We start from the raw sequence: 57,671 nt of genomic DNA, 5'->3' as shown, positions 1-57,671 counted from the left end.
GATAAAAATTTTAGGCGTGCCTTTCATGTTTAGCTCCATTTATTGCCATCTAGGCAAGAGGCCCGTTGTCTTAAGCAACTGGTCGAATAAAAAGTTACACCATGGCCTTTTACAAGATAATATAGAGAAATTCCTATTTGTTTCTTAATGTTATCTCAAAGATGTGAATAGGTACTTAAAAATACAATCACTGGACGTTATGCTGTTGAAGTGTCGTTTTTGATCATAATTCCTGTTCGTAAGGTTTATAGTATTTTTAGGATACAAGTTTATTGAATAAAGTGATTCAAAAGGAAAACGGGATGAAAAAAACACAACAACAGAAATTTGAAATATTTAAATCTCTTCATGAAAGAGAAGGCACCTTTTTGATCCCGAATGCCTGGAACGCTGGAACAGCAATGATGTTGTCGTCATTGGGATTTGATGCATTGGCTACGACCTCTGCTGGATTGGCTTTTGCCCTTGGGCGTTGTGATGGCGTTGCAGCCTTGACGCAAGGTGAGACCTTGGATAATTGCCGGGAAATTGTGAATGCGACGGATCTGCCGGTTTCTGCTGATCTGGAAGAAGGATTTGGTGCTTCTCCGGATGACTGCGCAGAGACCATTCGCCTTGCAGCGGGTGTTGGGCTTGTTGGTGGATCTATAGAAGATGCCACTGGTAACCCTCTCAACCCGATTTTTGAGTTTGAGCAGTCGGTTGATCGTGTGCGTGCTGCCAGTGAAGCCAGTCGGGATCTTCCGTTCCTTTTGACAGCGAGAGCGGAAAATTATCTGCATGGCAAACCTGATCTCGACGATACCATTCGCCGTCTGAAGGCTTTTGAAGATGCCGGGGCAGACGTACTCTTTGCGCCGGGGTTGCCAGATCTGGATGCGATGAGGGCCGTATGTGAAGCCGTTGGCAAGCCCGTGAATGTTGTTATGGGACGTGGAGGGGCAACCTACACCGTCGATGATCTGCGTGCTGTAGGTGTAAAACGTATATCCGTGGGGGGATCTTTTGCCCGTGCAGCCTTGGGGGCTTTTATGGCCGCAGCCAGAGAAGTGAAAGAGCACGGAACTTTTGATTATGCTTCAGATGCCTTGTCGCACAAAGAAACCAGTGATTTTATGGTACAACCAAAGAAACTCTAATTTGTAGGTGATTTATGGCCCTGTTCTTATGGAACAGAATGGGGTAAGCACTTAATTATTGGATTAAAGAAACCTGTTTAGGCGAGTACTTTCGGTTTTTCAGGCTATGTTAAATTTTAACAACGTTTTTTATTCTCTCTGAAGTGACGCACGAAAAGTCACATGAAAATCCACATTAAAATTTGGGTCAATGACTAAAGAAAACAGATATGAACAATCAGGCCAATAAGGTCGAAAAACCGCTACCAACTAATCCAGATGTGATCATTATGGGTGCTGGGATTGCGGGTGTTTCCGCGGCGCGTAAACTTATGGATAATGGTTTAAATGTTCTTGTTCTGGAGGCACGTAATCGTATTGGCGGTCGGGCTTATACCGAGAGCGAAACCTTTGGCATGCCTTATGATCACGGTTGTACCTGGTTGCATTCAGCTGATGTGAACCCGTTGTCGCCTCTGATAGAACAAACGCCGGGGTTTGATATTTTTGATCATGGCGCACTCGATGAAAAATTTTATTGTACGGGCCGTCTCGCAACGGCTGATGAACAGACGAGGATCGAACAGGCAGAGGACGCGCTGTATGATGATCTCTGGGCATACGACGCGAAGACCAGAGGAGATATCTCCATTTATGACTTGAGGCCGCCGCAAAACCAGTGGGATTGCTTGGCGCATTTGCGTAAGGGAGAGTTTGAAGCAGGTCAAAAAACCAACGATCTATCGGTTGTTGATTATCAAACCCAATATGAAACTGGAACAGAATGGTTGGTGCCTCAAGGTTTGTCTGCGGGGATTTTTGCGGCCTTGGGGAACGTGCCAGTCAGGCTAAACACCCAAGTGAATAAAATCAGGTGGGGGCGCAAAGGTGTTTCTTTGGAAACCAGTCAAGGGGTGGTGGAAACCAAAGCTGTTGTTGTTACTGTACCCACAGAGATTATTGCCGATGAAACCTTGAAATTTGAGCCACAGCTCCCCGCTGAGAAGAGAGAAGCTTTTTCGCAATTACCCATGGGGGTGTTGGACAAAATCACCCTGCAGTTTAAAGAAGAGTTTAATAGCCTCTATTCGGATTTGAATACCATCACAGCTTATGTTCAAGAGGCAGGCAGTAACAGCAGTAATGGTAGTAACCGTGGTTACGGTCAGGGTGGGTGGCAGGACCACTTTATCCGCCCCTTTGGTCAAGCGCTGGATACCATGTTCATTGGTGGACAACTGGCCCGTGATCTTACTGCTGAAAAAGATGCCGATCGTCTTGCGTTTGATATGGCATTGAACTCACTGGCCGGAATTATGGGAAACGATATCAAAAAACTTTTTGTGAAGGGACATTTTACCAAATGGCACGCGGACCCTTGGGCACGAGGTGGGTATGCCTATTCTAATATTGGTCATAATCATAAACGCGAAGTGGCGCGACGGCCTGTTGAGGGGCGTTTGTTCTTTGCCGGGGAAGCTTTACATGGCAAGTGGGCGTCAATGGCTCCCGGGGCATATTTAACCGGGCAACAGGCCGCAGAGGAAGTCCTGAGTGCGCAAGGATTATCCTCTTCTTGAGGCTCAGCGTGTAGGTGAAAGGCGCAACACAGACACAGACATTCGTTACAGTCCAGATTAAAACTTAAAATAATCCAATAAGATATTGAAAGATTTATAAATATGTCCTGGTTCGAGGAAGCTATCCATCCTGAAATTCGCCAGTCTATCCGTATTGATCGGGTTATTTTTGAAGGCCAAACAGACTTTCAGAACGTATCAATCTTTGACAATAATCTACTGGGCCGCGTGTTGGTTCTTGATGATGCGGTGCAAATCACTGAATTTGATGAGCACATCTATAGCGAAAGTATGGTGCATGTTCCCATGGTTTCCCACCCTGCACCCAAGCGCGTTTTGATCATCGGGGCTGGCGACGGTACCGTCCTGCGCGAGGTCCTCAAGCACGAAGCATTAACCCAGGTTACGATGGTTGAAATCGATGGTGCTTTGGTTAAGATATGTCACGAACATTTAAGCGATATCCTGCACGGTGCTTTTGATGATCCGCGCCTTAATCTGATTATTGGTGATGGGGCCAAATATTTACGGGAGAGTGATCAAGAATTTGATGTCATTATTATTGATTCGACTGATCCTGATGATAATTCCACAGCGCTTTTTACCAATGCATTTTATGGATATGCCAAGGCGCGTTTAGCGAAAGGCGGCATTATCGTTGCCCAGGCTGGTTGTCCGGCCTATCAGCCGTCTATACGTACCCACATGAATGAGCGTATGCACGCGCACTTTACCTTTGGTGGCTTCTACCATGCCGCAGTGCCGACTTACATTGGCGGCTTGCATGCCTTCTCTTGGGCGAGTGATGCGCACGATCTCAATGACATTGCCGAAACCAATCTCAAAACCAGTAACAAGAATATGACGCAAAACCTCTCCACACGCTACTATACTGAACGCTCTCACAAGGCCGCGTTCTATATGGAAGCATGTCGTTAGATATAAGGGGCCTGATCCTCGGCCTTTGTTCGCTTTTTTGATCTATTGCTTGGCTAACCAGATTTTAGCTAACTTTTGTGCTTCTTGAAGCTGTTCTTGTGTCATTTCCTTGGCAATGTCATTACGCATTTCTGCGGCCATGAGCTGTAGTTTTTTTGCGTCGTCGATTTTTCGTTCTGAAATGATGTTTAACCATTTATGGGCATTGACCAGATCCTCGGTTATGAGGAAATATATGCGTCCAGCTTGAAGCTGGGCCAACAAATGACCTTGTTCGGCTGCCAATTCATACCACTGTGTTGCAGCCTTTAGATCCTGCTCTGCCCCCAACCCCTTACTATACATTTCCCCCAAAGCATACTGAGCCTCTACTTCTCCTTGCTCAGCAAGGGGTTTGTAAAGGGCATAAGCTGTTTGGTAATTCTGGTGTTTAACGGCCTGTTTCGCATCCTTTAGGTCATCCGAAAATGCGGGGGCCATGAAAGTAAATGTTAACAGTAAGGTCGCGAGAAGTTTATACACTTCAATTCTCCGGATTATGATGATTTTGCTTGGGCATGTTACGCGCGCTGAGTTCGTTAGGCATGCTATATGAAATAAGTTATTTAAGGCTTGGCTTCCTAATCAGATTAGGCGTGGTGTGGGAAATCATGCCTATATCTTAATCAGAGATCAATTATTGATTTTTCTAATGATATTGCGCCTGAACCTTTCTTATTTAAATTCCTATATGAGATCCTTGATATTGATGATCTTATATGATTGTTGATAATTATTTTAAATAAATCTTAGGCTTGACAAAATTATCGTAAAACAATAATTAATATTCAGTAAATGTGAATTATTGTTTAGGATAAATTATAATGTTCAAGTTGTTGTCTCCCTTTCTTGCGCCCTTTTCCCGATTGCTCGCGATTGGGTTTATTTTGTTAAATGGCGCTTTGTGGTTTGGGGTAGAGTATGCTGAATTTCCTGCTCGCGCCTATTCGGGCATGGTCGAAACAGATTTTAATTTGGGGTTAAATAACCGGATATTTGGCGCACTTATATCTTCAGTTCATCTCGGTGTCCTTGCTTACGGACTTTGGGCAGTTGCGAAAATTTTCAGCAGGTTGAATGAAGGGAAATGGTATGTTCCTGAATTTAGCCAATGCCTTCGTCGGTTTGGTCTGTCGCTTGTTGTGTTTACGTTGATGATTCCTGTGGTACAGGCACTTATGAGCTTGGCGTTGACCTATGACAATGAGATTGGAAAACGTATGATTATGTTGGATGTGGATGCCTCTACTGCGCCCATCAGTTTTGTTCTTCTCCTGATCGGGGTTTTACTTTCGCTTATGGCCAGTGTTCTGGTGCGGGCGCGGGAAGTTGCTGAAGAATACGAGAAGATTGTTTGATTATGGAATTTGTAAAAACCGTGAATGATGTAAACCCCGGTAATGGTGACAAAATCATTGAAAAAGAAATAGTTGTAACCTTGGATGTAATGCTGGCGAAGCGTAAAATGCGATCTAATGAATTGGCCAGCCAGGTGGGAATAACAGTCCAGAACGTTTCATTACTTAAATCAGGCAAGGTTAAAGGCATCCGCTTTAGTACCTTGCAGAAAATCTGTGAAGTTCTTGATTGTCAGCCGGGGGATATTCTCAGTTTTGAATAATTTTGTGACGCGTCGGGTCTTGCCATGGTGTTGCTGCAGGGCTGCGTTGCAAAAGTGGGGCTCTTCTCAGTGAAGAGAGGGGTGACTTATGGCTTCGGCTTGATTATAACAACAATAAAATTCAATCCACCCACAGACAAACATATGAATGTTCGAACATGATCAAAATTTTTGGCCATCTGGCTCCTGACACTGACGCGACGTGCTCTGCTCTGATTTGGGCATGGTATCTAAAGGAAATCAAAGGCCAGAATGCCGAGGCCTTCGTTTTGGAAACCCCAAACACCGAAGCACAATTTGTTCTTAAACGTTGGGGTTTTGATATGCCTGCGACGCTTGGTAAATTGGAAGCTGGTGATGATGTTGTTATCGTCGACACCAATAACCCAGACGAACTGCCAAGCAATGTAAATGAAGCCAATATCATAGAGATTATTGATCATCATTTACTGGTTGGCGGGATCAAAACAAAACAGCCAATTAACATTACGATCAAGCCTGTTGCATCAACTGCCACAATCATGATTGATCTTATCAATCATGCGATGAGAAAAGCGCCTGCACCGATCAAGGGATTGATGCTGTCATGTATTCTATCGGATACTTTGGCGTTTAGCAGCCCAACAACAACGAAGACTGACATCAAAAAAGCCAAAGAACTTGCAAGCAGCTTAGGGGTAAATATAAAAAATTACTCCGAAGAAATGTTCGCGGCTAAATCAGATGTATCACATCTCTCTGATGTTGAGCTCCTGCGTCTTGACAGCAAGAAGTACGACGTTGGTGATGTGAAATTCCGGGTATCAGTTCTGGAAACTACGAGCCCAGAGACGATCTTTGCGCGCAAAGAAAGCCTGATTTCTTCGATGAGCACGGTTGCCAGTGAAGACAGCGTTGATCAGGTTCTTCTCTTTGTCGTTAATATTCTTGAAAAAGAAGCAACCTTGTTGATTGCCAATGATGTCGTGAAAGCGGTTGCCGAGAAATCTTTTGGCGTTACGGTTACTGGTGACAGTGTTGTATTGCCGGGTGTGGTTTCGCGTAAAAAACAGATTATACCAAGCTTGGCGGTTTAATCTTTTCCATTCAGTTTCGTTAAGAAGAATAAAAAAAGGGCAGGTATCTAATAAGATATCTGCCCTTTTTGTGTATCAGTCTTTAGTTTTTTATTCGGTGTTAGTATTAGTTTGTTGAACTTTTTCTAGAGCATTTTCAAAGTTTTCACAGCGTCGCTTTGGGGCGCAGAATGGTATTGGATATCAATAATCCTGCTGAGATTGCAAGGGCAACGATGAACATTTGCATAAACTGATCCATACCTTGATCTGTTTGCCCGGAAGCGGCGTCAATAAGTCCCCTAAAGCCGATAGAGCCACTGACCAATACAGTAATCGCGGGGATGAGGACGATTGAAGTTGGCCGCCCGGTCAGCCGAACCCAAGTGTTGGCAAACATGCCTGCTATTACAGCGCCAAAAAGAGTACCAAGGTCCGCCGAAAGTAAAGTACTGCTAATAATAACGCCGCCATAAGAAAGGGCGCAGCTGATAATCACCCAGATAAAATCCCGCAACAAGGTTTGGTAGGCAAAGCAAAGGCCGAGAAATAACAGTGCAATAAATACCCACGTATCAATTTCAGAAGAACCCGTATCAATAACCGTTGTCTCGGTTGTCCAGAGCAGACCAATAGTGGCCATGCCAAGCCAGGCTCCGGTAAATTGTTTGATCAAATAAACCAGCCCGCCCATCAAGCGGGCAGAGCCTGCGACAACATGATTTTCCACGATTTCAATGATCCCGGCGGAAACGGCAAAGCCAGGAATGAGAATGACGATAGCAGAAAGAGTGATCACGCTGTCGTTGACCTCGGGCAGGAACAACTTGATCCCAGCGGCGCAGAACCCTGCAAAATAGGCAGATACAAAGGGCAAAGCATCAGAAAACCGTTCACCTCGTCTATCAGCCAGGACCACGAGAAGATATACCGCCAGGCTGAGTAGACCAGAGAGGCCAATATCCCATAGGTTGCCCTGAATAAGTCCAGAGAAACCGATACCGACTAAGAAAAAACTGAGGGCGTAAGTCAAAACACCCCAGGGGCTGGGCATACGATCGATTTCATCCAGTCGGAGTGTTGCTTGATTGAGCGTAAGGCTGCCTGAAACCACCTTATCCACCAAATCTCCGACATAGGCGAGCTTGGCCATGTTATAGCCGCCAACAGGAACCGGTGCGATATGAGTGCGCTGCCATAATTGGTCGCGCTGTGAAAAGGCAAAGGTTATTTCTGAGGGGGTTGAGCGAAAAACTCCATTGTAGCCCAAGGCATCGGTTACACGATTAAGAAAAGATTCAAGCCGTGCTGCCGATGGACCATAACCATGCACGGCAGTTCCAAGCCTAATAATAAATCGACATGCTTCTTCGTATGTTGGGTCATCGGTTATACGACGTGATTGGGAGCCAAGGCTGGGACTATCCTTGTTACTGGGGCTCTTTCCTGCAGGTTTTTGCCCCTTACGGGATTTAGAGAGCGATTTGGTTCTTTTGGCCATGCCGTCGTGTTTCTGTTGTTTTGTGAGGTTGGGAGTACCGGTTATTTTTTGGGGTAATAGTCACGCAAAATCTTGCGGAGTCAATTTTCAGAACGGATCTGCCAAAGTGATGGTGACCATAGCGAATATCATAGGTTAAGGGAATAACTTATCTGATAAAGGCGAGAGTACGTACTTTTAGATCGCAAATCCAAAGAGCAGCAAGTCTGAATAGTAAAATTCGGTTGTTTCCATAATTATGTAATATTTTACTTGAGCTTGGTTATCCCACTCAAAAGCCGGCCCAGAATATCGGCGCCCGTGATAATTCGTCTGTCTTCGCCCCAGATAAGGACGACATCTCGGTCGACAACATCATCGCCTTTGTAAGTCGCTTGTACCTCGAATTGTTGTAAAATGTGACCAAGTCTTTTTGACGAATCACGTATGACAATTGGGCGATGACAGTGTTGCTCTGGCTGAAAACTATTCTCGTCCAAAAGGGCGCTACGCAGATAAGCATCAGTATCAACCACCATAAACGGTTGATCTTTTTCGTTCGTTAGAACTGCCCATTTTTTACCGGAAGAACGGAGTTGCCCCAAGAAGACACCATTCTTCTCTCCTGCATCAGGGGGAAAGATGACTTCTTGGCCACGGAATGGCATCTGGATGATACTCCGTTGATCAACGGGTTCGCCCTCTTGCGAGGCACTAATATCATCCAGTCGTAAAAAATTAAGCGCTCCAAGACCTTCAATACGACCCAAGTCCGTTTCATCTGCTTCCATGTGCTGGCGGATCATTTCCCTGACCCCTCGTTCACGTAGAAAGTCCACGCCTTCTTTCCCGAGCCATTTGTCTAAAAACATAGCAACGGGTTTTGCCAAAGGATAAAGGAGCAGTTGGTATGCTCTCAACACTGGCGCAAGACGTGCCCCGATAATCAGGGCCTTTCGAGAGAAAAAAGCTTGAGGGAAGATCTCACCAAATAATGTAATTATGATCGTTGAAAAAAGAAAAGCGCCAAAACCGGTCATAACTGAATTCGAAAGCAGAGTCAGTAGGACGTTGATACTGACATTCCCCCACAGGATTGTCGTGAGTAGAAAATTAGAATCAGACCGTAAATCCAAGACCCTTTGTGCTGCGGCATTACCAGTCTCGGCCTCAACTTCCAGGCGAAGCCTGCTCACGCTGAAATAGGCGAGATTGAGGCCTGAGAACATTGCAGACTGACTAAGACAAAATAAAATACCCAGCCATGTAAAGCTCTCAACGACAACAGCGTTCATAAAAACCTCTTCAAAATTGTCTCGATCTCAAAAAAACAAAAAATTATGATATCTGCCACCATTATCACTTTAAAGAGGTTTCAAAAGTGGGCAATCAAAAAGTCTTTTGAAGTGTTATGGATTTATGAGAAATATTTTCGTAATTAATATCTAATTAGTCACAAATTTTATACTTAAAGCATTGTATTTTATATTTATTATTCTTAATTTTTATTTAGCTTGATCTTTTCGTTAACCTTTGGTTAATGTTTGGTCCGTGTGAAAATAAGACCGTTCCTTTGAGCGGCCTGATATCTTTTTTCGCAGAGTACTGAGCTTTATATCAGTGTGTTTGTGGGGTGCTGTTTTTGCCTTATGTGACCTTAGGCAATACAGAATACAGAAAACAGAAGTTTTTGGGGGGAAGTAGTGGTAAAGCGGATTATGACCATGGATGGTCGTGCAACGCGTACTGAGTTTTGGATGATTCACCTATTCTCTTATCTTGTATTGATTGCAGGTATCGCATTCCTGAGCGCTCCACAGATAAAAATACCATTGTACATGATTAATCCAAATCTTGCGCTTGGCCTGTTTGTCGCTTTGTTTTGCATATGTGTTGCGAGCCAAATACTTGTTGGTATTCGCCGTATCCACGATTTGAATATCGGCGGTTGGGCCTATGGCATAACCATGATCCCTTTGGTTGGCTTTGCAATTTATTTCCTATCCGCAGGTTTCTTGAAAAGCCACCCCAAAGACAACCGCTACGGACCAAGCCCTGTAAGGTAATAATCCGGTAAGGTGATAATAAAATCGTTGGTGAAACTGTTTTATTTGATTCTATTCAATTTAGTGTTGAGAACGTCACTGATTAGATAATCAAGCCCGGTTATTTTCAATTAGCTCAATACGATAACCATCGGGATCTTCGATGAAGGCAATGGTTTCACGTTCACCGGTTTCATCCGGCGCGACTTTCATAGGGCCGGGCGCGCGGGTGACCTTGACACCCAGGCTTGTGAGACGTTCGCATGCACCATAAATATCTATAACTTCAAGCGCGACATGCCCGTAACCCGTACCGTGTGAGTACGCTCCTTGATCCCAATTGTATGTGAGTTCCAGCACTGCATTTGAGGTTTCGTCACCATAACCAATAAAAACAAGGGTAAAGCGAGCGTCACTAAAGGTTTCTCGGCGCAGTTCGTGCATCCCAAGCGTATCGCGGTAGAAGGCTATGGAACGGTTAAGGTCAGTGACCCGAACCATGGTGTAGAGAATACGTGATGGCACAACGGCCGGGGCGTCTGTATTTCTCATTATTAATTTTCCTGTACTTGGATATTTGGGTGATGAGATTGGTGGATTTAAGGACGTCCACCAATTCCCAAATATGTCATTAAATTAAACGCTCAAAGGAGGTTTATTTACAAACTTTACCACTGTAGCGGATGAGGCCTTGAAGCTTTGGAAGGTCGACTAATCCGTAACTGCTGAAATTACCTTTGTAATCTTTAAGAGAACCGGATGTGCTGGCCTCTTGTACGTGGTAGGTGATTTCGATCATGTACTGACCTTGCTTACCAACAACATTTGTCAGGATGCCAAGATCTTTGGTGTGCATAAAACCGCCGTCTTCGGTCATGAAGTAGTGTTCCATGTCCATTTCAAGGCCTGTTTCTGTTTCTCGCTGTCCAGTAACTTTACCTGCAGCACTAGAAACGGACCCGGTCAGTGGCGCAATAATGGTGATGGTGCCGTCCTCTTGAGGGACAAAGTTGGGCATACCAACACCACCGATAACTATGCAAGCTTCTTTATTTGTTGTTGCAGCATAGACCGGAGCTGAAACAAGGCCTGTAAATGCCGAGAAAGATGACAGAACTAGTCCAAGAGTCAAAGTTTTGAACATATAAGTATTCCTTAAAGGATGTCAGTTATTACGATGAGGGGAGGATCGATCCCACTGAAGGGGCGACAAAGAACGCATGTTCTTTTTGGTAATTATTTGCCAATGCTCTTTTTGGTAATTATTTGAGAGTGTAGGTAATTACCTTGGCTGGAACTTCTGTAGATGCGTTAATGATGCTAGCACCTGATGCTTTGGCCGGTATGGCGAAAGACTTGCCGGCGATAATGCGTTTGGTTTTGCCGCCCTTGGTAGTGAACTCAATAATACCTTCTGCCACGATCCCCAAAATAAGTTCACCTTCGGTCGGGTTAATAGAGCCAGCTGGCAGTAAGTTGTTTTCAAAAACATCAACCTTGCTCACCACTTTATCTACGATATCGATGGTAGGCAGTGTCCGACGGTCAATTGTTTCTGTCGGTTGATCCAAAAAGACAATAAAAGGTTCTCCTTCTTGTTCCAAATTAAAGTCCAGGAAAACGGCTTCTTCAGTTGCAGATGCATTGTCAAAGCGAACGATCTTAGGGCCTACGGGTTCATAAAATGCATCACCTGCACTTAGGAACTGAGGCTTTCCCCCTTCGATCTGGTAGATAATCTCACCTTTGGCAACATAACCAACGGCTGGAGCAGTGTGGGTATGAAGAGGAGCAGTTTGGCCGGGTTTAAAGTGGAAATCACCGACTTCAACCTGAACAACATGGCGAGGTTCAAACTGAGCGGTTAGTAGTTTAGTCGAACTGGAGGTTTCTCCTGCTTTAGCAAGCTCGATAAAGGCAATGCTTGCTGAAAGTGAGGCTACAAGAACGGTACTTAAGGTAATAGTATGGAAATTATTGAAGATCTTAGCCATGTCAAAATTCCTTTTGTTTAACGAACTCTTGTTCGATGTGTTGAGTAGTTAATGTTTGCAATATATCGATCGTTATATTTTTAAATATAGTTACAGTTATTTCTTAGTCAACACTAAAATATACCAATCGTTATATTTTAGTGTTGGTAATTTTTAAGTCACTAAATATTTTCAATTAAATCAAATGGATAGATTGAATTTATTTGACATATTATAAAGTATGAAATTTGAAATTCATTGATGGATTTGGAAAAATTTTGAAGCAAAATCTTGTTTACATCTTAAAAAATGCCTGACTAAGCTGTCGTAAAACTAACTCAATAAGACTTTCATAGGTACGCTCCAATGTTCTTTAAGTTTGCGACGGTTGTTATTGTCCTTATGGCTCTGCCTTTTCAGACCCTGGCGCAATCATCTGAAAAAAGCAGTCATTATGTACGGTATGAATATTTAGGTGAAACGCACTATGGGGTGTTGTTGGGTGAGGAAGTAAGGCAACTACGTGCGGGTATATTTCCCTTATCTGAAATGACGGATAAAAAACTGGCCCTTGATGATATCAAGCTGCTTCCACCAAGCGATGCTGGGAAAGTCTTTGCGGTGGGGATGAATTTTGCCTCTCATATAGCTTCGGCCTCAAAAGCGCCACCACCGATGTTTTTGAAGCTGCCGAGTTCCCTGACTGGACACGAACAGGTCATCACGGTGCCAAAGGATGCTGGAAATGTACATTTTGAGGGCGAGCTCGTTCTGATGATTGGTAAGCAAGCCAAGAACATTTCAGAGCAAGAGGCTGGGGAGCATATCTTTGGCGTTAGTGCTGGCAATGATCTCACCGAACGTTCTTGGCAGGGCAGTGATCTTCAGTGGATGCGATCCAAGGCCAGTGATGGATTTGGTCCTGTTGGCCCGAGTGTCGTTACGGGACTTGATTGGAACAATTTGCTTTTAACCACGCGTTTGAATGGAGAGATCGTACAACAGGAAAATACCAACCACATGATTCACAAACCGGAAAAAGTAGTGAGTTATTTAAGTCAGTATTTCACGCTTGAGCCCGGTGATATGATTTTTATGGGCACGCCAGGGCGCACATCAGCACTCAACCATGGTGATGAAGTCTCTGTTGAGATTGAAGGCGTAGGGCTTTTAAGGAACCTTATTGAATGGCCTTAAGGCTTTAAGAAAATTATTTTACAATTGTCTCAGTTGGCCCAAATATGCCAGTTGTTTTGCCGTCGATACTTTTGACATTTTTCCGACCCCAGTATTTTTTAACACCTTCGGGGCCCATGTCAGCGTAGTAGGGCAAGAGTTCTTCTTCTGCGCGACTTTTAATAAATTTCATGTTTGGTACTCCGGTGCCGCAAGATGTCTGGATAAGATCAATGGTCATATCAAATATCTGGCGGCTACCAGCGACCTTTGGGAAATCAGCGAGGGATGTTTCCCATTCAAGATCATGGGGATGAATAACTTTGGCTTGCCCATAAACGCGGAGGATCAAGGCTGCGCCTTCAAAGGCACAGAACATTAAGGTCATTCGGTTAACATCGAGCAGATGTGCAGCAGTTTCATTACCGCTCCCACTCACATTTAGCCAAATGATTCGACTTTCATCAATAATGCGCAAGCTATCCAAACCCTTGGGTGAAACGTTTACACATCCGTCTTTGCCCGCAGTCGCAACAAAAAACATTGGCTGACGTTTGATAAATTCGCAATGAGTCTCGCTCAGTTTCGTCAGCTTTGCCATGTTTTTTTATTGTCCTCTATTTTAGTTTATAGTTTACTGTTCATGAGAACATATAGAGAACAATTCTTCAAGTAACTTTCTGTGGTGAATGAATTTGATGTCAATGGGGTCTTAACCTAATACCAGAGTGTACTGGAGCGTTTTTGACTTTTAAAAGCACGAATGGATAAGAAGAAATCAATTCACAAAGTTTAAAGTTTTAGCTGCTAAGCTTCTTTTGCTCGTGGGTTATGGTCGATTTGAGGAACAAGTCTTGAGGTTAAACGATTAATTACACATGACAGAGTTTAAGCAGACGCCATCAAATTTTGAGCCTGATAATGAGGCTGTTCTCATACTTGAGAAAAAAAATATTGGTTTTAGTAGACAGATCAAAGCCGTCTTCAAAAAAAGATACCTGCGGAATATTTTGTTTGTATCCTTTTTTATTGCAATCATTTTTCCTCTTGTCGATCGATATGTCATTTATCCACTTTTTTTTGATTTGATCATCGAAAATACTGAGGAAGAAGCAATTCGGTCAGCGCGCCTATTGGTTTTGGAGCTCGAGGTCGGGCCTGAAAGAGGGGACTCTCATTCGTCCTCAGATCATTTTTTACACGACCCAGAAGACATGATTAAAGCCCTTGGTTTAATGAAATTCAAGGTTTTCGCCCCCACGGGAGAAACGATTATTTCAACTGATGAAGTCGACGTTGGAAAATTGAATAAAAATGATTATTTTTTTGATATTGTTGCCAAGGGACATGTTTTTACCAAGCTCGTGCGTAAGGACACGCTGAGTCTAGAAGGGGAACTTGTTGGTCAGGACGTCGTCGAAACTTATGTCCCTATCGGGGGAGGCGAGGGAGAGCAGGCATTTCAAGGCGCAATTGAAATTTACTACGATGTTACCGAGCGGATGACAAAAGTGGATCATTTGCTGAACATTACTTTTTATATTTTAAGTGCGGTCGCTATAGGGCTTTTATTTCTTGTTCTTTGGACGCTGCGTTCAGCAGTAGTGGTTAGTATCGAAAGGGATATCGCAGATACTGCTTTGGTCGAGGCGAACAGTAATCTTGAAAAAAGAGTTTTAGAACGGACCCTGGAACTAAATCTTGAAAAAGAACGGGTTGAGTTAGCCAGCCGGACGAAGTCTGAATTTCTTGCTAATATGAGCCACGAAATTCGCACACCCCTAAATGCCATTATTGGGTTTTCTGAAGCCTTGCAGCAGGAAATGTTTGGTCCTTTGGGCAGTGATAAAAATGCTGAGTATATTTCTGATATTCGAAGATCTGGTGAATTTCTTTTAGAGCTTATAAATGACATTCTGGATATATCTAGGATTGAAGCGGGAGAAATGGAAGCTGACTTTGAAGAGGTCGATATCAAGGAGGCGACTGAAGCGGTATTATTTTTCGTAAAAGAGCGAGCAAAATCCAATAGGGTAACAATTAATACCGAGTACAGAGTTGAAGACCTTCATGCCTTTGTTGATAAGCGTCAGTTCAAGCAGATAATACTTAATCTTTTAACAAATTCGATAAAATTTTCAAATCCCGGCGGGAGTGTTTCTGTGAGGCTTGGGATGGTATCGGATGGTGGTTTTTCAGTCACAATATCCGACACAGGTATTGGAATTGCTGAAGATTACCAAAGTATGGTGATGGAACCATTTGGACAAGTCGCGGGGAGTATGGTTCGAAAACACGAGGGAACAGGGTTAGGTTTGCCTATTGTAAAAGCTTTAGCTACCAATCACGATGCTGAGTTTTTATTGGAAAGCACCGTTGGTAAGGGCACCACTGTGACAGTTATATTCCCCAAAAAGACCGTGTTGAGATTTTAAGGCAACCTCGTATCAATAATAGGGTTGGTTATTTTGGAATTTTTTTTGAAGGAAGGTGATTTCTTCAATTTTCTCCATCAAGATACTGTAAATATTGTAGTACTTTAAATGGTAATGAGATTTTTTTGTGAAAATTTGCTTACTGTGAAACAAAATCAGTAACACAGTAATTTATGAAGTTGCTCAAAAGCGGTGGCAGTTCTAGACCCTGTTTATGGGCGAGAACGATTTGTGTTGGATCGATATCTTCTTTTATTTCCAACGTAACGACTTGATGGCCGTCATAGGTGTTTGCGTCATTGCGGCGCATGGTCAGGAGAGAAAAACCAAGCCCATGGCCTACTGCACTTCTGACCGATTCAAACGACGTTGAGCGAAAAGCGATATGGGGTGTGATTTGGTAACGAGCAAATATTGAATAAAAATATTCTCGACTGCCGGGCGCATCAAATAACACATAAGGCTCATCGGCCAGATCTTTTAAACTTATGGATGTTTGAGCGCTCTTGCTGTGGTTCTTTGGTACAATTACGTAGGGTTTAGGTTGAGAGAGAAGATTCCAGCTAAGTAAAGAGGGATCTAACCCCAGATCGTACAGAATTGCCAAGTCAATTTTTCCATTCAATAACTCTGTAACCAACTCGTTTTGAAGGCGTTCGTGCACTTCGATATTAATGTTTGGGTAAAGCGTTTGGTAGGTACTGGATAACCTTGCTACATGGAAGGGGGCTATAGATTGAAAACAACCAAGTCTAAGTGTTCCCTTAAGATTAGCAGAAATATCCACGACATTTCTCTCAACTGTTTGGGCTGTGAGGATGAGTTTTCGTGCTTCTTTATAGAAAGCACGCCCTTGAACCGTGAGATCCATGCCACGCGCATGCTGACGATCAAAGAGCTGTAAGCTTGTTATGCTTTCAAGTTTGTCGATGGCTTGGGCGATGGCTGGCTGGGAGATGTTCATAACCCGCGCGGCTTGTGCTATGCCGCCGTTTTCGGCAACCGCAATAAAGTAGCTACATTGTTTTAGTGTAAATTTAACCATATTTTTCTTATCCTTTACTAACATAATACAAGTTTTTCTCAAGGATAGAAGTCTTGTATACTTCTTATCTGGAATTAAATTGGGAGCAACTTTCGATGGCATTGGCTGATATTATAGATTTAGATAGATACCCTTTAACAGATTTAGACTTTCAGGGTCGGTGTCGGCAGACTGTGGATGAAACAGGCGTTCTTGTTCTTGATAACTTTCTGTCCGCGTATGCGGTGGCACTTGTTCAAAAGGAGGGCGAGGATCATAAAGAACAGGCTTATTTTTGCACCCAAGAACACAATGTATATTTGGCGCCGTCTGACCCCCAATATTCAGAGGAACATCCGAGAAACCAAAAGGTGATTTCTTCTAAGGGCTGTATCACTGATGATCTTATCCCTATGAACTCCCCGTTACGGGTTTTATATGATGCAGAGAATTTTCGGTCTTTTTTATGCACTGTTTTAGGCGAAGAAGCGCTTCATAATTATGCGGACCCGCTCTCGTCTATCAATTTGCATTACGCAAAACCCGGACAGGAGCTTGGCTGGCATTTTGATAATTCTTCATTTGCTACAACTCTGATGATACAGGAGCCCGAAGCGGGTGGCGCATTTGAGTATGTCGAAAAATTACGTGACGCAGATCAGAATGAAATGAATTTTGAGGGCGTGGGAAACGTATTAAAAGGAGACGTCCCGGTTAAAAGTCTTTCCATGGGAGCAGGGGCGTTGGTGCTTTTTCGCGGGCGAAACGCGATCCACAGAGTGGCCCCGGTTGAAGGAACCAGAACACGGATGCTTGTCGTATTGGCATACAACTCAAAGCCGGATATCGCGCTTTCAGAATCTGCCCGAATGACCTTTTACGGTCGGCTGGGTTGAGTTCTTGGGCTTGATGATCGCGGGCGCTGAATTTTTGATTGAGGCGGGCTAATAGGAGGCTTGATCAATTACCCGTGTCAGATATATCCCGTAAGGATTTAGTATATTACATACTTAGTATATTACATGGGGGACAAAGCGCGAGCTGTCCTTGGTGATTGGGGAGATGTCTTCTCTGATGCCCATGCCGCAAGGCTGGCTGGCGACAAGCCAGGAACCGATTACAGTGTGATTGCCTTCAAAGACCGGCAGTGCGTGAAGCGCTTGTACAACAAAACCTTCACTGCCATAGGGACCATCGACGCTAACCGGTGCTTGGTCGGGACGAATGATTTCTATGTTGGCACCTTCGCGTGAAAGCAGCGGCTTTTTGACATAGCCGCCTTCCAGATTAGAAATTCGGGGGTCGTTGGCAAAATATGCGGGTAAAAGGTTAGGGTGTCCTTCGAACATTTCCCACAACAAAGGTAATAATCCTTTGTTGGATAAGATGGCTTTCCAAGCAGGTTCAATGAAGGTCACGCCGCTGTTCGGTACCGATTTTCCGAACTCGTCGGACATGATCCATTCCCAAGGGTAAAGCTTGAAAAAAGTGCGGATACCCATGTCATCAAGGTCAGTGAAGTGACCGTTATCGTCGATGCCGATTTCTTCAATGTGAAGATAATTGGTGTCGAGACCTGCTTGAATAGCGCAATCTTGAAGGTAGCGTACTGTACCTTCATCTTCGGGACTGTCTTGACAAGAAGCCAGGTGCAGACGCCCATCTATGTCCAAGTTCTGAAAGGCTTCAACCAGGCGCTCATGCACCGAATTAAACTGATCACAGCCTTTGGGTATGATATCACGCTCCATGGCTTGCTCAAGCCATAGCCATTGAAAAGCCCCGCTTTCATACAAGGAAGTTGGTGTATCCGCGTTGTATTCCAAAAGCTTGGCAGGGCCATTGCCGTTGTAGGAAAAGTCCAAGCGGCCATAGAGGTTCTTTTCTTTGTTCAGCCAGCTTGCGCGGATGTAATCCCAGAAATCTTCAGGGATTGCCAGCTTGGACATAACCTCTTCAGAATGAATGGCGCGTTCGACGACTTCAAAGCAAAGTCCTTCAAGGGCCTCACTAGGGTCTTCAATGTCATTTTCTATCTGCTCAAGACTAAAGCGATAGCAGGCGGTCTCATCCCAATAGGGTTCGCCGTCAATGGTGTGGAAATGAAAGCCGAGTTCTTCGGCCTGAGCTTTCCAGTCATCACGTTCTTCGAGAGAGATCCGTTGCATTGCTATACTCTTGTAAAATCAGACACATGAAAAATTTAAAGCAGAACTTTAGCCGAAAGTTGGCTAGAGTTCTGCTTCTAAAAGACAAAATATTATTAAGATTGGCGGAATGTTTTAACCACCAAAACTACGAGACCTGCTTGTTGTTCGAGGCGCGCTGGCACCAAAACCGCCACGTTTTAGTGTGCTGGTTTTGGTGGTAGGGGCTTTGGCAACGTTTGCTGGAACTTTTGAAACGCCGGTCTTTCCGGCCACTTTTTGATTATCGCCAGTACGAAAGTTCTTGGCATCGTCTGCTGAGCGATAGAGTGGCTGCGTTGCTACTCTTGAGTTGCCACTGAGCATGTTACCCATCATGTAACCCATCATTAAGGGCATAAAGACGGAACCGCCGCTGGAGGTCTGCATGGGTGCAATTTCACATTGCGTAGCCCCAAAATCCACTTCGCAATCTTCGACTGATGTGTATTTCGGGGATGCTCTGATGTGTTCAGCTTCGGCGAGTTTCATATTCTCTTCACAACTGGAACGGTCAAACCCCTCTTGCTGGGAGCATTGATCCGCGTTTTCAAAGATCGCAACATCCTGAGGTTCTTCGCAGGCGGTCAAGGCGAGGGCGCTTGCGCCCATCAGCGCTAGTTTCAGGGTCTTAGATCTTTTCATGGAGAGTCCGTTACTGAAATTATTATTTTGTTTGAAAATTCAAGACTTAATGTAAGTCGCCACGCCAAGGATGCAAGGAAATTGTTGTAAGGATTTTATCTTGTTAAGGGGAAGTTTATCCTCTTGGGATAGTCTCTTGTCTTTTCCACGAGGTATAGAGCGGCAACGTGCTGAATATTAACAAAATAATCTTGAAAGTCTTGATGTGTTTGGGCTGTGGGGCGCTTTTGTTTTTTATTCATACTGCGACCGCTGAGGACGTCGCGCACAATAAAGAGACGACTAAAGAATTGAGGCTTCGGATTGGAGTTATTTTTCCGCCGTATTTTATGGCTAAAAATTTAAATGGAAGAGGACAGCGTGGTGCTGAAATCGATATTATAACGGAAGCTCTGGCCTTTGAAGATTACCGTATTACCATTGTTGATAAAGATCAAAAGGCATTCGGAGATAAGACTGAAATCAACCTTGGCCTAAATGATATCGAAATGAGTATGCCCGTGGGAAATGAATTGGGCGTTTGTTATTCTAAACCCTATATTTATTACCGGAATGCTGCGATGTCTCTGTCATCTCGTCGTTTGATCGTCGATGGTATTGATGATTTAGAAGGACGTCGGGTGACAGGCATACAATCAGCTGTCGACCTCATGGGGGCAAATTTTGCAAATTTATTGTCAGACGTCAGTGGGTTTGGAGAGGTGCGAGGGCATCAAGAACAGAGTGTTCTACTTTTCGATGGGATTTCTGATTTTGTCGTCGGGGAAGTGAATATCTTCAATTGGTTGGTCGACAATAGGTTAATCTTGGAACAACGCCATGAAATGGTATCCATTGCAATACATCCGATATTTAATCCAAGTCCTAAACATTTGGTTTTTCGTGATCCATTGGTGTGTCTCGATTTTAACCATGGGCTCAACCGTCTAAAAGAGAGTGGACGATATCAGGAGATTTTAAGTGCCTATGATTTGGAATAATCTATAAAACTAATCCCGCCAATAAGACTGTCCCAGTCTGGTTAAAGGTAAGCGTCCGGTCTCTTTGATCCTTACAAACTATTTTTTTATTCCAGGTACGTCTTATTATCACGTCACTGACGTGATCTCATTCTTGATCTATTGAGACGACCACACTTTACAGTTAAAGTCATAACCCTTTTTATATGCGTAGCTAATTCGGTTCTGTGCTCTGCAGGTAAATGCACTTAATGTGGTTTTAAAAGCCGGATAAGAGCAACCTGAGCTTTGGATGCTTGCAGTTCGTTTAGCTATTATAAGCCCTGTGGAATTGAAGTATGAATAATAACAAAAAATTTAAAGCATATGCTGTTTTTAAAAATGGAAAACGAGAACAGATTAATGCTGATTCAATCGTAGTCGAGGTTGAAAGTGGAAAATCGCTCGAAATAGACCTATGTTCCCACGATTATGCTCTTGGAGGCTTGTCGATTGTAACGCCGCCATATGATGCGAGAGATAATTTGGAGGAGGACGAATGGCCAATTTTTACAATAAGGCCCGGCGCAAGTAATCAAATAGAACTTTTTCTTAATCGTCCTTCTGAGCTTAAACGTTAATCATTTAAGTGTCGCCGCTTACAGTTAAAGAGTGGCATGTAATTTGCTTGATATATCTGAGTGTTTTCTGTTGATTTCAGATGGATGTAACGATGCAAATTGGTGGAGCTGGCAGCTTTCCCTTGATTGATAGGGGGGGCGAGAGAGGTAAAGAGGCCCATAGGCTAGCAGAACTTGGACCTGTTCAGAAGGTTGAACGGGAAAAATTTGCCCAGTCAGAAGCAAGGTACGCGGAAAATAAAGCTACAACTTTATTTTCGGGTGGGGCGTACAAGGCAGATTTTACCGGCCCAAGTAACGGCATCCCCTCCGAAGGGGCGCAGGCAATGCTTGCCTCCAGCCAGACATCTCAAACATTATTTTTTGCTCAGCAAATCGCTTCTGCCGTTCCTGAAGCAAACCTTGGTGCCAAGACTGAGCCCACAAAAACAAACTCTCATAAAGATGCCGTCGAAGCTTACCGCGATATCGTGGGTAAGACGCCTGGAGAGAGAATGAGAGCGCAAGTTCTGAGGTCATTGGGCTTAACCGAAGAACAGCTTGAGCAGTTGCCTCCTGATGAACGTAAAAAAGTTGAAGAACAGATTTCTCAACTAATTGATGAAAAAGTTAAGAGTTCTGTCGCTGAGGGGATTGCAGAGCAAGAAGCGGGTGGGGATACTGCTTCTAAACAAAAAGATGGCTCAGGATTTGAACAAGCCTTGGTGGCACAAAGATCAAGTGTAAAAGGATATGAGACTCAGATCCAAACTTCTGAGAATAAAGACGAACTTCATAAAAACCTGATGAATAACATGATCTAGCACGCAAGAAGATTGTCATTCAATTGGGTCTGGTAAATGTCATATAGGCGTGCAACCTATATGACATTTTTATTGCTTAAAAGAAAACTCTTCATTGTAAGTGTGTTTTTAGATAAACTAGCAGAGGATGTTGTCTTTCTGATCGCCAAGCTTTCATTTCAGATTCCTCGTCTGAGTGTGTTATGTAATATTTGGGATATTAAACGTGGAACTGTCTTCTGATATAAAAGGTTTAACTCAGCCTGTTGAAGGGATTTTGAATTACTGGAAATCCTTGCCATTTGAACAGGACCTTCCTTTTAAATCCTCCCTGGATCCGTTGGACATTCCTACCAATATTCTGCCTCATATTTTTTTGGTTGAGTTAAATTATAATCCATTTTCCGCCTGTATTCGTTTACAAGGAACTTATTTGAACAGTTCTTTGGGGCAGCACTATACTGGTAAACTAATTGATAAAACCACTTTTGGTGACTATGCGTTAGAAATCTTAGCGCTTTATGAGCAATCCGCTGAACGTCGTACACCTTATATTTCACGTGAAGAAATCTCATCCAGTGATAATACGAGTATGTTTGTTGAGGCGATCCACCTCCCCTTGATCGACGAACAGGGTATGGTGAAATATATACTGGGTGCTGTGTCCAAACTTTCGGGGCTTCCGGACACTGAAAGTGACTTTGTTGCCAGCCATTGGGAAGTTAATCAGGTAGAAAAAATAACTTTGGACTGAGTTTTAAGAAGATTCAAAAATCCCTATCAGAAATTTAATCGGGAGGGGATGTCTTGCGCCCTGAAATAAATCAATCAATTGTTTTTACTTACTGTGATGATCTGGAGATTGCCTCACGGTTTTTTAAGGAAACCATGGAGCTTGAATTTGTCGTCGATCAAGGGGCGTGTCATATCTATCGCTTGACGGAGCTAAGCTATCTTGGGGTTTGTTGTTTGCCTGATCGTCCTAGATCTCAAGTGGGGGTTATGATCACCATCGTTTCAAGTGATGTTGATGGTTGGCATAAATTTTTGACTTCGAAGGGCGTGAAGTACATCAAAGAACCTACGCATTCAGAACAATTTTCAGTTTACAGCTCGCTCTTTGTTTCCCCGCACGGCTATCGTATTGAAATTCAAAACTTTGACGATGCCAATTGGCATCAGAAAACGTTGTGATGAAAATGGTTATAGGGTTAAGCCTTTAGTTTTTGAGCAAGCTCACGTTCGATAGCTTTGGCAGTCGGTGTCATAGCCAGACCTCCTTTGCCGGTGCAACGGAGCTCACAGGGGAGCGCCTGTCCTACTTTGTGCATGGCAATAATGACTTCATCCAGCGGGATAAGATGGTCAAAACCTGCAAGAGCCATGTTTGCTGCAGATAAGGCATTTCCGGCCATCATGACATTTTTACCTAGGCAAGGTGCTTCGACCCGGTTCGCGACAGGATCACATATAAGGCCAAAGGTATTTTGCAACGCCATTGATGCGGCCGATACACACTGTTCAAAGGTGCCATCCATCAAGGTTACCAAACCTGCCGCAGCCATTCCTGAACCAGACCCTGTTTCGGCCTGACAGCCGCCGAGTTCTGCAGAGAAAGTCGCCATACGTGCAATGAAAACACCGATCAGGCCCGCTGATAACATCGCTTTGACCTTTTGATCTTCAGGCATATTTAAGGCGTTAGCGACCCCAAGACAGGTGCCGGGCAGGGTGCCACACGACCCAGCTGTTGGTGCGGCAACAATCACACCCATGGAGCTTTTGACGTCCATGAGAGCGGTTACCGCTAAAATGGCATCGTTATAAAGACCCATATTGAGAAAGTTGTTACCAGACATTTTGTCTTGGAACGCGGGAGCTTGCGCTGGATAGATCCGGTCCATGTACTGGGTGCCTTGAATACCTGCAGCAATGGATTTGTCCAGGATTTGTACGATTTCGCGCATTTTTTCAAAAACGATGTCTTCAGATATATTGCCACGCGCGCTTTCATAACAGAGCGCCAGTTGCCAAAGCGGGAGGTTTTTATCCCGGTTATAAACAATCATTTCTTCACTGATAGTAAAGGGAAGAACCGTATTGGAGGAACTCCCGACCGGGAGAATTGGTGCGAGCGTTTTTATCGCTTTAATGTCGATATTTACGGGTAGCTTATCCCGGCTAATAAAGCGCTGCCCTTTGATCTGTAGGACCTGCCCTTGGATGCCTTTGTGAACGAGAACATTATCCACGCCGTCTGATGCGAGTAAATGCTCTTTAAGGTCAGGAGCATCACTCCAAATCAAAGTCTCGAAATAATCGCCGTACATAGATAGCTTTAAATCATCAATGGCGATGACTTCGATAATGCCGCCGCCGATAGAGATTGCAAGGATACAACAGCTTTCATGATCGTTGGTAAGGGTAAGTTTGTAGGTGTTGGGGTGGACGGCCCCGTAACTGGTAATCGCAATTTTAACATCAATACCGTCTGCTTCGAGATGTTTGGCGGCATCAACCATTCTATCGTCAGTGATATTCCAGCCCATCAAGCCCGTGAACAACCCCATATCAGAGCCTTGGCTATCGTGGGTGGGCTCCAGCGATCCATTGGGATCGTATTCAATGAGGACACGGGTAAGTTCTCCGTCCATATAATCTCGCCCAAGCTTGCCAATGCGATAAGCAGCAGCGACGTGTGAGCTTGAAGCGCCGCGCATTACGGGGCCGATTGCATCGTTTAGAATGCTTGGGAAATAAGTGTTCATGGGACGCGCCTTAGGAAAGACCGAGAGGGATAACAAAAAAGTACTGGGCGAAGATCGAGCAGGAAACTTCGCCCAGTATATACGGGCAACAGCGTAAGGGCCCGAAAGTTATGTCGTTAACTTATAACAAATTAAATCCTAAAGTGCTGGAAGCGCTGGTCGACAGGCGATTGCATCACGAATAATCTTTTCGACTTTTTCACGTTGAATACCAACCAAAGGCATGCGTGGCATACGGCAGCGATCGTTCGATCCAATTTCGATCTGTTCAGCGAGTTTGATATTCTGAACAAGGTAGGTGGATACATCGAGATCGAGAAGGGGACGGAACCAGCGATAAATTTCAAGGGCTTCTTGATTACGGCCAGCCTGCATTAAACGATAAATCGCAACGGTCTCTTTCGGAAAAGCCACAACAAGACCGGCAACCCAACCAACGGCGCCAACACTTAATGCTTCAAAGCCAAGATTATCGACACCAGTGAATATGTCATAACGATCACCGAGCTTGTTGATAATTTCTGTTGTACGACGAATGTCATCAGAACTTTCTTTGATGGCTACAAAACGTTTTTCGTCGGCCAATTCCAGCATGACTTCCGGTGTTACATCAACGCGATAAGCAACCCGGTTGGAATAGATCATGACTGGAAGTTCACTTGCTTCTGCAACCGCACGCAAGGTCGCAACGGTTTCACGATGATCTGTGTGGTAGATTGGACTTGGCACAAGCATGATGCCATCAGCACCAGCTTCCTGAGATGCCTGGGCCATATCACAAGCGTCGCGGGTTGCGGCTTCGTTGATGGTCATAAGGGTCGGCTTGTCACCAGTTGAGGCTTTGGCTGTCTTCAACTGGGCGATCTTTTCTGCTTTTGAAAGCATGGAGCCTTCACCAAGAGATCCACAAACGATCAAACCATCGCAGCCTGCATCCATGAGGTAATCAAAGCAACGTTTCATTTCTACATGATCAAGGTTGTCGTTGGCATCAAATTTGGTTGTGACGGCTGGGATTACGCCTTTCCACATGGTCTTATTCCTGTACTGATTTAAGTTATTAAAAAGAGTGTATCGTTGTTCTCAATTGATTTTTTCGGGGTGGTTTTTCGAGATGTTTCTCCGAGATGTTTCTTCGTGTGTGTTCTATCGAACGTTTGCTAAGAATTTTTGCGTGTGAACTGACTGAGGGGTGGTGAAAATTTGTTCAGGTGGCCCAACTTCTTCCATAACGCCTTGATGGAAGTAGGCAACGCGGTCTGAAACATCACGGGCAAAGCCCATTTCATGCGTAACACAGATCATGGTCATTCCTTCATCTGCGAGCAGACGCATGGTGTCTAGAACTTCGCCGACCAATTCCGGATCGAGGGCCGAAGTTGCTTCATCAAACAACATATATGTCGGCTCCATCGCTAAGGCCCGTGCGATGGCAAGTCGTTGTTGCTGTCCTCCTGATAGGGCAGATGGATAGGCATCAAGTTTATCTCCAAGACCAACGTGTTTGAGTTGCTTTTCGGCAATTGACGTTGCTTGATCCTTGGACATTTTTTTGACAATCTTGGGCGCGAGAGCAACATTTTCCAGAGCGGTCAAATGGGGGAAGGAGTTCCACTGTTGAAACACCATGCCGAGTTTTTGGCGCAACTTGTTAATGTCGGTTTTTTTCGCATGAACGGTCGTGCCATCGACGAGGACTTCACCTTTTTCAATAACTTCCAGGCCATTGATACAGTAAAGTAATGTTGATTTTCCAGAACCGGATGATCCGATGATGCTTAGGACTTCACCTTTACTGACGTTGAGGTCAATACCCTGGAGCACATGTAGGTCACCAAAGTATTTGTGGAGTTGCTTGATCTCAATCATGAGGCCCAACTTTCTTCCAGCTTTTGAGAGTATTTTGAGAGGGGATAGGACAGCGCAAAGTAAAAGGCACCTGCGCAGGCCAAAATGATAAAGGGTTCCTGGGTCCGCGTGATTAATATTTGGGAAGCCCGTAGTAGTTCCATATAACCAAGAACAGAAACGAGGGCACTGTCTTTGATAACACTCAGAGCCACACCCACCCAGGAAGGGAATACAGCCCGTAATCCTATTGGCCAGACCACATAGCGCAGGTCCTGCCAATAGGACATGCCCAAAGATCTCGCGGCGCGGCGCATGGGATCACCAACGGCTTCGATGCCACCGCGCACCACATTGGCGACCAGTGCCGCAGTGTAGATGCTGAGAACAAAAGCCCCAGCGGCAAAGGGACCCATTTTCCATCCGATGATCGGAAAGAAGTTGTAAAACAAGATGAGCTGAATAATCAGAGGGATCGATCGGAAGGCATCTAAAATTGTACCAATGGTGGCCTGGGCAAACCATTTTGATGCCTGAAGTGACCAGCCAAAGAAAATACCGAGCGCGGTACCGATTGAAATTGAAACAAGCGATATACCCAAAGTACGCCCGGCTGCTTCGCCCAAAAACAAAAGATCTGTGGCCTGAAAATCGGTAAAAAAGGAAGCTGAATTACTCATAGATCATATTCCTTTCTTAGTATCTAAAGAGCCGACGGGCGGCGAAATTTGAGGCGAGAAGAATTATTTTGACGATGACGTAGTAAATGATTGCTGTGACGGCGAAATATTCAAAAATGCGATAGGTTTTGGAGGCAAAGAATTGAGTTTCGCCAGAGAGTTCACGAAATCCAACCAGCATGCCAAGAGAACTCATCAAAACAGCCCAAACCATTTGATTAGTCATGGGGTGATAGACGATACGCAATACCTGCGGAATGATAATCCGGATGTAAGTCTGCGTTGCGGTCATACCGAGTGATCGGGCTGCGCGAATTTGTGTATCAGGTACCGCAAGGAAGCCGCCCCTGAAGTTTTCTGCGAGATAACCTGCGTTGTTAAAAGTTAGCCCTGCCAGAACGATTAGGTAGGGCGAGAGATGAAGGCCAAACGCGCCGAGACCGAAACCAAAGAAAAATAACTGAAACAGGGCAGGGGTATTTCTGGCAACCTCAACCCAGGTTGTCGCGACTTGCCTAAAAGGAGATGGTCCGTTCATGCGCAATAAGGCAAGGCCTAAACCAAGAACAATACCAAGTATCATTGATATCACGGCAACTTCAAGTGTCAGTAATCCTGCTTCAAGAAGTTCGGGTATTTTCCGAAAAACCGGTCGCCAGTGAAAATTATAATCCACGCGTTAACACTCCGATTATTCCCCTCAAAGTCAAACTGTGCTTTGAGGGGAGTAAGGGTCTTTCTCTCAGGCCTGAGAGGCCTAAGTCGAGAACGTTATTTTGAATAAATACTTTTCGTAGAGTACACTCTTAATAAAGTACGCCGGGAATACGAAGCTCTGGTGCTTCACCACCAACATAATTGTCCCAAAGTTCCTGGTAACGACCAGAGCGAACCTGATGAGTGACAAATAAGTTCAGGTAGTTGAGCCAGGTAGTGTCTTTACGTGGACCAACAACGGATGTGTAATCCGTGGTCCATGGCATACGGGGGCCTGCAACGATGGTATCATATTTTTCTACGATCGGTTTAACGGCAGTATTTGTTGTGATTCCAACGTCAGCTTTTCCCTGAGCAACCGCTAAGAAAACTTCGTTTTCGCTTTGATATCCTTGATAAAGATCTTCAGTGCCCCATTCCTTGGCAATTTTAAGGAATTCTTGCTCAGGAACAGTTCCCACAGCAGCGGCGACACGTTTGCCCTTCATGTCTTCGAAAGACTTGATTCCTGTATCTTTACCAATCACTGCTTGGGCATAATAAATTGCGTAAGGGATAGAGAACCCAACAGTTTTTGCCCGGGCGAGGGAGTCAGATGTGCCGCCAAAAACAACATCAGCAGAATTGGTTACGATCACCGGAAGGCGTTCTGCCCAAGTAACTGGAATAATTTCATGGTCAACTTCGAGAGCCGCCGCGAGATCTTTACAATACTCAACATCAAAACCAGCAGGCTCGTTGTTGGCATCGCGATAACCGATTGGTGGGAAGTCGAGAACGACACCGCAGCGCAGCACGCCTTCGTCGATAACGTCATCAAGCTTATCCGCATAAGCGGCGGGTTGTGCAACAAAAGCAGCAAGGCATCCGCCAAGTGCAAGGGTCTTCATAAAACCGTTTAACATGTATTCCTCCAACTGTTGGGTTGCTTTTTTTTAATCTCTTACGGAATTGGTACGTGGCTGAATTCAACAAGTCTTTTTGCTTGCTTTCAATTAACGTGGAATATTGTATACTGCAGATTGTATACAATATTCAATATAATAATTAAGCTTATTTAATATTTATGGTTTCGGACGTGGGAAAAAGCACATCAGTTTTTGCTGATGTGTTTGAAAAAAAAGAAAATATTTAGTAGGAAAAAAAAATGAAAATTTTTGCAACAGATCTCGGGAAAACGGCTTCTTCGTCCGATATAATCTATGATGCTCTACGCGGATCAATCATTAGCGGGCAAGTTCAGGCTGGGGAATCGATACGTCAGGAATATATAGCCAATCTCTTTAATGTATCGAGAATTCCAGTGCGCGAAGCCCTTAAACGATTGGAAGCTCAAGGGCTGGTCCTGAGTCTTCGTTATAAAGGTTACATTGTTTCTCCTCTTTCTCATGCTGAGATGGAAGAAATTTATGAGATACGTGCTAATCTGGAACCGATTGTGATTGAACGATCTGTTGCGGGTATGAGCGAGGAAACTCTAGAAGAAGCCCGTGAGTATTGCGATTTGTTTAGCTCTGAAACTGAAGCGACCAAATGGGGGGAGTGGAACCGCCTGTTTCATGAAACTCTTTATCGCGACGCACAACGACCTTATCACTTAAAGCTGGTGGCAGAAGCAATAGACAGAGTTGATTCTTATTTACGCGCTCAATTGATTTTGACCAACGGTATGGATAAAGCACGTCATGAACACCTCGGTATTCTTAACGCATGTATAGAAAAAGATGGAAAACGTGCGGCGCGTCTAACACGGGATCATATTCTTGGATCATACAAGGTATTGATCGAATACCTGGATACTCAAAAGCAAAGAAATTGATTTTCAGTTATATCAAACCAAGCTTTTTATGGCTTTAAATATAAACGCCTAATAACGCTTTACAGAATGAAGGTTTCAAAGGGGGCCTCACTCTCTTTTAAAACTTTAATGACCTTGGAGAGAACGTTATCAGTATACAAAATGGCATTAACACAAACATTATCTAGTTCTTCTTGGCTGCAATCAGATAACTCGTTGGTGGCGAATTCCGGTTTGAATTTCTCAAACTTCTTTGGGTGGCGTTGATTTTATTTTGATCAGGTTTGAAAAGTTGTTTTAAATATCTCTCGTCTTAAAGTATTTGGAGGCGGTAAGCTCAAAAGCCTTAGAAACTTCGTTTGATCTTGTTCATTCTTGTTCTCTGGCCTTGTGAGTGATATCTAGGTTCCAGAATCTAAATAGTCGTCTAGTTGACACGACATCCGTCAGGGGCAGGATCGCATGAGCGAGAAAAATCAGGACTTTCAACAGGCACTCGCCAACCGTTTAACCGATGCTGCATACCCAGAGTTGCCAGAGCATTATCAGGGTAAAGTCCGCGATGCCTATGACTTGCCAGACGGGCGCCGGATCATGGTTGCGACTGATCGCCAATCCGCATTTGACAGAATATTGGCTGCTGTACCTCACAAGGGCCAGGTTTTAAATCAAACGGCCCGGTTTTGGTTTGAAAAAACCGCTGATATCTGCCCCAATCATGTTTTGAGTTTTCCCGATCCGAATGTGGTAATCGGACGTAAGCTGACGATGCTGCCGATTGAAATGGTAGTACGCGATTACATGACGGGATCGACCGAAACCTCGATTTGGCCGATGTACAAACGCGGTGAACGCACGCTTTACGGTCATGATTTTCCAGAAGGTCTCTCCAAGAATCACAAACTGCGTGAAACCATTCTTACTCCAACGACAAAGGCTGCCCAAGGCGATCACGACGCTCCTATTACGGCTGCAGAGATCGTCGAGCAAGGTATTTTGACAAAGGATGTTTGGGATGAATTGGCAAGGCTTTCCTTGGCACTTTTTGCCCGGGGCCGTGAGATTGCTGCACAACACGGTTTGATTTTGGTTGATACCAAGTATGAATTTGGCGTTGATGATCAAGGGCGTATTACTCTTGCAGATGAAATTCATACGCCAGATTCCAGTCGTTACTGGATTGCTGAAACCTATCAAGATCGTATGGCGCAGGGACTTGAGCCGGAAAGCTTGGACAAGGAGTTTTTACGTCTTTGGGTGAGTGAACGGTGCGATCCTTATAAAGACGATATTCCCGATATCCCTGACGAAACCCTTGAGATATTTAGCGAGAAGTACATTAACTTGTTTGAGCGCGTAACTGGGGAAACTTTTAAACGCGAAAGCTTTGACCAGCCACTGCGTGATCGTATTCGGGAAAATTTGGCTAAAATTCTGCCTGAGTACTTTTAAAGGTACGATAAAGTTCTCTTGGTTAAGTGCGCCTTTCTTCCTTCGTCAAATGCCATGTTCTTTGTGTTTCAGGTAACTTAAGCGCGAGCCCTATAGTACTAGGGTAACATAAAAATATGCCTGTTAACCCGCGCAATGATCTCATCGAAGAAATGTTTGTGGGTGATGGGCTCGCCCATTGGGCGAAGGAGTATCCCGGTTTTTAAGGCAAGGAATTTTTGTTAAATGCTGTTTTGCCATTTTTTGCGTCTGTATTTCACTTGTCCGGATATCATATTCTAAGGGGGACGGACGAAATTATTACCGACGTTCAGACGTATTTTACGGTCAATTATACAAACCTGAAAATTATAAGGGTTTAAGGGGTAATTTTATCTGAAAACTCGAACCTTTCCCCTTGACGCTCTTTACTGTGATTTGACCGCCCTGTCTTTCTACGAGATCTTTACAAAGCGGCAGACCCAGACCAGTACCCGTTTCTCCACTGGTTCCTAATGTTGAAGTTTTCTCGCTTAACAGGAACAACCGTGTGGCCTTTGAAGAGGGAATACCAACCCCGGTGTCAGACACTTCAATTTCGGCCCAATTTCCGTTTTCTCGACTGGTTATGGTAACTTCTCCATTGAGAGGGGTGAATTTTATCGCGTTGAGGATCAGATTTCTAATAATGGTATCAAGCATATAGTTATCGGCCATAACGATGATGTCTTTTTGACAATCTGCTTTTAAACGGATGGATTTTTCTTCTGCGGTCGGCTGAAATAGGTCTAGATTTTCGGTGATGATATCTTCTACAGAGACTGGGGAAATTTCAAACTCCATACGATCCATTTGTAAGAGAGACCAATCAAGAAGGTTTTCTAACAGCTTGAATACCTGTGTGGCAGAGTTGTGAACTGCAATACCATATTGCACCGTTTTCTCCGGGTCTATATTCGAACCTTTGACCGAAAGAAGACTTGAAAAACCAAGTAGAGAATTGAAAGGCCCTTTGAGGTCATGAGCAATGATGGAGAAGAACTTGTTCTTTTGCTCGTTGAGCTGTTTAAGTTCCTCTTCAGCCTGCCTGTGTTTTGTTACATCGGAAAGCCACACCATAACAGCATCTTCCCCAGCAAATACATAAGGGGTCCAATCTGCATAGGCCCACCAAATCGTTTTATCTGTACGTATACGTTGTTGCTCAAATCCATCTATGGCACCATTTTTTTGAAATAAAGCCCAGATCTCGTCTCGGTCCGCAGGCGCAAGGTAGCTTTCTGATATTACGGTCTCTATTTCTGTAACGTCATCAGGGATAGCAAACATTTCTGTGAAACGACGGTTGTAATAAAGCTGTTTCCTATCTTTGAGAGAAACAATGGATACGCCAAAAGGGCTGTAATCAAGGATTTGTACGAGGCGAGCTTCACTTTTTCGGAGCAAAGCCTCAGCATATTCGCGTTCCTTTATTTCTTGTTCCATGGCAAAGGTTTTACTAATCCGGTCAGAAGACTCATTAATTGAATTAACGACCAAATCCAATTCATCAAAAGACTTTATCTTTTCGCGGTTACGCTTGAGGTCAAGCGGGGCGTACGATTGAGGAATATTTAACGCAGCTAAGTAGTCTATGATGTTTGTCAGGTGACGACTGACCATCAGATGAAAAATTATGATGGTAAAGGTTATAACCAGAGCCGTTTTAAATGTATTGCTGATGAGGATGATAAGGGCACGATCAAGAACCCGCCGAAAGGCTGCGTCGCCGTCAATTGCAATAACTAACGTGCCGATCTCATCAACTACTCCTGAATATCTATACTGCAGAGGAAAGCTTTTGGTTCCAGTATCTTTAATCGGTTTGTCACCGATCGAGAGTAAAATTTCTTTATCATCAATGATTGCGGCATAATTCACATCCCGGATATTGATCAGTCCTTCAATGATGGTTTGCAATAATACCGTATCTGTCGCCCAAAGGCCTTGGGTTATCGTTTTTAAGTGAACCTGTCTGATTTGCTCAAGAGCCTTATCCTGTTCAGCTATATCGGTTTCATAGTCTCTTTGAAGTTGAAAAATTGTAAGGAAAAGGGTGACCAAAGAGCTACATAAGACAATGTACATAATCAAGCGTCGGGAAATCGACTTGAAGGGAGGGCTATTGTTTTTACTATTTACCACGTATGTAGGCCTTCAGATGAACCAATGTTGGAGGCAATTTTATGGTGGGTTTTAACTGCCATGATTAATCTCAAAACACTCATAAGTATCATCGCAAAGGGGAAGATTATGTTCAGCTAAGTTCATTAAGACTTTGATGACATGTTCACGAATACGGATCAGTTCTCCTGAGGTGGCCATTTCGGTAAAGACCGCGGATAACTTGGGGATTAAGGCTGCATGTTTTTTGTGGAGGTAATGGTACAGATCAAATTTGGCAATTGCTGGGGAGAGTGGAGTGACATTATCGATATCATTCTTTTTGATTTGATAAAGACCGTTTAATCTTGGGGAGATAGCGACATCAATTCTGTCTTTGTTTAACATTCGAAACAGACTCGCGTAATCTCTGGCCAGATATGTGTCCATATCTGTTGTATTGTTTTCAGCAAATTTAATGCCGCGGATTAAACCAATTCGATGCTTTTTTAAGCTCTGCCACCCATCTATGGCAATAGTTTGGTTCCGGCTAAAAGCTACCCCTTCAATGAAATTAATAGCGGGATAGATTTGAATCAGATTACCATATTTAGCAGATAATCCATCAATGCGTTGTACATCACCGGCGACTTCGCCGCTATTGGCTAGTCTCAATGCTCGTTCTCCGGGGTGTTTTTCTATAATGATTTCTAGTCCGATTTGTCGGTATGCTTTACGTAAAATAACTTCACTTATTATCGTGTCGACGGTCCCTTCAGCCGCGACCAAGGTAAGAGGAATTGAGGTTATTTCTGCTGTTTGTTCTATTGTTTTTAGAGGCGTTTTTGTGACTATTTTTTCTGTGGCTATTCCGGGTTTGATTGGTAATAAAAACAGGATGATGGATAAGACAAGAATTTTGCGCATAATGCCGAAGGCATGGCGGAGACAGCCCCAAAGATATACGTTATAATACAGATGCCTATACAGGAATTTGTATTGGCAGCCGGGACTTAAATTAAGCCAAGACAGTAACGCCAATTTTTGCCCTCTTTAAATGGAAATGCTCCTATGACTTTATGCAGCCTATAACAGTTGAGCATTTATAATAAATTTGGGTAACAAGATATGATAGCGCATGTTTCGTTAGTATTTATTTAAGATCAATTAAGGGGAAGTGGCTCTAAGTCTCACTTTTGAGCTGGTTATGACCTTTAAGGGAAAGTTATAAAAAGCGAATATAGCCATAAAATGACAATATCAGTCTAGGTTTGATGTCCAAGGTTACGGATTTACCAAAATCCCCATAATTTATGCGTCAAACGAGCCGTAACGCCTATTTCGATTTTTTAATGTGTCGTCGTTTTGATTAGCCCACTAACATAATAAGATATGAGTATTTTTGCGATAAAAGTGAGGCGAATTTTGAGGGTTTATTGTTTCTTCATATGGTTTCGTTATGGTTGATTGATTTTTAAAAATGAGTTGGTTTTGAATTTTTAAACTTTAATTTTTTATCAGTGATTTTATACTAGGTATCACACTTGGAAATATATCAAAAAGATATGTTTCATTGCCATCGTTTAATGTCGTTATTCCTAAAGATAAATGAGGTTTGAGGGAGATGTTTCGTTATGATTAAGTCCGTAGTGGAGATTGTTGCAAATGCTAAAAAAGCAGTACCAACAATAAGTTCTGCTGGTTTAATGGAAGTTTTGGGGCAGAGTAATGTTGTCGTCGTTGATGTGCGAGACGCAACGGAACTCGCTTCGACGGGGATCATTCCTGGTGCCTTGAATATTTCTCGTGGCATGCTGGAATTTAGGGCTGACCCAACGACGCCAATGCATGACAAGAATTTATCAAAAGACAAGATGATCGTGCTCTACTGTGCCTCTGGCGGCCGTGCTGCTTTGAGCGGTAAGGTTTTGATGGATATGGGCTATAAAGATGTACGTAATCTGGGATCTATTAAAGACTGGATCAATGGTGGCGGTGAAATTGAGACTCCTGATGATGAAAATTAGAGTATTACAGGACTAAGATCTGTATCAGCGTAAAGAATAAAGGCCTGAAACTTTCAGGCCTTTTTTGTTGCGGTCTTGTTATTGATGTTAAGTTTGTAAGCAGGTGGCACTTAATATTAAGCCTGAGAAAAAACTTTTAATCCTACAATGCCGGTTACGATCAAAAGTAGGCATAATATACGCATAATATCGTGGCTTTCACCAAACAGGATCATGCCAAGTATGGCAACGCCAACGGTGCCTATTCCTGTCCAGACGGCATAGGCGGTCCCTACTGGAATTGTTTTCATCGCCGTGGATAATAGCCAAAAGCTTGCGGCCATCGCAATTACGGTGAGGACAGAGGGCACGACCTTTGTCCAGCCGTCGGCATATTTAAGGCCGATCGCCCAACCGCATTCAAAGATGCCCGCTAAAATCAGATAGATCCAAGCCATGATGTTCTCACTTTTTTAAATATGTTGGTTTTCGTTTGTTAAGAGTGAATAGGCGTCGCCTCTTGGCCAGAGATCAACTGTTATCAACTGATCTCCCAGATGTGCAGCTCGGTTTGTCGCCTGTCATCCAATATGCGTGTGTCATTTGAGGGGAAGTCCGGCACGACAAAAGAATTACTGATAAACCTTCCATCCTTGGGCATCTCGGCGGTAATTTTTTTATAAAGCCGTGACATTGGCTCCGGGGAAAGAAATGCATAGACGTAATTGTATTTTGACAGGTCCACATCCCAGAGGCTTTTACGTTGAATTTTTATATTGTCATGGCCAGACAATAGGCATCGAATAAGGGATACAAGATAGGGGAGAGGTGCGGTCTCAACGCCTGTAAAGTGGTGTTGGGGAAAGCGTTTGGCCAAGGCAACCAAAGTGCCTGAAAAACCACAGCCGAGATCCATAAAGTGGATCGGCTTGGTGCTTTTTGTTGATGATCCTGTATCCAGAATATCGCCGAGTGCTTTCCAAGTTATTTTGTTGCTGAGGTACAAAGGAACCCGTTCATCAGCGCTATTCCAATAAAAGAGTAACAACGCGAAAAAAGCCAACGGATAGAGCCATGTTGGGAGATTAAAGATAATGGCAAGCATAATGGCAAAAGGTGCCGTAAACTGAATGATAATCCACCACATCGGCAAGCGAAAGATATAGCTTAGTAAAAGGGCACCGCCAGCTTGAATTCCGACTTTAGTCCACAGGGAAAGTGTTATGGAAAACCCTTGCCACAAGGTTTGGATAACAAGGAATAACCCTATCAAAACAATTAATTGTAGGCCGATAGCTGTTAGAATAGGACGGAAGCGGTTTAACAATTGCAATAGGAGGCTCACACAGTCAGAGAATTTAATCTGGTTAACACTGAAAGGATTGTTAACTAAAAAACATCCAATTGATAGAATTATCTTATTCTATTTTATAAGATTAATTTCGGAATATTTTTGATTACCTCTTATGCGGTTATCTTTAACTGCCGCCTCGTACTTATCAATGAGGCGGCTTTAAAAATCAGTGTAAAATCAGCGCATTGTTAGTAGCTTAAATCCAGCGAGTCCAAATATGATTGATGCGGTACCTTCTATCCAACGCCGGAAAGAGCCGTAGAGCGCGATCATTTTTTTTGTGGAAAAGGCGAGAGCATACCCCCCGAAGACAACAATTCCCATAAGCCAGCAGCCACCAACGATCACATATGAAATTTCGACTGGGGCCTGAGGGCTGACACCGACGGCAATAATGGAGAGCCAGGCAAAGATGGATTTTGGGTTGGTCAGATGGATGCCAAGGCCCAACAAGAAATACTGTAATCCAGTTCTATTCTTGCCAGTATCGAGTGCTTTGGGTTCTTCTGAGCGCAGACAGGATCTGAATGATTTATAAGAAAGCCAAAATAAATAGAGCCCCCCCACAATCCGCATTGTGGTCATAAGCCAGGCATAGGAAAACAAAAAGCTGGAGAGCCCAATTGCAGCCAAGATGCCCCATGTTAAGGATCCGATCACCACGCCTGAAGCAAGAAGGACACCGGGTTTTCGTCCCTCACTCATCGATGTTGCCATGATCGCAAGATTGGCGGGGCCGGGGCTGATAGTTGCAACCAGATAAGCGATATAGGAAATGGATATTGCGGGTAGATAGGGAAGAATATCGTTTATTGAGTTCATGATCTCGGCCTTATTTATCAGGTTGGGTCGGGGCAAGGTTGTTCGATAGAGAGGTCGGGGACAATAGGTCAGTCTTTGATGTTGATTTGGCGTCTTGTCTTTTTGCAAAACGTTTAGCGCCTGCGACACATAATACCACTGCACCTGTCACGGTAACCATAGACCAACTTACGGTTTCTTCCAAAAGGCTTGCGGCTAGGACGAGACCGAAAAAAGGTTGTAATAATTGCAACTGTCCAACAGCTGCAATACCACCTTGTGCAAGGCCGCGGTACCAAAAGATAAAACCGATCAACATGCTAAAGAGAGATATGTAAGCCAAACCAATCCAGGCGGATTGTTCAATACCAACAAAAGAAGCGGGCATGGTATAGATTGTCAGAGGGGCCATAAGGGGAAGTGAGAGTACGAGCGCCCATGATATAACCTGCCAACCGCCGAGCTTGCGGGATAGTTTCGCGCCTTCTGCATATGCAAGACCACATAAGATAATGGCAATAAACATGAGGATATCGGCAAAGCCGGATCCACCGCCCCCTTGGGTTAAAGCATAACCCGCAACAAGTGCTGAACCAAGCCCTGAGAATATCCAAAAAACAGGGCGGGGGCTTTCGCCCCCGCGTAACACCCCAAATATCGCCGTAGCCAGAGGCAGCAGGCCAATGAACACGGTCGAGTGGGCCGAGGTGACTGTTTGTAAGGCGAAAGCAGTGAGCAGAGGGAAGCCAATTACGACCCCGCTGGCCACAATCACAAGAGAGAGAATATCTTCCTTGGCAGGGCGTTTTTCTTTAAAGGCCAAAAGCAGAGCAAGTGCCAAAATTGAAGCAATGCTTGCCCGCGCGAGAGTAAGAAACAACGGGTCAAACGAGGCCACGGCGGCCCTCGTTGCAGGGAGAGAGCCGCTGAAAATCAGCATACCTAAAAAGCCACAGATCCATCCGCTCGTTGTCTTGTTCATATCGTTATCACCCATTTGAGCCTGTAAAATGGCCAGCTCACCAATCGCATTCGATTTCAATTCCATTGCAATTATATTTTCTGGCACCGTTTCTATGTAGGTTGCGGTAAGAATTTTAACCAGATACAGTTCAGTACAATATTTTAAAACTGTACTGGCTATAGGATAGGTACAGATGGTGCATGATCAGAGGTGAGGTGAAAGATATTGGGTGATAAATTAAGGGATGATATGGGAAACCATCCTTTGGCGCGGACCTTGGTCGAGCAGGTCATGCAGGCCATAAAACAACGTATTTCGGCCCGAACTTTGGCTCCAGGGGCAAAGCTTCCTTCTATTCGGAGTTTTGCAGAGGTAATGCAGGTTTCCAAATCCACGGTGGTCGAAGCCTATGATCGTTTATCTGCAGAGGGGGTTATCCTCTCCCGACGCGGGGCTGGTTTTTTTGTTACAGGTCAAAATTCAGGGCACTATACGCCTTTATCTCTGGCAGAAATTGGTCCGAAGCTGGACCGAGAAGTGGACCCGCTTTGGGTCTCGCGACAATCCTTGGAAGCGGGCGAGCAATATCTTAAACCGGGGTGTGGCTGGATGCCAGCGTCTTGGATGCCAGAGGTGCCCATTCGAAAGGCTTTACGGAACCTCTCACGTGCCAATGATGCAATTTTAACTGAATACGGATCACCTCTAGGGCTTTCAGAGTTACGTCAATTTTTGGCACGTCGAGCTGCAACTTATGGAATTGAGGCCAGCCCAGATCAAATTATGCTTGCCGGGTCGGGCACGCAGGCGATTGATCAGCTCTGTCGTTATTTGTTGGAGCCAGGGGATTGTGTGATCGTCGATGATCCCTGTTATTTTAATTTTCACGCTCTTTTACGTGCGCACCGGGTAAAGGTGGTGTCGGTTCCCTTTACTCCAAACGGGCCGGATTTGGTCCAGTTTGAGCAAGCGTTAAAAGAACATCGGCCGCGATTGTATATTACCAATTCTGCCCTTCATAACCCGACCGGGGCAACCTTGTCACCAGTGGTAGCCCACAGAGTACTTAAGCTATCAGAACAATATGACCTCACCATCATCGAAGACGATATTTTTGCTGATCTGGAACCTGAACCTGCCCCAAGGTATGCAGCCTTTGATGGTTTGGATCGTGTGGTGCATATTGGGTCTTTCTCTAAAACTCTTTCTGCTTCAATACGCTGCGGTTATATCATTGCACGTCCAGAATGGATTGATGGATTGGTTGATCTGCGTATTGCGACCTCATTTGGTGCCGGGCATTTTTCGGCAGAACTGGTGTTGTCCGTTTTAAAAGATGGCGGATACCGTAAACACATTGAAGCGTTGCGTACACGCTTAGCTGGGGTAATGAGCACAACAACCACCCAATTAACTAACTTGGGTTTCAAACCGTGGATAGAACCGCGTGGGGGCATGTTTTTGTGGTGTGAACTTCCAGAAGGAGTGGACGCAACTGATCTTGCGCAACGGGCTCTGGCTCAAAATGTCGTCCTTGCGCCGGGGAGCGTGTTTAGTCTGTGCAAATCTGCGAACAGATTTATGCGATTTAATGCAGCTCAAGCTCAAGATGTCAGAATTTTTCAGACTTTAGCAGAGCTGTTATAAGAAGATCATCATTGCAGCAGTGGTTGGTATATTTATCTTGGAATAGATAACCTATTATTTTTTTAATCTTATTTTTTTTGTTTAGGAAAAATTAAGGTTTAGCTATGTATTTTCAACGATAATTGCATACTATTGTATGTTTTGGTTGATGTAGAAAATATTTATTATTCTTTGTAAGATTGTGTTTTTGATTTGTTTATTAATAAAAAATATAACTTTTACTGATTCATAAAATTTAAACTACTCATCCTTTAAGAGCTCAATCTGTTGTTATTTATAGGAAAATAGTCTTATTTTATTTGGCTATTGGTGTAGGATACATGATGTTAGGTTTTAAAGCTAAGAGTACGAATAAGCTCTCTAATAATGATAATAATAGGTTCAGTTCTAATGAGATGAGATCAATGCTTTTTGCTCTTGATAAGTCTCAAGCTGTAATTCAATTCAAGCCTGATGGGACGATTATCAACGCAAATGAAAATTTTCTGAGCGCACTTGGCTATCGTCTAGATGAGATTAAAGGCAAACATCATAGTTTATTTGTTGGACCAGAATATGCAAAAACACCTGAATATCAAAGGTTTTGGAAAAGTCTTGGGCAAGGAAAATATCAGGCTGCTGAATACAAACGCATAGGAAAAGAGGGGAATGAAGTATGGATACAAGCCTCTTATAATCCTATTGTAAACAAAGCAGGTAAAGTAACGATGGTGGTTAAGTATGCCACTGATATCACCGCAGAAACTTTGCAGAACGCTGACTATCGTGGCCAGATTGATGCTGTTAACAAATCTCAAGCTGTAATCTCTTTTAAGCTTGATGGCACTATTATTGAAGCTAATGAGAATTTTCTTGGGGCAGTCGGGTATGAACTGGCCGAAGTGCAAGGCAAACACCACAGGATCTTTGTTGAACCAGATTATGCAAAAACCTCTGAGTACCAGCTGTTTTGGGATAACCTCAGACAAGGGAAATATCAGGCTGCTGAATACAAACGAATTGGAAAAGGCGGGAAGGAAGTGTGGATACAAGCTTCTTATAACCCTATCTTTGACCCGAGCGGGAAACCTTTTAAAATCGTCAAGTATGCCACTGATATCACAGGACAAGTTCTTGCAAGACAAGAGGCTGAACGTGTTGGGAAACTTGTAGATACCAACCTGGATAAAATTTTGGCCTCTGTTGAAAAGGCAAATGGGCAAACCGGAACGGCCTCAACGGCATCTAATCAAACCTTGCAAACTGTACAGTCGGTTACTGCTGCGGCAGAGGAGTTTGAATCTTCTACTAATGAAATTGCCAAAAGTATGATGGCATCAAAAAGGGAAGTAGATACCGCGATTAAAGAGGCAACAGTTGCAGATGAGTCCACACAAAAACTGACAACAGCCGCCCAAGCCATGAATAATGTGGTTACTGTAATTCAAGATATTGCAGGCCAAATTAATTTATTAGCACTGAATGCGACAATTGAATCTGCACGTGCCGGTGAGGCAGGAAAAGGCTTTGCTGTTGTTGCTTCTGAAGTTAAGGCGCTTGCCAATCAAGTTGCGACCGCTACAGAGCAAATATCTTCAGAAATTAGCAGCATGCAGAATGTATGTAATGATGTTGTCGGTGGGTTACAAAGTATTCGAAGTGCTGTCGGTGCAGTTGAATCAAGTGTTACAGCTGTTGCGGGGGCTGTTGAAGAACAAACAGCGACAACACGTGAAATTACTCTGAATATGCAATCAGCTGTGGCTGCTGTTGGCGAAGTGAATACAGGCCTTGATACAATTTCCAGCGCTGTGAACGATGCGAATACCTTTGCTCGGGAAGGGATTGAGCTTTACCGGAGTATACAGAAAACAGGGTCTTGATCTGGTAAGCGTGTCCTTAGCCTTTATGCTTTTAGTGTTTGGTGAGAGCTTTAAACAACTTTCTCCATAGTAATATCGGTGGTTTTGTAACCGAGTGAAGCATAAAGGGCGTGGGCGGTTTTGTTGAAGGCAAAGACGTGGAGGCCGATTTTATCAATGCCGTGTTTACGAACTTCGGCTTCCAACGCCATCATGGTCGCTTTGCCGAGACCTTGGCCTCTCACTGCTTGATTGATTTCAATATCATAAATAAAGGCAGATTTTTTACCGTAATGTTCTTTGATCGCAAACCATGTGGTACCGACGGGTTGTTCAGCCGCATTGAGTATGGTGAAGATATAGTTGTTTGGGGTTTGTAATCCTTGAGGTAGGCCGTCTTCATATGACACTTTAGAGAGCTTTAGGGCCTGCTTGGCGCTATAGCCTGATTGTTGTTTGTCTTCGGCATAGGCTTTTATACCGTGTGCTTTCCATGCCGCATAGTCTGATTGAGACATGGGGACAAGTGTGGCTGTACGGCCAGTTTTTTCTGTCAAAGTAAATTATCCTATAACCTGTATCGTATTAAGCGTAGTGGTATAAGTCATTGGATAGTTATAACTTATTCATGTGGGTTGTAAACTTATTCAGCTAATACACGTCAAATGTAAAAAGAGGAACAGCAGATAATAATTTTCTGCTGCTCCTCTTAATTTAGCCGAGATGAATTCTCTCGTTAGTCTTTTTTAGGATAACCCTTACGCTTTAGCGAAGAAGAACCTGATTTATCCCGGGTTTTATCACCAGTAGGTTTATCACCCTTACTTTTGAAAGGTTTGCCAAAGGCGCCATTATTACCTGATTTGTTTGCCGATTTGTTATCGTAAGATTTTCTACCGCCTTTGGGGCCTTTATAACTTCTTGGCTTATCAGCGTATTCACCTTTTGTATCAGGACTATCAATGCCATCGTCAATCCAGGTCTTTTTAGCACCATCGGCTTGTGGGTCATTGAATTTTCCGTCTGAACCAAATTTGCCTCTTGATTTTGGTTTTCCGCTTTTGTTGGCGTAATCACGTTCGCCAGCTTTACGGTCTCCAAATTTCTTTTTGGCAAAAGGCTTATCGCCAAACTTCTTATCACCGAACTTTCTGTCGCCGAATTTTTTGTCACCAGACTTTTCATCCTGAGTACCTGAATTGTTACCTTCGGCGGCTCGGTTACTATATTCTTTACTACGATCACTTCTGTTGAAGTTATCGCGGAACGGCTTTTGCTTTTTGCTGTCACGTGGTTGACGGTGAAAGCCTTTCGCATTTTTGTCGTCCATCACATCATCGGGCTCTTCGGGAATACCTTCGAGACGTTTGACGGTAATCGTTTTTTCAATCCGGTCGTTGTTGCCGATGGTTTCAAAGAACTTTTCAGCACCTTTTGGTGTCAGCTCTACATGGGTTTCCGCCATGTGAATGCGGATGGCACCGATTTCATTTTTAGTGATGCAACCTGCGCGACATACCATAGGCAGAAGCCATTTCGGATCGGCAGTGTGTTTGCGGCCGACTGTCATGGAAATCCAAACGCCGTCTTCGAAATCTACACGTTCTTTGCGCGTAGCACCGAAGTTATCATTACGGCCACCTCTACCGCCACGTTCTCCGCCGCGATCACCACCTCTGTCGTCTCTGTCTCTTCCGCGATCTCTATCTCTGCCGCCACGCTCGTCACGATCTCGACCACCTTTATCAGAGCGGCTGATAAGCTCTTCCGGTGCCGGACGCCCAGCATTTTGGGTACGGATCAGGGCTGCAGCGATCTGTTCTGCGCCGTGTTTTTCCAAAAGCTCTTTTACAAAAGCTTGTTCGTCATCTTTTACCGGCTCAATAAGCGTCGGTGTCGCGAGGAAACGTTCACGGTCACGTTGGATGATCTCTTCGACTGACGGTGGATTAGCCCAAGTGGCCTGTACTTTGGCGCTATCAAGCAGGCGTTCGGTACGTTTGCGCCAGTTGTAAGGCACGATTAACGCGGAAATACCCTTACGGCCCGCACGGCCAGTACGACCTGATCTGTGTAACAGGGGCTCACGACTTTTTGGTATATCCGCGTGAACCACCAATTCCAGATCAGGAAGATCCAGGCCACGTGCCGCAACATCAGTTGCGATACAAACTTGTGCACGACCATCACGCAAAGACTGGATTGCGTGGCTACGTAAGTTCTGGCTCAATTCACCAGATAGCGCCACGACATCGAACCCACGATTGGCAAAACGGCTTACCATATGGTTCACCGTGGCACGGGTCGCACAGAACACGATAGCATTTTTAGGTTCGTAAAAACGGATCAGGTTAAGGATCGCATTTTCTTTGTCGTTAGGGGCCACAGTTAAGGCGCGATATTCAATGTCGCTATGCTGCTTTTCTTCGGCTTTTGTGCTGACACGCACGGCATTACGCTGATAGCGTTTGGCAAGCATACCGATAGAGCGCGGAACCGTTGCCGAGAACATCAGGGTACGACGTTCTTTTGGTGTGGTGTCGAGCATGTACTCAAGATCATCACGGAAACCAAGATCAAGCATCTCATCGGCTTCATCCAGAACAACCGCGCGAAGGGCGCTGATGTTCAAAGAGCCACGTTCGATATGATCGCGTAGACGGCCCGGGGTACCAACAACGATATGAGCACCGCGATTAAGCGCACTACGTTCTGTACGCATATCCATGCCGCCAACACAGGTCGCTGTGTGAGCGCCCGTATTTGCATAGAGCCATTCCAACTCGCGCATCACCTGAAGGGCAAGTTCGCGTGTTGGTGTAATAATCAGGGCAAGAGGCGCAGCAGCACGTTTGAAACGCTCATCGTCGCCAAGTAGTGTTGGCGCGAGTGAAATACCAAAAGCAACGGTCTTACCTGACCCCGTTTGAGCGGAAACCAAGGCGTCGGCATCGCGAAGTTCTGGTGCAAGTACAGCCTTCTGCACAGGGGTCAGAGCTTTATAGCCTTTTTTGCCAAGGGCTTTTGCAAGAGCAGGGTGGACACCTTCAAAGGGATCGACCTCAATTACAGGCTCTGCTTCATGGACTTCTTCTACAGACGCTTCTGAGGGCGCGTCCGCTGGAGCAGTCTCTGCTTCGACAGTCTGAACGGGCTCAACAGCTTTCACTGCTTTTTTAGCTTTTGCTTTTGGGGCTTCTACGACTTCTGCTTCCGCTTCTGGAGCTTCAACAGTTTTTTTGGCTTTTGTGGTTTTCGGAGCTGCTTTAGGTTTTGCTTCTTTTTTGACTTTTACAGCTTTTTCTTTTGTCTCAGTGCTATCAGAAGACTCAATGTTATCTGAAACCTGGGTGTTATCTGAAACCTTTGGTGCCTTTTTAGGTTTGGCAACTTTCTTTGGCTTGTCAGCTTTTTCTACAACGTCTTTCTCGGCAGCTACAGATTTTTTTGCCGTTTCAGCCTTCGTCGTCGCTTTTGCTTTAGGCTTTGTTTTCGTTTCGGCCTTAGCTTTGGCGGGGGCTTTCGCAGGCGCTTTCGCCTTTGTCACTTTTTTGGGCTTAGCGGCTACTTTTTTTTCAGCCTTAGCAACATTAGTTTCGTCATTTGCTTTTTCGTCATTTACCGGGGTTTCCGAATTAGACATGTGTTTTTCTCTCTGAGTATGAAACAGAACTTTCCGGCTTTTGTCGTTCCGGAGGGGGTTCTGGCTGCGCGGCAAGGGCCATCAGTTTGACGGCATCATTTTAAGGCGCTGCAATAATAAGTAAAGTTATAGGCCGCAATGCACTATAGGGCGGCAGTGTGTCTTTGTGTTGTGATCTCGTTTAGGCAATACTGGCGCTGTTGTACGTCGGGATGGCTTGGATGTAAAGCTAACAGATAGATCCCTAACGCTTTCTTTATATAAAGAGATTGGCTAGGCTGTGTTGGATCTCTTTTTTACAATCATAAATAATCTTACAGGAGAAGGCGTTGGAAGCCACATGTCATTGTAAAGCCGTTCGTATTAGCATTGCTCAAAAGCCTGAGTTTCTGGTGAGCTGTAACTGTTCCCTGTGCCATCGTTACGGCACACTTTGGTGCCATTTCCCGTCAGAAAAAGTAACCGTGGAATGCGAAGAGAGTGCAACCAAAGCCTATAAATGGGGTAAAGAAACCATCGACTTCCATCACTGTGCTTCCTGTGGCTGCGTGACCCACTGGAGCAACGTCGAAGGACACGAAAACCCCCGGATAGCAATCAACGCCCGCCTTTTCGACCGTACCGAAGCCGCAGATATCAAAATCCGCAAGTTCGACGGCGCAGATAGCTGGCAGTTTGTTGATGAGTGAGGAGAGAGATTGAGTAATCATCTTTACATTATTTCTCCTGATTATTATGAATAAATTCATCCCTATAATTGTGATTTTAAACTGGCTAATAGTATGAAGCACTTTATCTTTTTTGTTTTTATGTCGCTGTTTGTTCTAGAATTTACTCCAAACTTGGCGATTGCAGATACATCATCAGAACAGTCACAAAGCGAAGTTGAATTTCAAAAAGCTGTTTCTGCTTTAAAAGCGGGTGATAGAGATTTGTCTGTATCTATTTTTACAGAGCTTGCTGAACAAGACCATGTAGAGTCTCAATATGAACTTGCAACCATCTTTTTCAATGAACGTGGTGGACCAAAGGGGAAAGGAAAAGAAGCCTATCACTGGTATAGATTAGCAGCAGAAAAAGGTCACGCTAAAGCGCAACACAAACTTGGTTTAATTGCTTCAGTTGGAATGTTTGGGCTGAAGAGTACTGAGGTTGCTATTAAATGGTATGATAAGGCAGCAAAACAGGGTTTGGTCGAAGCACAACACGATCTTGGTCTGTTTTATGTAAAGTACTTTACTCGTAATTATGTTCATTCTTATGCTTGGCTCTTAAATGCCGCTTCGAATGGGCACGCGACTGCTGGGCGTAAGTTGAAGGTTCTTTCTAACCACATGGCACCGCATCAAATATCAGAAGCAGAAAAGCTAGCAGATATGTTACTGCGCCCAGATTCAATAACATCTAAACCCGCAAGTTTATTAAGATGGGATTTTAAAAGCGGCATAGATGCTTATAAAAAAGAGGATATGAATACTGCCTTTGCAATTATTTATCCCTTGGCTCTTGATGGATATCAAGAAGCACAATACCAAATTGCCCTTATGTATGAAAAGGGAGAGGATGCGCCACATGATGAACAGATCGCTTTTCAGTGGTATGAAAAAGCGGCTTTAAGAGGCTTTCCTCAAGCACAATCTGCGTTAGGTTTGCGCTATGCTATTGGAAATGGGGTTAAACAAGATTTTGTACAAGCGTATACATGGTTAAGTATAGCCAATGCCTATCAAGATGTTGAGGCTTCTGAGCTAATCGAAATTATTGATTTTCAACTAGACTCAAGCCAAATAAAGCAAGTCGAAGAAGATGTGTCTGATTGGGTCACCAATCATCCGAAATTTACTCCTAATCTTAATCGAAAAGGTGCTCCTCGCCCACAATTTTAAGTTTTGCGGAAACAGTAGAAATCTCTTATTAGGAAGACCTATTGATGTCCGCAATGAACCATTTTGGAGCAGATTTTCGATAGCTGAATTGTTTGCCTGGAACGAGTACTGATGGTTCATCAAAAGTCGTGATCGTTAGAGAAATTTTATCGTAACCTTCATCTATCGCACAAATGGAACCGCCGCAGTTTGGGCAAAATCCACGTTGGGTTTTTTCAGAAGATTTGAATTTTGCAGGCTCACCACCTGGGCCTGTCCAGGAAAAATTCTTAAGTGGAAATTCAACCCAAGCAACAGTTGGTGCACCCGACCATGTTTGGCACATTCGGCAAGAACATAGATGTGGAAATGTCGGTTTGCCTGTGGCCTGAAATCGAATATGCCCACACAGACATCCCCCGGAAAATTCTTTTGGCTTTTTTGTCATATAACATTGGCCCTATAGGTGTTCAATTTGGGGATTTTATCGGGTGAGAACATGAAGACAAGGAATACTCTTAAGCGTCATCAAAGTTAAAGTTTAAGTCCCACAAAACGTTGCATGGACGATCTCCTCGGGTTTTGGCGGCAGTTCGATATCTGCGCGTTCGGGTTGCTCGTTATAGGGATCAGATAGCACCGCCAGCAGGCGTTCGAAGGGGGCGTAGTCTCCGGTGATCGCGGCTTGGATCATGGCCTCGATCTGGTGATTGCGGGGGATGAAGATTGGGTTGACGGATTTCATTTTTTCATGACGTTCAGCAGGTGTGTTTTCGCCTTGGGAGAGACGTTTTCTCCAACTCACGAGCCAGTTGTCCAGTGCCTCGGGTTCCTTAAACAAATCTCTGAGGTTTTCAACACTGCCTCCTTTATCATCTCCGTCCTCTAACAGAGAGCGAGCAACGCCCGTGAGGTGGCGGAAGAAGAGGGTGAAGTCGACTTCGTTGTCGGAGAGCAGTTTCAGGCTGTCGCCGATAAAGTCGGGGTCGCTTTCTGTGAGGGTGAGCAGGCCTAATTTTTCACCAAAGCCATTGAAGTAATAATCGCTAAAGATATCCTGGAAACCGTCGATAGTTTCTTGGCCGATGCCGACGGCGATATCCGGGTCTTCGTGTAAGATCGGCAGCAGGGATTGGGCGAACTGGGACAGGTTCCAATGGGCGATAGAGGGCTGTTTACCCCAGGCGTAACGCCCGGCGTGGTCGATGGAACTAAATACCGTGCCGGGGTGGTAGGTATCCATGAAAGCACAGGGGCCAAAGTCGATGGTCTCTCCTGCGATTGACATGTTATCGGTGTTCATGACGCCGTGGATAAAACCGACCTGCATCCAGCGCGCAATGAGGTACGCTTGTTTGTCCATCACTGCCTCTATCAGGGCGCGGTAGGGCTGATCAGCCTTTGCTGCCTCTGGATATTGACGGGCAATGATATAATCGGCGAGGATTTTGGTCGCTTCGGTATCTTTGCGGGCGTAATGATATTGAAAGGTGCCAACACGGACATGGCTTTGAGCGACGCGAGTAAAGACAGCACCGGGTAGGGGACCTTCTTCACGCAGGATGCGTTCACCTGTTTCAACGGCCGCGAGGGCGCGGGTGGTTGGGATGCCAAGTGCCGCCATGGCTTCACTGACCACGTATTCACGCAATACCGGGCCAAGCCACGCACGGCCATCACCACCGCGGGAATAGGGGGTACGACCAGATCCCTTGAGATGAATGTCTCTGCGGATACCATCTGTTCCCACTGTTTCTCCAAGCAAGATAGCCCGGCCATCGCCAAGCCGTGGCGACCAACCACCGAACTGATGCCCGGCATAAACCATCGCCAGAGGGCTTGCGCCTTCCGGGATGGTGTTGCCTGCAAAGATTTCAGCGGCTTTGGCTGTATTTAGGTCTTCAGGGGTAATCCCTATAAGCTCGGCAAGGGCAGTGTTCATTTTGATCAGCTTTGGCGCTGCCACAGGTTTTGGATCCTGTCGGGTATAGAATTGTTCCGGGAGGCGTGCGTAGCTGTTATCAAAGGGGATTTTCATAAGGGATACCGAGCTTTGGTTTGAATGTGATCCTTAAGGTAGGCACTGTACCCTCTTGCGACAAATGGAAAATGGGGACACGGGTATAGTTTGCCAGATCAAGCTTTTTTTTGCGCTGAATAATACAATTCTTGTCGTGAAATCTAAATTGATAAAAAAGTAGAATCTGGGCCCTTGGTCTTTGTTCGAAATCTTGAAAGGCTATATATTAATCGATCACTGATTTATTCTTTAGATCGGTTAGTTCTTGAAGGAGAGTATCTCTCAGTCCGATATTAAGCGTTTCAGCCTTTAACTTTTCTAAATGCCAAATAACTCTATCATGTAGTGTCGGATCGTATTTTAAGCAGACACCTATTAACAATATGGCTGCTATTTCTTTTTTCTTATCTGATCCAACTTGTAGGATGTGAAAGTAAATTGATGCACCTCTAGAGACTTCACGGTGGCAGTCATCCATTATGGTTTGTTGTAAAGAATCTACTGTTCCGAAGCCTATCTCTGCAAGTAAGTCGAGACAAAAGGGGCGTGCCTCTTTAGGACAGTTTTGTAATATTTCAAGGACACAAGGCACTACTGCTACAGCAGCTTGATACAAGTCCCCTTGCACGATGACATGATTATCAATACGCCAATAAGCATCGTGTGCCTGATTTTTTGTTATTGCACGAGAAAGGTCCAGAAGAGCAGTTGAGATGTTCGAATTTGAGCTGGGTACCGTTTCAAGTTTACGCCAATCGTGACGGTTAATTTCACTCAAAGGCAAAAAATACCTGTAGCATTATTTAAGTTTTCCCGATTAAAGCGTATCATCAAGTTCATCATGAATTTAGTGATAACATTAAGGAAATACAACTTAAAGTGATTGTTATGTTAATTATAGAGAATACCGGATATTAACAATTTTGGAGTTAAAGATTGGCGCGAAAAAAAAGTGATTACAATCCGGATCTCTCTGCTGATGTGGGGCTTACGATTAAGCGGGCTGAGCATGCGGGGCTAAAGCTGGCGATTATTGGGCGATCTGTTTCACTGGTTTTACTCGGGGTGTGGCTGGTGCTTTCCCGGGTGTCGAACAACCCGGATATCGCGATCAGCTTCGCGTTTTTGGTTGGGGGCTTTCTGGTTTTGGGGCTTCTCCATTACAGACTGATTGCAACACGCTTTGATTTTTTTTGGATAAAGTATCTCTTTATCACATTGGATATTGCCATAATTTCCGCTCTGATCGGGACCCAACCGCTCTATCCGGAGATGGACCTTCCTGCGGTGATCATTTTTCGCAGTTCCTTGTTTCCGCTTTATTTTGTCATTCTGGGGGTGGCGGCCTTTAGTTTTTCACCCCGCCTTGTTCTGTGGTCCGGTGTGGTCGGGGCGCTGGGATGGCTTGGGGCCTATCTGGCAGCTGCGAAACGCGACGTTCTGGTTCTGGATTGGTCAGATATTCCCCTCAACCCGACAGCGCAACAGGTGGTTGATGTTATTCTCAACCCAAGGTTTGGCGGTACGGGCAGTCGGTTTCAGGAAGGCGTGATCCTGATCGTTGTGGCGTTGTTGATCGCGATTGTGATGTATCGGGCGCAGATTACTTTGCGTGATAAAATCTCTGCCGAGCGCGACCGTCAGTCCATTACCGGGATCTTTGGTCGTTTTGTACCGGAACCAATTGTAACCGCCATGATAGAGGACGAAGGGCTTTTAGAACCAATAGAGCGTGAAGCCACCATTCTCTTTGCTGATGTCGTTGGTTTTACAAGCCTGACGGAACGTCTAGGGCCAAAGAAAACCGTTGAAGTCCTCAACAGTTATTTTGATGAGATGACGGGTATTGTGACCGACCAAAATGGCATCGTTGCCACCTTTCACGGTGATGCTATTTTGGCGATTTTTAACGTACCCTTGGAAAACACAGATCACACAAGGCATGCGCTAAAAGCCGCAGAGGAAATGCTGAGTAGAGTTCAAAACAAAAGCTTTGCGGGGGAAGAAATCTCTATTCGCATTGGGTTGAACAGCGGCTCTGTGATTGCTGGAAATGTCGGTGGGGGGGGGCGTCAAAGCTATACCGTTTATGGTGATGCGGTGAATCTTGCTGCTCGAAAAGAAAAAAATGTATCGTTACTTGTGTCTGAATATACAAGATCCAAATTAACTGATCCGTCCCTTTTGAGATTGATGGGGAATACAACGGTTCGGGGGCAAAGCCGCCCATTGGACGTATTTACGCTTGAAGAGTGTATTCTTTGAGCGTTTTCGCCGCTTTGTTGTAAATAAACTCTTCAACTTTGTCGTGTTAGGATCATTCCTTGTAAAAGAGGGATCAGTTTTTATGTGCGCATTTAGGACGTTGGAAACTGTAGGCCTCGTGACAAAATACCTCATGATATAATGTCTGATGATGCGGGTGTGTAATTGATGAGGCGTTGGAAACGAGGTCACCATAAAAAGATAATTCTGGGGATCAATAGATGACGATACGTAACAAGCTTATGTTGTTAATTTCAGTGTTGTTAAGCGTCACGATTTTAATCGCGGGCACAATCAGCTATCTCCAGACCACCGAGTTGGTGTCAAAGCGACTTTATAACAATGAGCTTCCTGCGACCGTTTCTTCGATCCGAAACGATATTGAGAAAAAACTAAACGTTTATCTGACGACTTCTTTTGCTGTTGCGGATAATACCTTTGTACTCGATTGGTTTGACCAAGGGGAACCAGCAGAAGGTATCGCTGGATGGCAGGCTTATGCCGCACGGGTTCAGCAGAGAACAAAGGCTTTTAACGTATCTCTGGTATCTAACGCTACGCGAAAATATTATGATCAAGATGGTTATAACGAAGGGGCGAGCGGAGCCATCAAGTTTTGGTTCGACGCTTTTTTAGAGAGCAATCAATCTTATGAAATGGTACTCGATAAAAACGAAACCACGGGTGATAAATGGAAGATGTTTACCAATGTCAGGGTTGATGTTGGTGGTAAACTTGCCTCTGTTGGGCTTGGGGTTGGAGCGGAAGAACTTGCCAAAGACATCGCCAATATCAAGGTGGGTAAATCCGGCTATGTTTATCTGACTACGGCAGATGGCACCATCAAACTTCATAGAGATGCAGAGCTTATCGGTAAGGAGAATATCACCAAGGCTGTTGGGATATCAGACGTTGCTGGAAAGCTTTTGGCGGTATCATCAACCGAGGGTGAAAGTGGGGTTAATCTTGCCAATTATACTGGTGTCAATGGTGAGATGATTGTTGGTGCATCCTGGATACCTTCTATCCAGTCCTTTGTTATTGTTGAGGTGCCCGCGATTGAAATTTTTGGCGAAATCACGCAATCCATGACCGAAATCGCCTTGATTGTTCTGGTTATCCTGATTGGAGCTGTTTTTGTGGTCTTTCTGATTGCCCGCCAGATATCTTCACCGATTAACAAGATTACGGCGGTGGTGGGTGAGCTAACCCAAGGTAATACGAATGTGGAAGTCCCTGCGCAAGAAGGCAAAGACGAGATTGGTGCGATCGCCAGAGCAGTTGAAGTTTTCAGGCTTGGTATCATTCAGAACACAAAGCTTGAAGAAGAACAAAAGGGTGCTGCAGAGCGCAATGAAACTGAAAAACGCAGACTGATGGCAGAGATGGCCGAGGATTTTGAAAGCAGTGTTGGCTCGGTGGTAGAGTTTGTGTCGAAGGCTTCATCCGATCTTAGTCAGACCGCGCAATCTATGTCGGCGATATCAGAAGAAACCCGCGCGCAAGCAGCAACAGTTGCCTCGGCTTCGACTGAGGCTTCAGCAAATGTACAAACCGTGGCTGCCGCAACCGAAGAGCTCACGGCCTCAAGCAACGAGATTAGCCAACAGGTTTCGCAGTCTGCCACCGTGGCCAGAGAGGCGGTGGACCAAGCTACTCATTCAAAAGATAATATTAGCGAGCTTATCAAGGCGGCGGAAAAAATTGGCGAAGTGATCAGCCTGATTACTGATATTGCTGAACAAACTAATCTTTTGGCCTTAAATGCCACGATTGAAGCGGCGCGTGCCGGAGATGCGGGTAAAGGTTTTGCTGTTGTGGCAAGTGAAGTTAAAAATCTGGCTAACCAAACCGCGAAAGCAACGGATGAAATCCGCGGTCAGGTCGAAGGTATTCAGTCCTCTACGCAGCTCGCGGCTGATTCTATTGACGGCATCAGTGTAACAATCCAGCAAATTGATCAAATCGCCTCTTCTGTTGCGGCAGCAGTCGAAGAGCAAACTGCGGCGACACAGGAAATTGCACGCAACGTGGATCAAGCAGCAGCCGGGACCCGGGAAGTATCTTCTAACATCAGTGGCGTAACCGAGGCATCGGGCGAAGTGGGGAAAGTTTCCAATCAAGTTCTTCACGCAGCCAGTGAGCTTGGTATAAATTCAGATCGCCTGAAAGAAGAAGTCGCAAAATTCCTCACGCAGATTAGAACAGGAACTTAAAGGCTTATTGCATTGGCAAAATAATAACGGCTTGAAATCCGTTGTTATTTGCAAGGGTCAGCTTTCCATTATGAATGCGAACGACAGCGGCAACCAGTGAAAGTCCTAATCCGTTTCCGGGTAAATTTCTGCTTGATTCTACACGGTAAAAACGCTCCAGCACATTGGTGTGTTCATCTTCGGGAATACCTGTGCCTTCATCATGAATAATAATCTTGGCTTCGGTATCGTTGGATGACAGATCGATTGTGATTGTACTGTTTTTGGGGCCATATTTAATTGCGTTGTCAATCAGGTTGGAAAAACATTGGATGATTAAGTCCCGATCTCCCAAAACTCTTTCAGGGCGAGAACTTTCATTCAACTTGTCCTGCAAGACAATTCTCTGACCTTTATCTTCGGCAAGAGGTTCGTAAATTTCTATGGCGTCTTCGAGTAATGACCCAAGCGATATCGGGTCGAAGTTGGTTTCGAGTTCCCCAGTTTCTAAGCGCGTGATGCTCAAAAGTGCGGCAAAGGTAATGAGGAGTTGATCAACTTCTGATATCGCGGCTTCGACAAGTTTACGGTTATTATCATTTTCTGCCAGCGGTACCAGTCTTTCCAGACGTCCGTGTAGTCTGGTTAAGGGAGTGCGCAAGTCATGAGCGATGTTGTCTGTAACGTGCCTGATACCGTCCATCAGGGTTTCAATACGATCAAGCATGGAGTTGAGAGTATGGGCCATAACATCGATTTCATCACTGGTTCTGGATATGGGAATGCGTTTGGAAAACCTTCCCAGCATAATCTCTGAACAAGTGGTGTTGATGAGGGCGAGGCGTTTTTTTAAGCCTTTGTGCAGGATAACACCAGCAATGGCACCCCCCAAGATGCTTAAGAGAAGGGCGCCCAAAAAAACAAGGAATACCTGATCTTCCAGCTCTTCTTCCTTGGAGGTATCTAATCCAAGTAACAGGTGATACTGGTCGCCAAGGGGCATACTTAAAAAACGATATTCTATCGGGTGCGATGCGTCGTCTTCTACTTCAGTAAAACCTTTGGTTTTCGGGACTTCTATCGGCCAGACAGAAATATTTCCAGAGAGTTTGTTGTAAGAACCATCTGTGAGAAGGTAAATTTTCGTATCCGCAAGTTCTTGTTTTGCTCGACGATCAATTAGGGCTTGGAGCAATTTGATTCCCCCAAGCTCATAGACTTCGTTCATGTCATTACTTTTTGTTTGCAAGCGGTTGTCGATTTCCCTTTCCATAAAATGTTCGGAAGTCTCGGAAACGATCCCTTCAAAAACAAAATTGATCAGAAAAAAAACGCCCCCAATACTAAGTGCGAATTTAAGGGAGAGGGAAAGGTGGGGGAGTTTAATCTTCACGGATACAATACCCCGCTCCACGAATGGTGTGTAACAGTTCTGTGGTAAAGCCCTTATCGATTTTGTTGCGCAACCTGCTCATATGGACATCAATGACATTGGTCTGTGGGGCAAAGTTATAATCCCATACCTGTTCAAGTAATATGGTTCGTGTCACCACCTGACCAGCATGGCGCATCATGAACTCAAGAAGCTTGTACTCCTTGGGTTTGAGATCTATTTCCTGACCTGCACGGGTGGCTTTACGAGAGAGAAGATCAATTTTTAATGCCCCAACATTCAGTTCGGTTTCTCCACCAGCGGGGAGCGTTCGTTTCAGGAGAACTTGAACCCGTGCCACGAGTTCCGCGACAGAGAAGGGCTTGACCATATAGTCATCCCCGCCCGAACGCAGGCCGTCAATCCTATGGCGAACTTCCCCCAGTGCGGAGAGAACAAGAACGGGTGTCATCACATCTGTCGAGCGCAATGTTTTCAAGATAGACAGGCCGTCCTTACCCGGAAGCATCCGGTCGAGGATAATGATGTCGTAGTCTTCGTTGGCCGCCATGTAGAGACCTTCGCGGCCGTCGTGCACTGTATCGGTGATGAAGCCTGCTTCTTTTAAAGCCTGGGAGACGAAATCAGCGACTTCGTGGTCATCTTCTATAATCAGCGCCCGCATTTACGACTATCAATCTATTCTGGTTCAACTTTGCCGTCACCCTCAAGTCCTGTCTTAAGGCGATGAGCTGATGGTTCTAAGCAGATATTAGCACGGAGAAAGGGGAAATAAACAACATGAATAAAAATTTAGAATTCAGCCACTGTGAGTTTATGTCGGGTGACTTAAGTTGCCTCTATCAGTAAAGAAAGCCACTGAGTTTATCTGTGAGTTTATCTGTGAGTTTATCTGTGAGTTACTTGTGAGATACCTACTAGATACCCATGAAATATATGTGGGAATTTGAAACGATCTCCTCTCTCTCGCGCTCGCTGCTCTCTCTCTTTGGTTCTTTTTACATCTTAGAGGGTTGAAAGCGCTTATGATCAAAAAAAGAAAATTCAGAACACTTTTGTCTCTGTCCGTAATTCCCGTCGCTCTACTTGGGCTTGCCAACTTTGAAGCCGTGAGAAGTTTTAGTGCTCTCAGTTATCTGGCTCTGATTAAAAAGCCAATTCTGGTGGGGGCATTATCACAATCACCAGAGAGCTTTGCGCAGCAAAATGCTTCGATCTTTAAAGAAGGCGCGGGGACTTTACATATTAATGAGGGAGTTTGGGATATTGATCAACCGCTTATCATTGATGGTCCTTTGACGATATCAGCGGGAACAACCCTTAATCTTGCCCCAAACAGCTACATTATTGTGCGTGGTGCTTTAACGGCCATTGGTACGGATACTAGCCCTATAATATTACAAGGTAAAACAGGTCAACTCTGGAAAGGGATCTATGTCTACGAAGCGAAAGATGTTTCCCAACTTAAAAATGTTGTCATTACGAACACCAATGCGCTTGTTGATGGGTACTTACAGCTGACAGGTGGAACGACCTTCTACAAGTCAGATGTGACGATGGAGGATACAGCCTTTAATCATTCAGAGGCTGAGGATGGTCTGAATATTATCAATTCAAACTTTACCTTAAACGATACGCATTTTGATGATATGCATTCCGATGCATTGGATAGTGATTATTCCCAAGGGGACATCAAAGGAAGTAAGTTTAATGCTATCGGTGGTGATGCCATTGATCTTTCAGAAACCAAGAGCTGGGTTCGGAATCCCTATATTTATAATGTTCACGATAAAGCGATTTCTGCGGGGGAGAATTCGACGGTCAACGTGATCGGTGGTTATGTTAAATCCGTTGGTGTTGCAGCCGCGGCAAAAGATGGCAGTGTCCTTGAAATTGTGGGCACCCGGATTGAGGATGTCGCGCTTTTTGGACTGATGACCTACGTAAAAAAATCGTCGTACAGTTATCCTACCCTCAATGCCCATAGCCTTGATTGGGCTGGAAAATCTCCTAAAGGGGGAAACAATAACTGGATCAGACAAGAGAACACAGTTCTAACTATTGATGGCAACGAGGTCCCTGAGAAAATCATCGACGTCAAAGCCCTCTACAAAGGTGCTGTAATGTCGAAGTCATAAGTAATTTTTAAGTGTAGGTATGAGGCCGTTGTATTAGCCAACGGCCCTTAGAGGGGTAATGTGAAGTGTCCCATTCTCTCCGTTGACGATATCAGCTTCAACCCCATAGAGGTTTCGGATCAAAGATTCTGATAAAACATCTTGAGGTCGCCCGTCGGCAATAATTCGTCCTTTGGATAGGCATATCAATCGATCTGCGTATCTACCCGCAAGTGAAATGTCATGCATGGCTGCCATGGCTGTGGTCCCGTTGTTTTTGCAATGTGATGATACTTTGTCGAGAACGATCAATTGATGCCTGAGATCCAAAGCGGCAGTAGGCTCGTCAAGAAATAGTACATCAGGGTTACGAAAAAGGGATTGTGCAAGGTAAACCAGCTGTCGCTGCCCGCCACTTAGTTCATCCAGCGTTCTGGTTGCCAGGCTTTCCAGTCCAAAAGCAATTAAGCTTTGATAAGCCTCTGCTTGTAGATCTTCA

56 protein-coding genes (2 of these 56 only partly in view) are annotated in these 57,671 nt (G+C 44.5%); 25 read left to right on the top strand and 31 right to left on the bottom strand.

From position 1 onward, the window contains the following. A protein-coding gene (locus ACFSKO_RS08305) for a hypothetical protein (RefSeq protein ID WP_380250382.1) crosses the window boundary here: on the bottom strand, window positions 1–27 show its beginning. The gene continues 573 nt to the left of window position 1, outside the view; the window shows 27 of its 600 coding nt (coding positions 1–27); the start codon lies at window positions 25–27; the stop codon falls past the left edge of the window. Window positions 28–302: 275 nt separating this feature from the next. On the opposite strand from ACFSKO_RS08305, the gene ACFSKO_RS08300 reads away from it, so the two are divergent. From ACFSKO_RS08300 to speE, 3 genes are all read left to right on the top strand, one after another. Next, complete coding sequence (locus ACFSKO_RS08300) at window positions 303–1,139, top strand: isocitrate lyase/PEP mutase family protein (RefSeq protein WP_380250380.1); 837 nt, start codon at window positions 303–305, stop codon at window positions 1,137–1,139. A 209-nt stretch (window positions 1,140–1,348) separates the two neighbouring features. Further along, complete coding sequence (locus ACFSKO_RS08295; protein ID WP_380250378.1) at window positions 1,349–2,698, top strand: flavin monoamine oxidase family protein; 1,350 nt, start codon at window positions 1,349–1,351, stop codon at window positions 2,696–2,698. Window positions 2,699–2,800: 102 nt separating this feature from the next. Then, window positions 2,801–3,637 (top strand): polyamine aminopropyltransferase, encoded by an 837-nt coding sequence (gene speE / locus ACFSKO_RS08290; RefSeq protein WP_380250376.1) that lies wholly within the window; start codon window positions 2,801–2,803, stop codon window positions 3,635–3,637. A 42-nt stretch (window positions 3,638–3,679) separates the two neighbouring features. On the opposite strand, the gene ACFSKO_RS08285 is transcribed toward speE, so the two are convergent. Then, a complete protein-coding gene (locus ACFSKO_RS08285) occupies window positions 3,680–4,159 on the bottom strand; it encodes a tetratricopeptide repeat protein (RefSeq protein WP_380250374.1) in 480 nt (159 codons plus the stop codon). 341 nt (window positions 4,160–4,500) lie between these two features. Between ACFSKO_RS08285 and ACFSKO_RS08280 the strand changes: the two genes are divergently transcribed. The 3 genes from ACFSKO_RS08280 (at window position 4,501) to ACFSKO_RS08270 (ending at window position 6,373) form a co-directional block, all read left to right on the top strand. Beyond that, window positions 4,501–5,034 (top strand): DUF2975 domain-containing protein, encoded by a 534-nt coding sequence (locus ACFSKO_RS08280; RefSeq protein ID WP_380250372.1) that lies wholly within the window; start codon window positions 4,501–4,503, stop codon window positions 5,032–5,034. A 2-nt stretch (window positions 5,035–5,036) separates the two neighbouring features. Then, the gene (locus tag ACFSKO_RS08275) at window positions 5,037–5,297 is read left to right on the top strand and encodes a helix-turn-helix domain-containing protein (RefSeq protein WP_465262313.1); all 261 of its coding nucleotides are present in this window, start codon (window positions 5,037–5,039) and stop codon (window positions 5,295–5,297) included. A 158-nt stretch (window positions 5,298–5,455) separates the two neighbouring features. Further along, window positions 5,456–6,373, top strand: coding sequence for a manganese-dependent inorganic pyrophosphatase (locus ACFSKO_RS08270; protein ID WP_380250370.1), 918 nt, complete (start codon window positions 5,456–5,458; stop codon window positions 6,371–6,373). A gap of 145 nt (window positions 6,374–6,518) precedes the next feature. Here ACFSKO_RS08270 and ACFSKO_RS08265 read toward each other — a convergent pair whose 3' ends face one another. Together ACFSKO_RS08265 and ACFSKO_RS08260 are read right to left on the bottom strand one after the other, a co-directional pair. Then, window positions 6,519–7,853 (bottom strand): threonine/serine exporter family protein, encoded by a 1,335-nt coding sequence (locus ACFSKO_RS08265; RefSeq protein WP_380250368.1) that lies wholly within the window; start codon window positions 7,851–7,853, stop codon window positions 6,519–6,521. 248 nt (window positions 7,854–8,101) lie between these two features. Continuing rightward, window positions 8,102–9,127: a DUF21 domain-containing protein gene (locus ACFSKO_RS08260; protein ID WP_380250366.1), complete on the bottom strand. Its 1,026-nt coding sequence runs from the start codon at window positions 9,125–9,127 to the stop codon at window positions 8,102–8,104. A gap of 408 nt (window positions 9,128–9,535) precedes the next feature. Between ACFSKO_RS08260 and ACFSKO_RS08255 the strand changes: the two genes are divergently transcribed. Next, window positions 9,536–9,898: a DUF805 domain-containing protein gene (locus tag ACFSKO_RS08255; RefSeq protein ID WP_380250364.1), complete on the top strand. Its 363-nt coding sequence runs from the start codon at window positions 9,536–9,538 to the stop codon at window positions 9,896–9,898. A 90-nt stretch (window positions 9,899–9,988) separates the two neighbouring features. Here ACFSKO_RS08255 and gloA read toward each other — a convergent pair whose 3' ends face one another. From gloA to ACFSKO_RS08240, 3 genes are all read right to left on the bottom strand, one after another. Further along, window positions 9,989–10,429 (bottom strand): lactoylglutathione lyase, encoded by a 441-nt coding sequence (gene gloA, locus ACFSKO_RS08250; protein WP_380250362.1) that lies wholly within the window; start codon window positions 10,427–10,429, stop codon window positions 9,989–9,991. A 103-nt stretch (window positions 10,430–10,532) separates the two neighbouring features. Continuing rightward, entirely contained in the window at window positions 10,533–11,021 is a 489-nt protein-coding gene (locus tag ACFSKO_RS08245; protein WP_380250359.1) for a hypothetical protein, read from the bottom strand. Between the two features lie 118 nt (window positions 11,022–11,139). Continuing rightward, complete coding sequence (locus ACFSKO_RS08240; protein WP_380250357.1) at window positions 11,140–11,871, bottom strand: cupin domain-containing protein; 732 nt, start codon at window positions 11,869–11,871, stop codon at window positions 11,140–11,142. Between the two features lie 345 nt (window positions 11,872–12,216). On the opposite strand from ACFSKO_RS08240, the gene ACFSKO_RS08235 reads away from it, so the two are divergent. Beyond that, window positions 12,217–13,047: a fumarylacetoacetate hydrolase family protein gene (locus ACFSKO_RS08235; protein ID WP_380250355.1), complete on the top strand. Its 831-nt coding sequence runs from the start codon at window positions 12,217–12,219 to the stop codon at window positions 13,045–13,047. Window positions 13,048–13,060: 13 nt separating this feature from the next. On the opposite strand, the gene ACFSKO_RS08230 is transcribed toward ACFSKO_RS08235, so the two are convergent. After that, window positions 13,061–13,627 (bottom strand): pyridoxamine 5'-phosphate oxidase family protein, encoded by a 567-nt coding sequence (locus ACFSKO_RS08230; protein ID WP_380250353.1) that lies wholly within the window; start codon window positions 13,625–13,627, stop codon window positions 13,061–13,063. A gap of 277 nt (window positions 13,628–13,904) precedes the next feature. Between ACFSKO_RS08230 and ACFSKO_RS08225 the strand changes: the two genes are divergently transcribed. Next, entirely contained in the window at window positions 13,905–15,461 is a 1,557-nt protein-coding gene (locus ACFSKO_RS08225; RefSeq protein WP_380250351.1) for a sensor histidine kinase, read from the top strand. 139 nt (window positions 15,462–15,600) lie between these two features. Here ACFSKO_RS08225 and ACFSKO_RS08220 read toward each other — a convergent pair whose 3' ends face one another. Further along, on the bottom strand, window positions 15,601–16,506 hold the full coding sequence (locus ACFSKO_RS08220) for a LysR family transcriptional regulator (protein WP_380250349.1): 906 nt from the start codon (window positions 16,504–16,506) through the stop codon (window positions 15,601–15,603). 95 nt (window positions 16,507–16,601) lie between these two features. Here ACFSKO_RS08220 and ACFSKO_RS08215 point away from each other — a divergent pair, with 95 nt between their 5' ends. Next, window positions 16,602–17,381 (top strand): HalD/BesD family halogenase, encoded by a 780-nt coding sequence (locus ACFSKO_RS08215; RefSeq protein WP_380250347.1) that lies wholly within the window; start codon window positions 16,602–16,604, stop codon window positions 17,379–17,381. A 114-nt stretch (window positions 17,382–17,495) separates the two neighbouring features. Here ACFSKO_RS08215 and ACFSKO_RS08210 read toward each other — a convergent pair whose 3' ends face one another. Both ACFSKO_RS08210 and ACFSKO_RS08205 read right to left on the bottom strand, forming a co-directional pair. Further along, window positions 17,496–18,653 carry a glutathionylspermidine synthase family protein gene (locus ACFSKO_RS08210; RefSeq protein WP_380250345.1) on the bottom strand — a complete coding sequence of 386 codons (1,158 nt, stop codon included), beginning with the start codon at window positions 18,651–18,653 and terminating at the stop codon, window positions 17,496–17,498. Window positions 18,654–18,767: 114 nt separating this feature from the next. Next, window positions 18,768–19,316, bottom strand: a complete 549-nt coding sequence (locus ACFSKO_RS08205) for a DUF1190 domain-containing protein (RefSeq protein ID WP_380250344.1) — start codon at window positions 19,314–19,316, stop codon at window positions 18,768–18,770. A 167-nt stretch (window positions 19,317–19,483) separates the two neighbouring features. Here ACFSKO_RS08205 and ACFSKO_RS08200 point away from each other — a divergent pair, with 167 nt between their 5' ends. The 5 genes from ACFSKO_RS08200 (at window position 19,484) to ACFSKO_RS08180 (ending at window position 22,871) form a co-directional block, all read left to right on the top strand. Next, window positions 19,484–20,296: a hypothetical protein gene (locus ACFSKO_RS08200; protein WP_380250342.1), complete on the top strand. Its 813-nt coding sequence runs from the start codon at window positions 19,484–19,486 to the stop codon at window positions 20,294–20,296. 317 nt (window positions 20,297–20,613) lie between these two features. Next, window positions 20,614–20,895, top strand: coding sequence for a hypothetical protein (locus ACFSKO_RS08195; protein WP_380250340.1), 282 nt, complete (start codon window positions 20,614–20,616; stop codon window positions 20,893–20,895). Window positions 20,896–20,987: 92 nt separating this feature from the next. After that, the gene (locus ACFSKO_RS08190) at window positions 20,988–21,698 is read left to right on the top strand and encodes a hypothetical protein (protein WP_380250338.1); all 711 of its coding nucleotides are present in this window, start codon (window positions 20,988–20,990) and stop codon (window positions 21,696–21,698) included. Window positions 21,699–21,903: 205 nt separating this feature from the next. Continuing rightward, a complete protein-coding gene (locus tag ACFSKO_RS08185) occupies window positions 21,904–22,431 on the top strand; it encodes a PAS domain-containing protein (RefSeq protein ID WP_380250336.1) in 528 nt (175 codons plus the stop codon). Window positions 22,432–22,484: 53 nt separating this feature from the next. After that, entirely contained in the window at window positions 22,485–22,871 is a 387-nt protein-coding gene (locus ACFSKO_RS08180; RefSeq protein WP_380250334.1) for a VOC family protein, read from the top strand. Window positions 22,872–22,888: 17 nt separating this feature from the next. Here ACFSKO_RS08180 and ACFSKO_RS08175 read toward each other — a convergent pair whose 3' ends face one another. The 6 genes from ACFSKO_RS08175 to ACFSKO_RS08150 all read right to left on the bottom strand — a co-directional run bounded on the left by ACFSKO_RS08175 (window position 22,889) and on the right by ACFSKO_RS08150 (window position 28,595). Next, window positions 22,889–24,445 (bottom strand): L-serine ammonia-lyase, iron-sulfur-dependent, subunit alpha, encoded by a 1,557-nt coding sequence (locus ACFSKO_RS08175; protein WP_380250332.1) that lies wholly within the window; start codon window positions 24,443–24,445, stop codon window positions 22,889–22,891. Window positions 24,446–24,583: 138 nt separating this feature from the next. After that, the gene (locus tag ACFSKO_RS08170) at window positions 24,584–25,477 is read right to left on the bottom strand and encodes a dihydrodipicolinate synthase family protein (RefSeq protein WP_380250330.1); all 894 of its coding nucleotides are present in this window, start codon (window positions 25,475–25,477) and stop codon (window positions 24,584–24,586) included. A 114-nt stretch (window positions 25,478–25,591) separates the two neighbouring features. Beyond that, the gene (locus tag ACFSKO_RS08165) at window positions 25,592–26,314 is read right to left on the bottom strand and encodes an amino acid ABC transporter ATP-binding protein (RefSeq protein ID WP_380250328.1); all 723 of its coding nucleotides are present in this window, start codon (window positions 26,312–26,314) and stop codon (window positions 25,592–25,594) included. After that, window positions 26,311–26,973, bottom strand: a complete 663-nt coding sequence (locus tag ACFSKO_RS08160) for an amino acid ABC transporter permease (RefSeq protein WP_380250326.1) — start codon at window positions 26,971–26,973, stop codon at window positions 26,311–26,313. The genes ACFSKO_RS08165 and ACFSKO_RS08160 overlap by 4 nt, the downstream gene beginning before the upstream one ends. A gap of 16 nt (window positions 26,974–26,989) precedes the next feature. After that, window positions 26,990–27,649, bottom strand: coding sequence for an amino acid ABC transporter permease (locus ACFSKO_RS08155; RefSeq protein ID WP_380250323.1), 660 nt, complete (start codon window positions 27,647–27,649; stop codon window positions 26,990–26,992). A gap of 130 nt (window positions 27,650–27,779) precedes the next feature. Next, window positions 27,780–28,595 (bottom strand): transporter substrate-binding domain-containing protein, encoded by an 816-nt coding sequence (locus ACFSKO_RS08150; RefSeq protein WP_380250321.1) that lies wholly within the window; start codon window positions 28,593–28,595, stop codon window positions 27,780–27,782. A 242-nt stretch (window positions 28,596–28,837) separates the two neighbouring features. On the opposite strand from ACFSKO_RS08150, the gene ACFSKO_RS08145 reads away from it, so the two are divergent. Together ACFSKO_RS08145 and ACFSKO_RS08140 are read left to right on the top strand one after the other, a co-directional pair. Beyond that, window positions 28,838–29,509 (top strand): GntR family transcriptional regulator, encoded by a 672-nt coding sequence (locus ACFSKO_RS08145; RefSeq protein WP_380250319.1) that lies wholly within the window; start codon window positions 28,838–28,840, stop codon window positions 29,507–29,509. Window positions 29,510–29,950: 441 nt separating this feature from the next. After that, complete coding sequence (locus tag ACFSKO_RS08140; RefSeq protein WP_380250317.1) at window positions 29,951–30,940, top strand: phosphoribosylaminoimidazolesuccinocarboxamide synthase; 990 nt, start codon at window positions 29,951–29,953, stop codon at window positions 30,938–30,940. A 348-nt stretch (window positions 30,941–31,288) separates the two neighbouring features. Here ACFSKO_RS08140 and ACFSKO_RS08135 read toward each other — a convergent pair whose 3' ends face one another. Both ACFSKO_RS08135 and ACFSKO_RS08130 read right to left on the bottom strand, forming a co-directional pair. Continuing rightward, complete coding sequence (locus ACFSKO_RS08135; protein ID WP_380250315.1) at window positions 31,289–33,103, bottom strand: ATP-binding protein; 1,815 nt, start codon at window positions 33,101–33,103, stop codon at window positions 31,289–31,291. A gap of 51 nt (window positions 33,104–33,154) precedes the next feature. After that, a complete protein-coding gene (locus tag ACFSKO_RS08130) occupies window positions 33,155–33,988 on the bottom strand; it encodes a substrate-binding periplasmic protein (protein WP_380250313.1) in 834 nt (277 codons plus the stop codon). A gap of 707 nt (window positions 33,989–34,695) precedes the next feature. Between ACFSKO_RS08130 and ACFSKO_RS08125 the strand changes: the two genes are divergently transcribed. Next, a complete protein-coding gene (locus ACFSKO_RS08125; RefSeq protein ID WP_380250311.1) occupies window positions 34,696–35,088 on the top strand; it encodes a rhodanese-like domain-containing protein in 393 nt (130 codons plus the stop codon). 116 nt (window positions 35,089–35,204) lie between these two features. On the opposite strand, the gene sugE is transcribed toward ACFSKO_RS08125, so the two are convergent. The 4 genes from sugE to ACFSKO_RS08105 form a co-directional block, all read right to left on the bottom strand. Beyond that, on the bottom strand, window positions 35,205–35,525 hold the full coding sequence (gene sugE, locus ACFSKO_RS08120; protein WP_380250309.1) for a quaternary ammonium compound efflux SMR transporter SugE: 321 nt from the start codon (window positions 35,523–35,525) through the stop codon (window positions 35,205–35,207). An 83-nt stretch (window positions 35,526–35,608) separates the two neighbouring features. Further along, window positions 35,609–36,400, bottom strand: coding sequence for a hypothetical protein (locus ACFSKO_RS08115; RefSeq protein ID WP_380250307.1), 792 nt, complete (start codon window positions 36,398–36,400; stop codon window positions 35,609–35,611). 198 nt (window positions 36,401–36,598) lie between these two features. Next, on the bottom strand, window positions 36,599–37,243 hold the full coding sequence (locus tag ACFSKO_RS08110) for a LysE family translocator (protein WP_380250305.1): 645 nt from the start codon (window positions 37,241–37,243) through the stop codon (window positions 36,599–36,601). Between the two features lie 10 nt (window positions 37,244–37,253). Further along, window positions 37,254–38,270 carry a DMT family transporter gene (locus tag ACFSKO_RS08105; protein ID WP_417457430.1) on the bottom strand — a complete coding sequence of 339 codons (1,017 nt, stop codon included), beginning with the start codon at window positions 38,268–38,270 and terminating at the stop codon, window positions 37,254–37,256. Between the two features lie 141 nt (window positions 38,271–38,411). On the opposite strand from ACFSKO_RS08105, the gene ACFSKO_RS08100 reads away from it, so the two are divergent. Together ACFSKO_RS08100 and ACFSKO_RS08095 are read left to right on the top strand one after the other, a co-directional pair. Further along, window positions 38,412–39,833, top strand: a complete 1,422-nt coding sequence (locus ACFSKO_RS08100; RefSeq protein ID WP_380250303.1) for an aminotransferase-like domain-containing protein — start codon at window positions 38,412–38,414, stop codon at window positions 39,831–39,833. Window positions 39,834–40,237: 404 nt separating this feature from the next. After that, a complete protein-coding gene (locus tag ACFSKO_RS08095; RefSeq protein WP_380250300.1) occupies window positions 40,238–41,695 on the top strand; it encodes a methyl-accepting chemotaxis protein in 1,458 nt (485 codons plus the stop codon). A gap of 50 nt (window positions 41,696–41,745) precedes the next feature. On the opposite strand, the gene ACFSKO_RS08090 is transcribed toward ACFSKO_RS08095, so the two are convergent. Beyond that, complete coding sequence (locus tag ACFSKO_RS08090) at window positions 41,746–42,231, bottom strand: GNAT family N-acetyltransferase (RefSeq protein ID WP_380250298.1); 486 nt, start codon at window positions 42,229–42,231, stop codon at window positions 41,746–41,748. A 179-nt stretch (window positions 42,232–42,410) separates the two neighbouring features. Continuing rightward, on the bottom strand, window positions 42,411–45,317 hold the full coding sequence (locus ACFSKO_RS08085; RefSeq protein ID WP_380250296.1) for a DEAD/DEAH box helicase: 2,907 nt from the start codon (window positions 45,315–45,317) through the stop codon (window positions 42,411–42,413). Between the two features lie 329 nt (window positions 45,318–45,646). Between ACFSKO_RS08085 and ACFSKO_RS08080 the strand changes: the two genes are divergently transcribed. Continuing rightward, a complete protein-coding gene (locus ACFSKO_RS08080) occupies window positions 45,647–46,006 on the top strand; it encodes a GFA family protein (RefSeq protein ID WP_380250294.1) in 360 nt (119 codons plus the stop codon). 93 nt (window positions 46,007–46,099) lie between these two features. Then, window positions 46,100–47,203: a tetratricopeptide repeat protein gene (locus ACFSKO_RS08075; RefSeq protein WP_380250292.1), complete on the top strand. Its 1,104-nt coding sequence runs from the start codon at window positions 46,100–46,102 to the stop codon at window positions 47,201–47,203. A gap of 28 nt (window positions 47,204–47,231) precedes the next feature. On the opposite strand, the gene ACFSKO_RS08070 is transcribed toward ACFSKO_RS08075, so the two are convergent. From ACFSKO_RS08070 to ACFSKO_RS08060, 3 genes are all read right to left on the bottom strand, one after another. Continuing rightward, the gene (locus ACFSKO_RS08070) at window positions 47,232–47,630 is read right to left on the bottom strand and encodes a GFA family protein (RefSeq protein ID WP_380250290.1); all 399 of its coding nucleotides are present in this window, start codon (window positions 47,628–47,630) and stop codon (window positions 47,232–47,234) included. Between the two features lie 93 nt (window positions 47,631–47,723). Next, a complete protein-coding gene (locus ACFSKO_RS08065) occupies window positions 47,724–49,220 on the bottom strand; it encodes a protein adenylyltransferase SelO (protein WP_380250288.1) in 1,497 nt (498 codons plus the stop codon). 208 nt (window positions 49,221–49,428) lie between these two features. Then, window positions 49,429–49,980, bottom strand: a complete 552-nt coding sequence (locus tag ACFSKO_RS08060) for a hypothetical protein (RefSeq protein ID WP_380250286.1) — start codon at window positions 49,978–49,980, stop codon at window positions 49,429–49,431. A 158-nt stretch (window positions 49,981–50,138) separates the two neighbouring features. Between ACFSKO_RS08060 and ACFSKO_RS08055 the strand changes: the two genes are divergently transcribed. Beyond that, complete coding sequence (locus ACFSKO_RS08055) at window positions 50,139–51,467, top strand: adenylate/guanylate cyclase domain-containing protein (RefSeq protein ID WP_380250284.1); 1,329 nt, start codon at window positions 50,139–50,141, stop codon at window positions 51,465–51,467. A gap of 221 nt (window positions 51,468–51,688) precedes the next feature. Continuing rightward, window positions 51,689–53,683 carry a methyl-accepting chemotaxis protein gene (locus tag ACFSKO_RS08050; protein ID WP_380250282.1) on the top strand — a complete coding sequence of 665 codons (1,995 nt, stop codon included), beginning with the start codon at window positions 51,689–51,691 and terminating at the stop codon, window positions 53,681–53,683. Window positions 53,684–53,687: 4 nt separating this feature from the next. On the opposite strand, the gene ACFSKO_RS08045 is transcribed toward ACFSKO_RS08050, so the two are convergent. Together ACFSKO_RS08045 and ACFSKO_RS08040 are read right to left on the bottom strand one after the other, a co-directional pair. After that, a complete protein-coding gene (locus ACFSKO_RS08045; RefSeq protein WP_380250280.1) occupies window positions 53,688–55,055 on the bottom strand; it encodes a sensor histidine kinase in 1,368 nt (455 codons plus the stop codon). Further along, entirely contained in the window at window positions 55,045–55,719 is a 675-nt protein-coding gene (locus tag ACFSKO_RS08040; RefSeq protein WP_380250278.1) for a winged helix-turn-helix domain-containing protein, read from the bottom strand. The genes ACFSKO_RS08045 and ACFSKO_RS08040 overlap by 11 nt, the downstream gene beginning before the upstream one ends. A 361-nt stretch (window positions 55,720–56,080) precedes the next feature. Here ACFSKO_RS08040 and ACFSKO_RS08035 point away from each other — a divergent pair, with 361 nt between their 5' ends. Continuing rightward, entirely contained in the window at window positions 56,081–57,193 is a 1,113-nt protein-coding gene (locus ACFSKO_RS08035) for a hypothetical protein (RefSeq protein ID WP_380250276.1), read from the top strand. 33 nt (window positions 57,194–57,226) lie between these two features. Here the strand turns inward: ACFSKO_RS08035 and ACFSKO_RS08030 are convergent, their stop codons facing one another. Continuing rightward, window positions 57,227–57,671, bottom strand: the 3' portion of a protein-coding gene (locus tag ACFSKO_RS08030) for an ABC transporter ATP-binding protein (protein ID WP_380250274.1). 317 nt of this gene lie beyond the right edge of the window; only the last 445 of its 762 coding nucleotides appear in the window; the start codon falls outside the window, past its right edge; its stop codon occupies window positions 57,227–57,229.

Source organism: Kiloniella antarctica (assembly GCF_042682825.1).
Taxonomy (GTDB): domain Bacteria; phylum Pseudomonadota; class Alphaproteobacteria; order Kiloniellales; family Kiloniellaceae; genus Kiloniella; species Kiloniella antarctica.
The sequence above is the reverse complement of the archived record's forward strand: the minus strand, read 5'-3'. Positions and strand labels throughout refer to the sequence as shown.

Excerpts from the sequence above, each read along its gene's own strand:
- ACFSKO_RS08300 (WP_380250380.1), top strand. The coding sequence starts at position 303 with ATGAAAAAAACACAACAACAGAAATTTGAAATATTTAAATCTCTTCAT.
- ACFSKO_RS08295 (WP_380250378.1), top strand. The coding sequence starts at position 1,349 with ATGAACAATCAGGCCAATAAGGTCGAAAAACCGCTACCAACTAATCCA.
- speE (WP_380250376.1), top strand. The coding sequence starts at position 2,801 with ATGTCCTGGTTCGAGGAAGCTATCCATCCTGAAATTCGCCAGTCTATC.
- ACFSKO_RS08280 (WP_380250372.1), top strand. The coding sequence starts at position 4,501 with ATGTTCAAGTTGTTGTCTCCCTTTCTTGCGCCCTTTTCCCGATTGCTC.
- ACFSKO_RS08275 (WP_465262313.1), top strand. The coding sequence starts at position 5,037 with ATGGAATTTGTAAAAACCGTGAATGATGTAAACCCCGGTAATGGTGAC.
- ACFSKO_RS08270 (WP_380250370.1), top strand. The coding sequence starts at position 5,456 with ATGATCAAAATTTTTGGCCATCTGGCTCCTGACACTGACGCGACGTGC.
- ACFSKO_RS08265 (WP_380250368.1), bottom strand. The coding sequence starts at position 7,853 with ATGGCCAAAAGAACCAAATCGCTCTCTAAATCCCGTAAGGGGCAAAAA.
- ACFSKO_RS08260 (WP_380250366.1), bottom strand. The coding sequence starts at position 9,127 with ATGAACGCTGTTGTCGTTGAGAGCTTTACATGGCTGGGTATTTTATTT.
- gloA (WP_380250362.1), bottom strand. The coding sequence starts at position 10,429 with ATGAGAAATACAGACGCCCCGGCCGTTGTGCCATCACGTATTCTCTAC.
- ACFSKO_RS08245 (WP_380250359.1), bottom strand. The coding sequence starts at position 11,021 with ATGTTCAAAACTTTGACTCTTGGACTAGTTCTGTCATCTTTCTCGGCA.
- ACFSKO_RS08240 (WP_380250357.1), bottom strand. The coding sequence starts at position 11,871 with ATGGCTAAGATCTTCAATAATTTCCATACTATTACCTTAAGTACCGTT.
- ACFSKO_RS08235 (WP_380250355.1), top strand. The coding sequence starts at position 12,217 with ATGTTCTTTAAGTTTGCGACGGTTGTTATTGTCCTTATGGCTCTGCCT.
- ACFSKO_RS08230 (WP_380250353.1), bottom strand. The coding sequence starts at position 13,627 with ATGGCAAAGCTGACGAAACTGAGCGAGACTCATTGCGAATTTATCAAA.
- ACFSKO_RS08225 (WP_380250351.1), top strand. The coding sequence starts at position 13,905 with ATGACAGAGTTTAAGCAGACGCCATCAAATTTTGAGCCTGATAATGAG.
- ACFSKO_RS08220 (WP_380250349.1), bottom strand. The coding sequence starts at position 16,506 with ATGGTTAAATTTACACTAAAACAATGTAGCTACTTTATTGCGGTTGCC.
- ACFSKO_RS08215 (WP_380250347.1), top strand. The coding sequence starts at position 16,602 with ATGGCATTGGCTGATATTATAGATTTAGATAGATACCCTTTAACAGAT.
- ACFSKO_RS08210 (WP_380250345.1), bottom strand. The coding sequence starts at position 18,653 with ATGCAACGGATCTCTCTCGAAGAACGTGATGACTGGAAAGCTCAGGCC.
- ACFSKO_RS08205 (WP_380250344.1), bottom strand. The coding sequence starts at position 19,316 with ATGAAAAGATCTAAGACCCTGAAACTAGCGCTGATGGGCGCAAGCGCC.
- ACFSKO_RS08195 (WP_380250340.1), top strand. The coding sequence starts at position 20,614 with ATGAATAATAACAAAAAATTTAAAGCATATGCTGTTTTTAAAAATGGA.
- ACFSKO_RS08190 (WP_380250338.1), top strand. The coding sequence starts at position 20,988 with ATGCAAATTGGTGGAGCTGGCAGCTTTCCCTTGATTGATAGGGGGGGC.
- ACFSKO_RS08175 (WP_380250332.1), bottom strand. The coding sequence starts at position 24,445 with ATGAACACTTATTTCCCAAGCATTCTAAACGATGCAATCGGCCCCGTA.
- ACFSKO_RS08170 (WP_380250330.1), bottom strand. The coding sequence starts at position 25,477 with ATGTGGAAAGGCGTAATCCCAGCCGTCACAACCAAATTTGATGCCAAC.
- ACFSKO_RS08165 (WP_380250328.1), bottom strand. The coding sequence starts at position 26,314 with ATGATTGAGATCAAGCAACTCCACAAATACTTTGGTGACCTACATGTG.
- ACFSKO_RS08160 (WP_380250326.1), bottom strand. The coding sequence starts at position 26,973 with ATGAGTAATTCAGCTTCCTTTTTTACCGATTTTCAGGCCACAGATCTT.
- ACFSKO_RS08150 (WP_380250321.1), bottom strand. The coding sequence starts at position 28,595 with ATGTTAAACGGTTTTATGAAGACCCTTGCACTTGGCGGATGCCTTGCT.
- ACFSKO_RS08145 (WP_380250319.1), top strand. The coding sequence starts at position 28,838 with ATGAAAATTTTTGCAACAGATCTCGGGAAAACGGCTTCTTCGTCCGAT.
- ACFSKO_RS08140 (WP_380250317.1), top strand. The coding sequence starts at position 29,951 with ATGAGCGAGAAAAATCAGGACTTTCAACAGGCACTCGCCAACCGTTTA.
- ACFSKO_RS08130 (WP_380250313.1), bottom strand. The coding sequence starts at position 33,988 with ATGCGCAAAATTCTTGTCTTATCCATCATCCTGTTTTTATTACCAATC.
- ACFSKO_RS08125 (WP_380250311.1), top strand. The coding sequence starts at position 34,696 with ATGATTAAGTCCGTAGTGGAGATTGTTGCAAATGCTAAAAAAGCAGTA.
- sugE (WP_380250309.1), bottom strand. The coding sequence starts at position 35,525 with ATGGCTTGGATCTATCTGATTTTAGCGGGCATCTTTGAATGCGGTTGG.
- ACFSKO_RS08110 (WP_380250305.1), bottom strand. The coding sequence starts at position 37,243 with ATGAACTCAATAAACGATATTCTTCCCTATCTACCCGCAATATCCATT.
- ACFSKO_RS08105 (WP_417457430.1), bottom strand. The coding sequence starts at position 38,270 with ATGGAATTGAAATCGAATGCGATTGGTGAGCTGGCCATTTTACAGGCT.
- ACFSKO_RS08095 (WP_380250300.1), top strand. The coding sequence starts at position 40,238 with ATGCTTTTTGCTCTTGATAAGTCTCAAGCTGTAATTCAATTCAAGCCT.
- ACFSKO_RS08085 (WP_380250296.1), bottom strand. The coding sequence starts at position 45,317 with ATGTCTAATTCGGAAACCCCGGTAAATGACGAAAAAGCAAATGACGAA.
- ACFSKO_RS08075 (WP_380250292.1), top strand. The coding sequence starts at position 46,100 with ATGAAGCACTTTATCTTTTTTGTTTTTATGTCGCTGTTTGTTCTAGAA.
- ACFSKO_RS08070 (WP_380250290.1), bottom strand. The coding sequence starts at position 47,630 with ATGACAAAAAAGCCAAAAGAATTTTCCGGGGGATGTCTGTGTGGGCAT.
- ACFSKO_RS08065 (WP_380250288.1), bottom strand. The coding sequence starts at position 49,220 with ATGAAAATCCCCTTTGATAACAGCTACGCACGCCTCCCGGAACAATTC.
- ACFSKO_RS08050 (WP_380250282.1), top strand. The coding sequence starts at position 51,689 with ATGACGATACGTAACAAGCTTATGTTGTTAATTTCAGTGTTGTTAAGC.
- ACFSKO_RS08040 (WP_380250278.1), bottom strand. The coding sequence starts at position 55,719 with ATGCGGGCGCTGATTATAGAAGATGACCACGAAGTCGCTGATTTCGTC.
- ACFSKO_RS08035 (WP_380250276.1), top strand. The coding sequence starts at position 56,081 with ATGATCAAAAAAAGAAAATTCAGAACACTTTTGTCTCTGTCCGTAATT.